Origin of the sequence: Crossiella sp. S99.2 (assembly GCF_023094165.1) — a bacterium.
Taxonomy (GTDB): Bacteria; Actinomycetota; Actinomycetes; order Mycobacteriales; family Pseudonocardiaceae; genus Crossiella.
Genome location: NZ_JALMDK010000002.1, coordinates 54,940 through 110,486, shown reverse-complemented (window position 1 = coordinate 110,486; position 55,547 = coordinate 54,940). Strand labels below are relative to the sequence as shown.

Below are 55,547 nucleotides of genomic sequence, written 5' to 3'. Positions count from 1 at the left end.
TTGTTGTCGTGCAGGCTGACCTTGTTGCTGAAGTGCCAGATCGCGGCCTGGGTGCCGGCGATGGCCTCGTTGTTGTCGAGGTCGGCGCCGACGGTCTTGCCCAGCTCGGCCACGTCGATGGTCGGGTAGGAGTGGTGCAGGATCCAGTTGACCTTGTCCGGGCTGGACTTGAAGTCGGACTGGTTGTCGTGACCCTTGCTGTCAGCACCCGGGTACTTGCTCCACGGGGACTCGATCATCTGCGCGTTGTCGCGCACGCCCACGGTCAGCTCGACGCAGTACGTCTTGAGCGCGGTGCCGTCGGGCAGGCGCAGGCCGATGAGCAGGGTCGGGACGGACTTGCCGTCGTTGAGGCGAACGTGGAAGTTCCCCTCGTTGGCGGTCTTGTCGACCTTGGCCTTGGTCTGGGCCATGGCGGGGGCGGCGGAAACCAGCGAAATCGCGGTCGCAGTGAGGAGCACCGCGCCTAGGCGCGCGGCGCGCAACCGGGATGCCATAACTCTCCTTCCCGCCGGAAGTGTGAGAACTCCCAGAACGGGCATGTGGGGATACGAGGTGTCAGCGCTGGTACTCACCCGGACGAGGCCGATTCAAGGGGCATGATCGGGGCGAGAACGCGACGGACAGTACCGCCGGGGTCCAATGGGCTGCCCCCAGGGGTGGGTACACAATCCCTTACCGAGAGCTATCGATCACTACGCCATTCGGCCTAATTCATTCGTCTTACCGATGGCGGTAGCACACCCTTTTGACCTCGCATTATGGGGTCGCGTTACTTCTGAACAGAAGAAAGTCGGCTACACTGCGAAACTAATCTGGCAGTCATGCGCGAAACCCCGCCGTGAGGGTAGTTGCCATTTCGGGATCTCCCCGATATCAATCCGTTAGCAAACTCGGCCGTAACCTACCGCGAATGCAGCGAAGCCCACACCGGCGAGCGGTGTGGGCTTCGACAGAGCTACGTGGTGGTACGCCTCAGACGGCGCGCACCTGCTCCGCCTGCGGGCCCTTGGGGCCCTGCGTGATCTCGAACTCGACCGGCTGGTTCTCCTCCAGGGTGCGGTAACCGTTGCCCTGGATAGCACTGAAGTGGACGAAGACGTCCGGACCGCCGTCAGTCTGGGCGATGAAGCCGAAGCCCTTCTCGCCGTTGAACCACTTCACAGTGCCCTTAGCCATCTAATCTCCCTGATTGCACTCTTCGCGACCTGCACCTCGCAGGCCGACAGCTGCCGCAGGCAGGCCGGTGCGATGAAGGGAGATGCCCTCCCGAACGCGCGAGCCCGCCGGTCAAAATTCCTGCGGGCGCTTCACAACGTTCGAGGAAAAGATGACTGCATCCAACTGATGGGACCCAGTCTAGCACAGAAAGCAAAGAACTGCCGACATGCGGCAGTTCTTTGGGTGGCGCGCTCGGCAGGATTCGAACCTGCAACCTCTTGATCCGTAGTCAAGTGCTCTATCCGTTGAGCTACGAGCGCATCATCTTCAGTTGTGGCCTGACCGAAGCCAAGCACTGCGGAGGCTCCGGGATTTGAACCCGGGAGGGGGTTGAAGCCCCCAACCGCATTAGCAGTGCGGCGCCATAGACCAGACTAGGCGAAGCCTCCCGGGGCCTTGTGGGGCCGCCGGATCAGTACTTTACACACCCCCGGAGGATCCGCCAAAACGGGGGGTCATCAGGGGCCGGAGCAGGGCGTTTACCGCCCTGCCCCGACTGTCCATCACGGTTTCCCATGATCGCGAACGACCCGTCCGTCCGGATCATCCCCTGCGTCCACTCAGTCCCACGTCCGGTGGACACGGGCAGACGGTTTCACCCGCCGCACAAGCTTGGCAACACTCGATCGGATGACACTTCGGTAATTCCCTTACCGAAAACGTCTCCGCACGTCACGGCCTGGTTCCGGCGGCCTTTGCGGCCAGCTCCTCGAACGGCCGCAGGGCCTCCGGATTGGTCAGCGCGTCCCGGCTGACCGCCCGCTCCGGCGGCATGCCCGCCAGGATCTTCTTCACCGGCACCTCGCACTTCTTCCCGTTGAGCGTGCGCGGCACGTCGGTGATGGCCAGGAACCGGTTCGGCACGTGCCTGGGTGAGAGCGCCCCGCGCAGTTCGGCGCGCAGCCGCGGCTCCACCTCGGCCAGCTCGATCCCCGGCGCCAGCACCAGGAAACAGAGCAGCTCACCGTCGGTCTGGCCGGCCCCCGAGGTGTCGATGACCAGCGAGTCCAGCACCTCCTCGAAGCCCTCCACCACCCGGTAGAACTCGCTGGTGCCCATCCGCACGCCACCGCGATTGAGAGTGGAATCACTCCGGCCGTAGATCACGCAGGACCCGCGCGGGGTGATCCGGATCCAGTCGCCGTGCCGCCAGATACCCGGGTAGGTCTCGAAATACGCCTCCCGCAACCGGCTGCCGTCGGGGTCCCGCCAGAAGAACACCGGCATGGACGGCATCGGCGCGGTGATCACCAGTTCGCCGACCTCGTCGGCCACCGGGTTGCCCGCCTCGTCGTAGGCGGCCACCGCCGCGCCGAGCAGCCGGCAGGAGATCTCGCCCAGCCACACCGGCACATCCGGGGCCGCGCCGACGAAGGCGGTGCACAGGTCGGTGCCGCCGGAGACGCTGGCGATCTGGATGTGCTCGCCCACGTGCTCGGCCAGCCAGCCGAAGCCCTCCGGGCTCAGCGGGGCGCCGGTGGAGCCGATCACCCGCAGCGCGGACAGGTCGTGCTGCTCGGCCGGGCGCAGGCCGCGCTTGAGGCAGGACTGCACGTACGGCGCGGAGGTGCCGAAGTAGGTGACCTTGAGCCGTTCCACCACCCGCCACAGCGCGCCGAGGTCGGGATAGCCGGGGCTGCCGTCGAAGAGCACCACGGTGCAGCCTGCCATCAGGCCGGAGACGAGGTAGTTCCACATCATCCAGCCGGTGGTGGTGAACCACAGGAACCGGTCGCCTGGGCCCAGATCCGCGTGCAGGGCAAGGGATTTGAGGTGTTCGAGCACGATGCCGCCGTGGCCGTGCACGATGCCCTTGGGCAGGCCGGTGGTGCCAGAGGAGTAGAGGATCCACAGCGGGTGGTCGAAGGGCACCGGGTCGAAGCCCGGCGGCGCGTCCTGGTGCCGGTCGAGTAGTTCGGTCCAGTCCTGGGTGCCCGGCTGGGTGGCGCCGTTGCCCAGGTAGTCCACCAGCACGGTGGCGCGCAGCCCGGGGATCTCCCCGCGCAGCCGCTCCACGGTGGGCCGGGTGTCGAAGGACCGGCCGTTGTAGACGTAGCCGTTGACCGCGATCAGCACGGTCGGCTCGATCTGGGTGAACCGGTCGGAGATGGCCCGCGCGCCGAAGTCCGGCGAGCAGGAGGACCACACCGCGCCGAGGCTGGCCGCGGCCAGGAAGGCGATCAGGGTGTCCGGCGAGTTGGGCACCAGCGCGGCCACCCGGTCGCCCTGGCGCACGCCCAGTTCACGCAGGCCGGCGCGGGCGGCGGCCACCTTGGCGCGCAGTTCGCCGTAGGTCAGCCGGGCGCTGAGGCCGTCCTCGCGGACGAACTCCACCGCCGGGTCCCCCTCGCCCTTGCCGGGGCCTGGGCGCAGCGCGTGCTCGGCGTAGTTGAGCGTGCTGCCGGGGAACCACTCGGCGCCCGGCATCGCCGTGGAGCCGAGCACCGCCCTCGGCCGCTCGTGGAAGGTCACGTCGAGGAAGTCCGCCAGTGCGCCCCAGAACGCGGGCAGATCGCTGGTGGACCACTGCCACAGTGCCGGGTAGTCGGCCAGGTCCAGTCCGTGCTGGGTGCGCAGCCAGCCGCGGAAGGCCGCCATCCGGCTGGCCCCGACCCGGCCTGGTTGGGGTTGCCACAGCAGTTCCGGCACTCCGGCGTCGTTGCCGGGCGTGGAGTCGGTCATGTCTGAGTTCCTAGCTGATCGCCGCCGATCAGGCCAGGTGTGGTGAGCAGCGTCCCAGAACGCCGAACGACCCCGCACCGCGTGTTCCGGCCGGGGTCGCGAGGCTCAGCGCGAAGGGGTCAGCCCCAGCGCTTGACGTTGCGGGATTCCGCGTCCTGGTAGTTCTGGTTGGCGCTCTCCAGCGCGCGGCCGATCTGGCCGAGCACACCCTTGAGGTCTTCGTAGGAGGAGTCCCAGCGCTGCTGGTGCCCCTGCCACGCCTCGGCTGCCTTACCGGACCAGCTGGCCGCGGTCGGGGCCAGGTTGGCCTTGAGGTCGCCCAGCAGGCGCTCCAGCTCGGCGGTGGTGCTACGCACCTTCTCGGCGGTGTTGCCCAGCTGCTCGAAACTGACTTCGATTTCGCCGCTCATCGTCTTCGCTCCCGTTGTCCCGCGCTCAGCCCAGCTCGTTCTGGATCTTGCTCATGCCCTGCTGGTGCTGCTCTTCCTGCTGGGCGTAACCGCTGTGCATCTTGTCCAGATTGGACGCGATGTCATTCAGCGCGAGATTCAGCTTGAGGGCGTCCTGGTCCCACTGGTCCATGAGCCCGTCGAACGCCTTGGCCGCGTCGCCACGCCAGAACGACTTCACGTCCTGGACGGCCTGACGCAGCCTGCGCAGCTGGTTGTCCACATCGCCGTTGACCTTGCGGACGTCCTGGGCGGCGCGCCGCATCTCCTCCAGTGAAGCGCCGTAACTCATGTGCGCTCTCCCCTTACGACCTGTTCAGTGGTATCCGGGAGCCCCTCGGAGTGGGAACCCGCCGACATCGTGTCAGACGCACTGGGGGGCCTGTGCGGTTCCCGGGAAATTCGTCACCCGGAAAAACCGGTGTTCACACAGGGTGAGGATACCCGGAACGGGGATCAGCGCAGGTGCGCGTCGAACCAGTTGAGGGTGCGCTGCCAGGCGTCGGCCACCGCGGCCGGGTCCTTGGCGCCGCTGTCCTCGACCGGCCCGGGGTAGCGCACCACGTCGGTGGCCACCTCGGCCTCGGCGGCGGCGTCGCGCAGCTTGGCCACGTCCTCGGCCGGGATGCCGGTGCCCGCCTCGCTGTAGATGCCCAGCCACGGACAGGTCAGCTCACCGGCCACCTCGACCAGCGAGGGCAGTCCGTCGGACAGCGGCGCGATGATGCCGCCGCCGTTGATGGTCACCGCCGCGCCCAGGGTGCGGCTGGCCGCGACCACCAGTGCGGCCGCGCCGCCGAGGCCGAAGCCGACGATGCCCATCCGGTCGACGGCCACCTCGCGCTGGGCCAGCCAGGAGAAGGCGGCGTCGGTGTCGGCCAGCACGGAGTCGCCGGAGAGCCGGCTCACCTTGTCCGCGACCCGGTCGTCGTCCTCGGAGTCGATCTGCTCGTCGTCGCCGTCGCGGTGGTAGAGGTGTGGGGCGACGGTCAGCCAGCCCTCCTCGGCCAGGCTGGCGGCCAGCCCGCGGACCGCGTCGGTGACGCCCCTGGCCTCGTGCAGCAGCACCAGCCCGCCCCGTACCACCCCGTCCGGCTCGGCCACGGTGCAGCGCAGTTCGCTGCCGTCGGTGAGCAGCAGCGTCTCGGTGCGGGTCTGCGTCATGGACTCACCCAATCACGCGAGGGTGAACAGCAGTCAACGTGACCAACCATACGGAGCAATTCCGGCGAGCCCGCGTGTTCACCAGGTGACAACTTCGGTCGGGGCAGCGGTGTCCTCTGGTTAGGCAACGACCAACTGGGGGAATCGTGAAGGTCAGGCTGCTCGCCCTCGCCGCCACCACAGGAATCACCCCGACGGCGCAACCGGATCCGACCGCCGCGACTTGGTCGACCAAAGTCCTGCGCGCTGAGTCTGCCGTTAGGTTTCACAGCGGGATCAACGGGTAAAGGAACTGGACGGCTCGGCCTTGCCCGCCGACCGCGCGCAAGGCACCGCAGGGGTTCCTGGCCGCCTACCGATCAGTGCCCGCGTGCGTACGGCCCGGCCCTTGACGACTACCGGAAAAAAGTTGAATAATCGGTAGCCACGGGAAGGGGTTGGCCATGTCGATCGTGACCGAGACCCAGCAGTTGCGGGACCTCTTCGCCGAGATCGAGGTGATCGAGGAAGTCGCCGAGACGTTGCCGCGCAACGATGATCGACGGTTGCGACTGCTCAGCCTGGCGGAGAAGCGGCTGGCCGGTGCGTTGCCGGTGCGGCCCGCGGTGGCCGGGGAGCTGCTGGAGCTGACCGAGAAGACGGTGCGGGCCTGGGCCAGTGAGGGTGTGCTGACCATCGCGCAGGTGGATCCGACGTTGCGGATCGACGTGCGGCGGCTGCACCAGGTGCGGTTGCTGGTGGAGGATCTGCGGCAGGCCGGGCGCAGCCGGGGGTTGCTGGACGAAGTGCACCGGCGGCTCAGCGATCAGGCGTTGCTGGACCGGCTGGACCTGGCCGAGAGCCTGGCGCAGATGAACCGCGGCGAGGGGCGCGTCGTGCGGCGGGTGTGATCACCCGGAACCCATGCCCATCACCGTCATCGAGACGCCGGTCGCCGTTGCCCAGGTGGCCGCGCTGCGTGGTCCGTCCAAGCGGGCCTACGAGCATTTCCTGGACGAGCTGAGCCATCGGGCCTGTGCGGCGCTGTCCTACCGGGTGACCGGGCCGGAGCCGTTGCCGCGGTTGTGCGTGCGGCACCTGTGGGGCGCGGACCGGGTGGTGGTCGCCTTCAACGACGCCGATTCCGCCTACGTGCTGCTGGTCGGGCCGCACGACACCGATCCGGACCAGGACGTCTACGAGTTGCTGTACCGGCTGGCCGGGGTGCGGCCCTCGGACAGCACCAAGCGCACCAAGCCGAGTTGCTGCGATCCCAGCACCGGAACCACCCCGACCGCGGAGGCGGAGATCGTGGACGACCTCTGCCGCCGGGCCAGGGTGATCTCCCGGTCCCGCAGGCGGTTCTAGCCCAGGCGGCGCAGGGTGAAGGTGTCTACCGGCTTGCCGGCGAGCAGAGTGGCGAGGCGGCCGTCCAGCACGTAACTGCCGTGCGGGGTGCTCGTGACGGTGGTCGGCTCGGCGTCGGTCCACGGCTCGGCGCGGCGGGTGACCTGGGCCGAGCGCCAGCCGTCGGCGGAGCGCAGCACCCGGATCGCGACCCGGCCGGGGGCGGAGAGGTTGTTGGTGACCACGGTGAGCGAGCCGTCCGGGCGCAGGTCCAGGCCGTCGCCGCCGACCAGGGGTTCGGGCAGGGCGACCTGGGTGAGCGCGGCCGGGTTGGCCAGCGGGATCTTCCACAGCACGCCGGTGGCGTAGTTGACCGCGAGCAGGTGGCCGCGCGGGTGCCAGACGATGCCGTTCATGCCGATGCCGTTGGTGAGCAGGCGCGGATCGCGCACCAGCACCGAGGCCCGGCCGTGCACGTCCACCCGGTAGATCGCGTCGCTGAGCGGATCGGTGACGTAGGCGTTGCCCGCCGGATCGATGGCCAGGTCGTTGGCGGCGTGCTCACCGGCGCCGATGGCCAGGTCGACCAGGTGCAGCAGGCGGCCGGTGCGCAGGTCGAAGACGCCGAGGCCGGCGGACTTGCGCACGGTCGCCGGGGTGGAGCGCGGGCTGAGGCCGAAGTCGCCGTAGGCGGTCAGCACCCGCCCGCGGGCGGCGTCCACGTGCACGCCGAAGGTGGAGATCATCCGCGGGTCCGCGGCCAGGGTGCGGACCTGGCCGTCCGGGCGGACCACCGACACCGTGCCGTGCCGCAGTGAGCTGACCAGGAAGGACCGCCGCAGCGGGTCCCAGGCCACGCCTTCGGGGTGCAGTTGCGGGGCATTGGTGGAGATCACCGCGGGTAAGCCGGCCTGCGTCGCGCCGGCCTGGGTCGGCAGGACCAGCACCGATCCGGCGGCCACGGCCAGGGTCAGCAGCATTCGCCGCCCAATCATCAGCTTGCTCATGTCGCTCCGTCCACTGTTCTTCATCAGGACACGGAATGTAATCAGTACCCTGATACTCGTCAACAGGCGAACAGATATTCGATGGACGTACCATCAGCGCATGGGCATGCCGTTGGACGAGCGCCTTGGCGGCGACATCAAGCGCGTCGAGCACGAGCTGATGGGCGTCAAGCAGGCGGTTCTCCGGCCGGTGGGCCTGACCGTGGCGCAGTACGCGGCCCTGCTGGTGCTCTCCGAGCAGCCCGGTATCTCCGCCGCTGAACTGGCCCGCCGCAGCCGGGTCACCCCGCAGACCATGACCACCATCCTGCGGAACCTGGAGTCGGCGAAGCTGATCGAACGCGCCCCGCACGAACTGCACCGCAACGTGCTGGAGACCCGGCTCACCGAGGCCGGCCGCACCGCCTTCGAGCAGGCCGACAAGCACGCCAGCGCAGTCGAACGCCGCCTGGCCGCCGAGTTCACCAAAGCCGAACAGGACACCCTGCGCGCCCTGCTGGCCCGCTGCTCGGCGGTGCTGACCGCGCCGGACATCACCGGATGACCGTCAGTCCACTGTGGACACCCGGTCTGGGGCTGGGCAGGGAGATTCGGCGATTGCGCTGATCCGGCCTGCCGCGCTGCCCTAACGTCCGCCGCATGGCGAGTAACGCGATCGTGGTCCTCAAGGGCCGGGGCGGGACTTTCCGACTGGGGAAGTCGGAGATCGAGGTGTTCCGCGGGGGGCTGAGCAGGCGGGTGCCACTGGCCGCGCTGACCGGTCACCAGCGGTCCGGGCGGAGCGTGGTGCTGACCACGGCGACGGAGACCTACGAGGTCCAGGGCGGCAACGACGCGTCGGTGACGGCCTTCACCGACGCGCTGGAGCGGGCGATGCGCCGGGTCGAGCACGATCCGGCGGCCACCACCACCAGCACCACCCAGCCCCGCAAGCCGCTAGCCCTGGCGGCCAAGGTGGCGCTGGGCGCGGGCGTGGCGGTGCTGTTGCTGGTGTGGTGGGCGGGGCCGGTGAACGGGCTGATCATCGCGGCCGGCTTCGGTGTGCTCTGCGGGCTGGCCACGGCGGCGCTCTTCGGCCTGCGCGGGGTGTGGCGCTGGCTGCTGCGCGACCTCTGGGTGCTGCGCAGGCGCGGGGTCACGGTGGCCGGCGAGATCACCGGCTACCGGCACAGTTCCAGCGACCAGACCAAGTACGCCAAGCTGCGGTTCGTCACCGCCACCGGCCGATCGATGGAGGTCGAGTCGGCGGCCTTCGTCTTCCTGCGGCGGCGGCCGGGCCCGGCGGACATCACCTACGACCCGGAGAACCCGAAGCTGGCCACGGGCCAGCCCGCGATCGGCCACCTGCTGGCAGGCCTGTTCAGCGGGGTGGTCTGCCTCGGGCTGCTGGCGGCCGCGATGACCGGCATCGTCCTCATGATGCTCACCGGGCTCGGGCTGTACCGGTAGCGCCCTGCCGACCCGCTGTTCAGGGGAACGAGCTGCGCTCCACAACCTGCGACGGGGGTCCGGGGGCCGTGCCCCCGGCTGGGGCGTGGGGGCTCGGCCCCCACAAGACACGCGAACGCGACCCGGTCCGCGCTTTCCGCGGACACGGGTCGCCCATTGCGGAAGCGGAGGGATTTGAACCCCCGGACCCGTTAAGGTCTCCCGCTTTCAAGGCGGGTGCATTCGGCCGCTCTGCCACGCTTCCGAGAGGAGAGATTAGTCGGTCTTGGTCGGGCGCGTGCTACTGACCGGACAGGTGGGACTGGACCTTCTCGAAGACCCGGGCCAGGGCGGCCTGTTCGGTGGGGGTGAGCAGGTCGATCAAGTGGTCGCGGACGCCGTCGACGTGGGTGGGCGCCGCGGTGCGCAGGCGGTCCATGCCGGGTTCGGTGAGCTGGGCGAACACGCCGCGGCCGTCGCTGGGGCATTCCGTCCTGGTCACCAGGCCTGCCCGGTCCAGGCGGGTAATCTGGTGGGAGAGGCGGCTTTTGGAACTGGCCACATCGCCGGCGAGCTGGCTCATCCGCATCCGGTGGTCGGGCTGTTCGGAGAGGCGGACCAGGATCTCGTAGTCGGCCAGGGTCAGGCCGTGCTGGTCCTGGAGTTCGCGGTTGAGCTGGTAGGCCAGCAGCTGGCTGCCGACGATGTAGGTACGCCAGGCCCGCATCTCCGGTGCGCTCAGCCACCTGGGTTCGGCGTGCGGCTCGGGGGTCACCGGTCCAGGCTATTGGTTTCCCGGCCGCGCGCTGTTCATCACGACGCGACCACACCACTGGTGTACGGCCCTTGACACGAGGCAGACTCCTCGGCCGGGCTTCGCACCGCGCGGCCGCCCGGAGGAGGGACAGCGACACATGAGCACTCGAATCCGGCTGCCGCGCCGGGCGGGGATCCTGGCCGGGGCCGTGCTGGCCGTGGCCGGGCTCACCGCGGGCACCGCGGCGGCGACGCCGGCGAACTGGGGCGGCACGGACGTCCGGTTGATCGCCTTCAACGACTTCCACGGCAACCTGGAACCGCCTGCCGGGTCCTCCGGGCGGATCACCCTGTCCGACGGCAAGCAGGTGGAGGCCGGTGGCGCGGCCTACTTCGCCAGCCACCTCAAGGCGTTGCGCGCCCAGGCCCGCAACTCGGTGCTGCTCTCCGCCGGGGACAACGTGGGCGCCTCGCCCACCACCTCGGCGCTCTTCCACGACGAGCCGACCATCGAGTTCATGAACAACATCGGGGTGGCCGCCAGCGCGGTGGGCAACCACGAGCTGGACGAGGGCTACGCCGAGCTGCAGCGCATGCAGCGCGGCGGCTGTCACCCCACCGACGGCTGCCAGTTCCGCGATCGCTTCCGCGGCGCGAGGTTCCCGATCCTGGCCGCGAACATGACCTTCGAGAAGGACAACCGGCCTGCCGCGCTGCCGTTCACCATCACCTGGGCGGGCGGGATGCCGGTCGGGGTGATCGGGGTGCCGCTGGAGGACCTGCCGAGCGTGGTCTCCGCCGAGGCGATCAAGGGCCTGAAGTTCGGCGATGAGGTCGAGGCGATCAACAAGACCGCGAACACGCTGGACCGCTTCGGGGTCAAGGCGATCGTGGTGCTGCTGCACCAGGGCGACAACACCGAGGGCGGCGGCCCCAACGACTGCCGCACCACCCCGGGCCCGGCGCGGGAGATCGCGCAGAAGGCCTCGGCCAAGGTGGACGCGATCTTCACCGGGCACAGCCACCAGCAGTACGTCTGCTCGATCAACGACCCGGCAGGCAACCCGCGGCCGGTGCTCCAGGGTGCTTCGTTCGGGCGGATCCTCTCCGCGGTGGACGCCCGGATCGACTGGCGCACCAGGGACATCGTGCGGTCCTCGGTCAAGGCGTTCAACACCGTGGTGACCCGCGACGTGCCCGAGGACGCCAAGACCAAGGCGCTGGTGGACGAGGCCAAGGCCAAGGCCGCGCCGATCGCGAACCGGCCGATCGGCTCGATCACCGCGGATGTCACCCGGGTCGGAGTGGCCTCCGGCGAGTCCCCGCTGGGCAACCTGATCGCGGACTCCCAGCTGGAAGCCTCGAAGGTGGCCGGGGCGCAGCTCGCGCTGATGAACCCCGGCGGGGTGCGCACCGACCTGACCTTCGCCTCCTCCGCGGCCGGTGAGGGCAACGGAGTGGTCACCTACGGCGAGGCCTACGCGGTGCAGCCCTTCGGCAACATCCTGCAGACCATCTCGCTGACCGGCGCGCAGCTCAAGGCGGTGCTGGAACAGCAGTGGCAGCAAGGGCCGGCCGGGATCGTGACCAGGGTGCTCCAGCCTTCGAGCACGCTGAAGTACTCCTGGTCGGCCGGTGCGCCGCTGGGCAGCAAGGTCTCCGGCATCACGGTGGCCGGGCAGCCGGTGGACCCGGCGGCCAAGTACCGGGTGACGGTGAACAACTTCCTCGGCGGCGGTGGCGACGGCTTCACCGAGCTGACCAAGGGCACCGAACTCGTCGGCGGCGCGATCGATCTGGACGCCTTCACCGGCTACCTGGGCGCGCACCCGAACCTGGCGCCGCCTGCCACCGACCGGATCACCGCCAAGCCCTGATCACTGTTGCGGCGCGGGGCCTTCCAGCGACAGGAGGGCCTTGCGCAGCAACGCCGCGAGCTGCTGCTGCTCCTTGGCGGAGAGCCCGGACAGCAGTTCCCGCTCGGTCTCCATGTGCGGCACCAGGACCTCCTCGGCCAGGGTCACCCCGGCCTCGGTGAGCCGCACCAGCACGCCCCGCCGGTCGGCCGGATCGGGCTCGCGCGTGAGCAGTCCGCGCGCGGCCATCCGGTCGATCCGGTTGGTCATCGCCCCTGAGCTGATCATCATCGAGGCCATGAGCTGCCCCACGGTGAGCCGGTAGGGCGCACCGGCCCGGCGCAGCGAGGCGAGCACGTCGTACTCCCAGTGGGCCAGCCCGAAGCGGGCGAAGTTGCGGCCGATCCCCTTGTCCAGCAAGGCGTGTAGCCGCGCGGTGCGACCGACGATCCCGACCGGGCTGACGTCGAAGCCCGGTTTCTCCCTGGCCCACTGCTCGATGATCACGTCCACCGCATCCCGCATCTCCGGGATTCTATCTTGACGTCGAGACATCTGCTGCCGTACAAATCTCGACGTCGAGATACTTTACGTCGAGATACCTGGGGTCCGCATGTCCGCTCTGCTGGCCAGGACCGCGATCGCGCCGGTGCTGTGGGGCACCACCTTCCTGGTGGCCGCCGAACTGCTGCCCGCGACGCCACTGTGGAACGCGCTGTTCCGCGCGCTGCCGGCCGGGCTGGTGCTGCTCGCGCTGCGGCCGGGCCTGCCGCGCGGTGACTGGTGGTGGCGGGCGCTGGTGCTGGGCGCCCTGCACATCGGGGTGTTCTTCACGCTGCTGTTCATCGCGGCGCAGCGGCTGCCCGGCGGCGTGGCCGGCACGCTCGGCTCGGTGCAGACGGTGCTGGTCATCGGCCTGGCCGCGGTGGTGCTGGCCGAGCCGGTGCGGGCGGTGCAGCTGCTGGCCGCGCTGACCGGGATCGGCGGGGTGGCGCTGCTGGTGCTCAACGGCGAGGCCGCGCTGGACCTGGTCGGCGTGCTGGCCGGACTCGGCGGCGCGGTGTCGGTGTCCTGCGGGATCGTGCTGAGCCGCCGGTGGGGCCTGCCGCCCGGGGTCAGCGGACTGACCTTGACCGCGTGGCAACTGCTCGGCGGCGCGGTGATCCTGCTGCCGGTGGCGCTGCTGGTCGAGGGCGCCCCGCCCGCGCTGGACGGCGCGGCGCTCGGCGGGCTGCTGTGGTTGTCACTGGTGGCCACCGCGCTGGCGCACTCGCTCTACTTCGCCGGGCTGCGCCGGATCCCGGCCGGCGCGGTGGCGCTGATCAGCCTGCTCACCCCGCTGACCGCGACCCTGCTCGGCTGGGCCGTGCTGGACCAGCGCCTCACCGGGCTGCAACTGCTGGGCGCGGCGCTGGTCCTGGGCTCGGTGCTACTGGGTCAGGCGAGCAGGTCGACCCAGACCAGGTGGTGGTCGGAGGTGTCGTTCAGGCGGGCCAGCGGCGACCGCGAGGTCGGCCAGAAAACACCGGCGGCCAGCGGGAACAGCGGCCGGGACGGCAGCACGTAGTCGATCCGCAGGTTGCCGGGGGCCTTGTCGTTGAAGTCCCCGCTGTCCAGCCAGGACGGGCCGCGCTGACCGACGTTCGCGCCGCCCTGATCCCTGGCCGCCTCGATCGCGCCCAGGCTGCCCGGCTTCGGGTCGATCACCTTGGGCGCGTTGAGGATCTGCCGGATCGCGTGCTGGTAGCTGTCGCCGTCGACGGGGTCCGCGTTCTGGTCGCCCGCGATCACGAACCGCTCCCCCGGCTTGAGCCCGCCGCGCTTGCCCGCGTCGTCGTAGAGGTAGCCGCCCTTGCCCGGGGTGACGTAGTCGGCCCACAGCCGGATCTCGTCGTGGTTGCGGCGGCCGTTGCGGTCCTCGGGGCCGTCGAAGGTGGGCGGGGTCGGGTGCGAGACCAGGAAGTGCGTGGTCTTGCGGCCGATCCGGATCGGCAGGTCCCAGTGCGATTTGGAGGAGAGCCGGAACACGCCCAGCTCCTCCGGGGAGTACCAGCCTTCGGGCAGCACCGCGCCCGGCATGTCCTGCCAGCGGAAGTTCTGGAAGGTGCGCACCGCGGCGGTGTCGATCGGGTACTTCGAGAGCACCACCATGCCGTACTGGCCGGGGAAGAGCCCGAAGCCGAAGGCGTCGTCCCCGCCGCCGACCTTGCCGTCGTTGTTCAGGTCGAACCCGGACGGGACCCCGGTGTTGACCGGCGCGGTGTAGGCGTGCGGGTAGTCGATCGGGCGCGCGCCCTGCTGGCCGACCGCGAGGTAGTTGCGGCGGAACAGGTCGACCGCGCGGTTGCCGCTGACGTAGTCGAACTCGTTGATCAGCAGCACGTCCGGCCGGACCCGCTGGATCACCTCGGCGGCCTTGCGGGCCTGCGGGTTGTCCGGGGTGGCCAGGTGCGCGAGCAGCTCGCCGTCGGCGTTGCGGTTGAGCGAGGCGTTGAACGTGGCGAAGCGGACCGCGCCGGGGATATGGGCGCGGTCCTCGGCGGCCTGCGCGGTTGGCGCGAGCACACCGGTCGCCACGGCCAGCGTTGCCGCCAGCCCCAGCAGTCGACGCATCCGGATCACGGACACCTCCCTTTCCGGTTGGGCACCCTTCCACTCGCGAACGACCGGTGGTTGAGCGCAGGATGAACACCAGCTGGCCTATCTTCGGCGACGAGCGGGAGTTGTGGTGCGTTTCAACGAGGACGCCGAACTGGATGTGTCCCAGGTCGAGGACCTAGGCGGGTCCGGCGGGGGTGGCGTCGGCAGCCGGGTGGCGATCGGCGGGGGTGGCGTCGGCGTGCTCGGCCTGCTGATCTGGTTCCTGTTGTCCCAGTTCGGCGGGGGTGTGCTGCCCGCGGCGCCGGGTGGCGCGGCGGACCGGGACAGCGTGCCGCGCGGCGGGATGATCAACAACACCAAGCTCGCGGAGAAGTGCAAGACCGGCGCGGACGCCAACCGCAACCAGGACTGCGCGGCCATCGCCTCGATCAACTCGATCCAGGGCTACTGGACCGACGTGTTCGCCCGCTCCGGCCGCACCTACCGCAAGGCCACCACGAACTTCTTCAACGGCGCGGTGAGCACCCGGTGCGGCAACGCGGACTCCTCGGTCGGCCCGTTCTACTGCCCCGGCGACAGCGAGGTCTACATCGACCTGAGCTTCTTCACCGAGCTGCGGGACCGCTTCGGCGCGGCGGGCGGCACCTTCGTCGAGGCCTACGTGCTGGCGCACGAGTACGGCCACCACGTGCAGCACCTGCTGGGCACCTCCGCCCAGGTGCGCGGCAACGCCACCGGCCCGACCTCGGGTTCGGTGCGGCTGGAACTACAGGCCGACTGCTACGCCGGGGCCTGGGCCAACCACGCCACCACGGTGGCCACCGCCTCCGGCAAGCCGCTGATCGCCGAGATCACCGACGACGACGTCAAGCGGGCCCTGGACGCGGCCGCGCGGATCGGCGACGACTTCATCCAGTCCCAGCTCAACGGGCGCAAACCGGATCCGAGCCAGTTCAGCCACGGCAGCTCCAAGCAGCGGCAGAAGTGGTTCACCACCGGCCTGAAGACCGGCAACCCGACCTCCTGCAACACCTTCGACCGCAACTTGGACCTGGGTTAGGCGCCGAGCAGCTCCCGGCACGCGTCCAGGCCCTCGACCGCCAGCGTCCAGTCCGGGCGGACGAACTCGCCTGCGGGCAGCCGCAGGCCGATCTCGGTGGCCTGCTGACCGCGCCGGGCCACCAGCTTGCTGCCGTTCTCCTGGTAGCCGAGCCCGCGGCTGACCGCACGCGAAGCCGCGTTGTCCGCGAACGCCTCCGAGCGGGCCTGCACCGCGCCCAGGTGATCGAAGGCGAAGGCCAGCACCGCCGCGCGCATCTCGGTGCCCAGGCCCTTGCCCTGGTGCGCCTGGCCGAGCCAGGAGCCGGTGCGCACCTCGCGGGTGATCGCGAACTCCTCGCCGGTCAGGCCCTGGGTGCCGATCACCTCGCCCTGATGCCGGACCAGGAAGCTGATCGTCCACTTGGCCGGGCCCAGTTCGGCGCGCTGCCGCCAGTTGTACTGGACCACGCCCAGTTCCAGCTCGCCCGGCGCCTTGTCGGTGAACGGGACGATGAAGGGCATGTCGCCGGGCGGGTGGATGCCGCGACCGGCCAGCTCGGCCAGTTCCAGCAGGCCGGCGTCGTCATCGGGACGCAGTTCCAGGCGCGGGGTGCGCAGCACGAGTTGCCGCAGTGGCCACGGATCCATGTCAGGCTCCCAACAGTTCTCGGCAGGCAGCCAGGCCCTCGACCTGGAGTTCCCAGTCCGGCCGGAGGAATTCGGCCGGGGTCAGGCGCTGGTCGATCTGGAAGGTGGCCTTGTCCCGTTGCAGCACCCGCCGGGTGCCGTTCTCCCGGTAGCCGAGCTTGCGGCTGACCGCACGGGACCCGGCGTTGTTCACGAAGGCCGCCGCGTGCGCGTGGGTGGCGCCCAGGTGGTCGAAGGCGAAGGCCAGCACCGCGGCCCACGCCTCGCTGCCGAAGCCCTGACCCTGGTGTTCCAGGCCGTACCAGCAGCCGCAGCTCACCTCGCGCAGCTCGGCGAAGTCCTGCGCCAGCAGGCTCTGGGTGCCGATCACCTTGCCCCGGTGCCGGACCAGGAAGCCGAGGTCCCAGCTCGCCGCGGTGTGCGCGGCGCGCGACCGCCAGCGCTGCTGCAGCGCGCCCAGCGCCATCTGCTCATGCGGCCAGTCCGTCCACGGCAGGGAGAAGGGCATCTCCTCCGGCGGGTGCACGCCCCTGCGGGCCACCTCGATCAGCTCCAGCATCCCGGCGTCGTCATCCGGGCGCAGCTCCAGGCGCGGGGTGCGCAGTACCAGGTGGCGGAACGGCCAGGGGTCCATGCCCGGATCGTCCGGGATGGCGGACTGCCCCGCCACCGAATTGGGTCTAGCTTCAGAGCATGTACGCGATCAGTATCCGCGAGCCCGGTGGTCCAGAGGTGTTGCGCTGGGCGCCGAGGCCCGATCCGGAGCCGGCCCAGGGCGAGGTCGTGATCGACATCGTCGCGGCCGCGGTGAACCGGGCCGACCTGTTGCAGCGTCAGGGCTTCTACCCGCCGCCGCCCGGGGTGACCACGGTGCCGGGGCTGGAGTGCTCGGGCCGGATCGTCAAGGTCGGCAAGGGTGTGACGCAGTGGCAGGTCGGCGATGAGGTGTGCGCGCTGCTGGCCGGTGGCGGTTACGCCGAGCGCGTAGCGGTGCCCGCGGTGCAGGTGCTGCCCGCGCCCAAGGGCGTGGACCTGGTGACCGCGGCCGGCCTGCCCGAGGTGACCTGCACGGTCTGGTCGAACGTGGTGATGCTGGCCGGGCTCTCCGCCGGGGACACCTTCCTCGCGCACGGCGGCGCCGGTGGCATCGGGACCTGCGCGATCCAGATCGGCAAGGCGCTGGGCGCGACGGTCGCGGTGACCGCCGGGACGCCCGAGGGCCTGGCCGAATGCGCCCGGCTTGGCGCGGACATCACGGTGAACTACCGCGAGCAGGACTTCGTCGAGGTGGTCAAGGAGGCCACCGGCGGCAAGGGCGCGGACGTGGTGCTGGACAACATGGGCGCCTCCTACCTGGCGCGCAACATCGACGTGCTGGCGGCGGGCGGTCGGCTCGTCGTGATCGGCATGCAGGGCGGCCGCAAGGCCGAGCTGGACCTGAGCAAGCTGCTGGCCAAGCGGGCCAGCGTGGCCGCGACCGGGCTGCGTGGCCGTCCGGTGGACGGGCCGGGCAGCAAGGCCGAGGTGGTCGCGGACGTGCGGGAACGCCTGTGGCCGCTGGTCGAGGAGGGCAAGGTCGGCGTGGTCGAGCACGCCAGGGTGCCGATGCAGGAGGCTGGCGAGGCGCACCGGCTGCTGGAAGCGGGCGGGGTGGTCGGCAAGATCCTGCTTGTCCGCGGGTGAACGGAAATCGGCCCGGCGGTGCGACGTAACTAACTAGTTGGTTGACAGCAGCGGACCGCGGGTGTTCCCTGGTGGCATGAGCAAAATCTGGCTTGTCACCGGCAGCTCCCGCGGTCTCGGGCGGGAGATCACCAGGGCCGCGCTGGCCCGTGGGGACCGGGTGGTCGCCACCGCGCGACGGCCCGGGGACCTGGCCGAATTCACCGAGACCTACGGCGATGCGGTGCGCGCGACCGCGCTGGATGTCACCGACCCCGCCGCGGCGCAGGCCGCGGTCAAGCTGGCCGTGCAGGAGTTCGGCGGCCTGGACGTGGTGGTCAACAACGCCGGCTACGCCAACACCTCGGCGTTCGAGGAGACCGCGATCGAGGACTTCCGGGCGCAGGTGGAGACCAACCTGTTCGGCGTGATCAACGTGAGCCGGGCGGCGCTGCCGGTGCTGCGCGCGCAGCGATCCGGGCACCTGGTGCAGATCTCCTCGATCGGCGGCCGGGTCGGCGGCACGCCGGGGCTGGCCGCCTACCAGACCGCGAAGTTCGGCGTGGCCGGCTTCTCCGAGGTGCTGGCCAACGAGCTGGCGCCGCTGGGCGTCAAGGTGACCGTGGTCGAACCGGGCGCCTTCCGCACCGACTGGGCAGGCTCGTCCATGCGGATGGACCCGCCCGGCGCGGACTACCTGGGCACCATCGGGCCGATGATCGACTACCGCGAGCGGGTGTCCGGTCAGGAGCCGGGCGATCCGGTGCGCGCGGGTGCGGTGATCACGCACCTGGTGGACACGGCGAACCCGCCGCGGCGACTGCTGCTGGGCTCGGACGCGGTGCGGCTGGCCGGCGAGGCCAGTGACCGGCGGGCGGCCGAGGCGGCGGAGTGGGCCGAACTCAGCCGGTCCACCGATTTCCCGGCCTAGCCGGGATCCAGCACGCCGATGGCCAGCCGGGAGCCGGTCGGGTCGGCGCGGAAGCGCAGCCCGAACTGCTCCTGCCAGCGAGTGAGCACAGTCAGCTCGCCGGGCCGGTCGACGTCGTCGAGCAGGATGGTCGCGCCCGGCGCGAGGGCCCAGCGCAGCACCGGCAGCGCCGGGTAGCGGGCCAGGTCCTTGCCCGGTTCGAAGGCGGGCGGGCCATCCACCAGCAGCAGGTCCACCAGGCCGAAGCGGTCGACGTAGGCCATCACCTCGTCGTGCACCAGCTGCGGGGTGTACCAGTGCAGCGCGCCGACCGCGGCCGGGTGGCCACTGAGCGGGGTGTGCACCACCCTGGCGATCTGGTGCAGGCCCTCCCGGCGGAGCTGAGTGTTGACGAAGGCGGCCCAGCGCTCGTCGTGTTCCAGGGAGAGCAGGTGGCCGAAGCCGCGGCGGGCCAGCATCCGGGCCACCACCACCGAGGAGGAGCCGCTGCCGCATTCCAGCAGCACGGTCCGGTTGCCGATCATGGCCTCGTCCAGCACGGCGGTCAGTCCGGACGGGCGCAGTGAGGCATCGCCGAAGGGCAGGTACTCGGTGAGCAGCGGCGCGAGCTTGTGCCAGGCGGCCAGGTCACCCATGGCTCGCGCGAGCGAGTCGTTCAACCAGCCTCCATGCGGCCCGGCTCAGCGCAGTTCGGCGACCGCGCGCACCAACTGATCAACCTCGGCCGCGTTGGTGTAGTGGGCCAGACCGACCCGGATCGCGCCACCGACCTCGCCGACCCCGAGTGCGGCGAAGACGCCATTGTGCCCGGAGTCGTGGAAGGCGCACACCCCGCGTTCGGCCAGATGTTCCACCGCCTCCCAGGCTTTGGCGCCGGTGATGGTGAAGGCGAGGGAGGGCACCCGGCGCATGGCGTCGCCGATGACCATGACGTGCCGCATCGCGCGCAGCTCGTTGATCAGATTGGCCAGCAGGCCCGCCTGGTATGCCTTGACCGAGCCGAGTGAGGTGAGCAGGCGTTCCCGGCGCGGGCCGATGGCGGCGTCGTCGAGTCCGGCCAGGTAGTCCACGGAGGAGACGAGTCCGGCCAGCAGCGGGTAGGCGTGCGGGCCGAGTTCGAGGCGTTCCGGGCCGCGGGCGCCGTGTTCCAGTGCCGCCGACGGCAGCCGGTCGAGCAGGGCGGCGTCGCGGAAGGCGAGTGCGCCCACCGGCGGGCCACCCCAGGCGGAGGCGGACACGGCGACCACGTCCGCGCCCATGGACAGCACGTCGAGGGGCACGAACGGGGCGGCGGAGGAGGCGTCGACCACGACCAGGGCGCCGTGTTTGCGGGCCGCGTCGGCCACGTGCCGGACGTCGGGGCGGGTGCCGACGGCGCCGGAGGCGGCGGTGATGGCCACCGCCTTGGTGCTGCCGGTGATCAGCCCGTCGTACTGCCAGGCGGGCAGTTCGCAGGTCTCGATGTCGATCTCGCCCCAGCGCACGCTGCCGCCGGCGCGCTGTGCGGCGCGTACCCAGGGTGAGACGTTGCCGGGGTGGTCGAGCCGGGAGACGACCACTTCGTCGCCGAGCATCCAGGCTTCGCCGAGGGCGTCGGCCAGGCGTTGCAGCAGGACGGCGGAACTGGGTCCGAGGACCACGCCTGCCGGGTCGCAGCCGACCAGGTCGGCTACGGAGCGACGCGCCGCGTCCACGATCGCCTCTGCCCGCTGCGAGGCCGGAAATATTCCACCCGGACCGGACACCGGGGCGCGCAACGCGGTCGAGACCGCGGTCGCCACCTGTTCGGGTACCTGCATACCCGCTGGTGAATCGAGGTGGACCCACCCGTCGCCCAGCGCGGGGAACAAGCCCCGTACCCGAGCGACGTCGTACGCCATGAAAGACACCGTACGGAGGACGCCAAATCGCGCGAACCCCGGGGTTACCTGGTGACCGCGGGTAGGCGACGGTTCGGGGTATCCGGGTCGCATTCGGCCACCAAGGCGAGCGAGGATGTGCACATGAACCAGCCCAACGACAGCGAGCAGCAGGTCGTGGTGATCGGACCGGATGGCACGCCCATCGGCACTGCGCTCCCGTTCGGCGCCTCGGTCACCGACGGTGACGGGGAGCAGCCGGGGAACGATGTGAGTGACATGGTCGAGCAGCCGGCCAAGGTCATGCGGATCGGCACCATGATCAAGCAGCTGCTCGAGGAGGTGCGGGCCGCGCCGCTGGACGAGGCGAGCCGCAACCGCCTGCGCGAGATCCACAAGTCCTCGATCACCGAGCTGGAACAGGGCCTGGCGCCCGAACTGCGGGACGAGCTGGAGCGGCTGTCGCTGCCGTTCAACGACGACGTGACGCCCTCGGACGCGGAGCTGCGGATCGCCCAGGCCCAGCTGGTCGGCTGGCTGGAGGGGCTCTTCCATGGCATCCAGACCGCGTTGTTCGCCCAGCAGATGGCCGCGCGGGTGCAGCTGGAGCAGATGCGCCGGGGCGCGCTGCCGCCGGGCAAGGGCGGCGAGACCGAGGGCGGGCACCTGGGGGGCGGCGGCGGGCAGTATCTCTGACCCATTGTCAGGCTAATTGAAAATGATTATCGTCTCCTCTTGAAGTAACCCTTCAGGAGGTAGGACGACATGCTGAAAACCCTCACCGCGGTGGCGACGGCGTTAGCCATGGCCGCGTCAGCCGCACCCGCGGTCGCCGCCCCGTCCGGGGCCCGGGTGCTGGTGGCCGACCAGCGAGCGGCCACCGTGCACGTGCTCGACCCGGCCACCGGACGGGTGACCGGCTCACTGCCCGATCGGGTGGTCAACGATCACGCGGGCGTGGTGACGCTGCCGGACGGGCGCGCGATCTTCGTCGACGACCGCAACCACGTCCTGGTGGTGCTGCAGCTGAGCGGAACGCCGAAGGTGCTGGGCACCGCGCCGGTGGACGGCGAGGTCGCACACCTGACCGTGGACCCGGCCGGCGGCTACGCGGTGGTCAGCAGCGCCGCCCACCACGAGCACGAGGAACCGGCCGCCCCGCACGAGGAGGGCGCCCACCTCACCCTGGTGGACCTGCGGACCTGGCAGACCAAGGAGGTCCCGGTGGCCGCCGGTGAGCCGGGGGTGCTCATCGACGCCGCCACCGATTCGGTCCTGCTGCGCAACGACGAACCCGCCGCGGTCCAGGCCTTCCCGCGCCGCGACCTGCTGGCCCACACCGGCGAGGCGCCACTGTCCCCAGCCCGCTCGGCCGAGATCGGCGCGCACGGCCACGGCGAGGCGTTCTCCGCCCGGCACCGGGTGATCGCCGCCGCCACCGAACGCGGCCTGGACCTGCTGCCCGCCAACCCCGACGGCACCTTCGGCTCCGCCCGCACCGTGCCCTGGAACATCTCCGGCCGCACCGGCGGCCGCGCGTTCTACCTCCGCCTCGCCGACGACAGCCGCACCGTGGCCAGCTACGTCCGCGACGACCGGGCCCTCGACTGGACCCAGTGGACCGAGGACGCCTACCTGGCCAACGCCACCACCGGCGAAGCCCACCGCGTCCCCCTGGGCACCGGCTACCTGTACCGCTTCGGCCTGTCCGACACCCTGGCCGGCTACCTGGTGCAGGGCGGCCGCACGGACGAGCTGGTGCTGGTGGACCTGGCCACGGCGAAGGTGACCGGCCGGGTCGACCTCGGGACGCTGCCGGGTGGGCCGCAGGGCGGTACGGACCCGTTCACCGCGCAGGGACGGCGGGTCGCGCTGACCGACGACGGCGGGCGGGCGTTCGTGACCGCGGGCGGTCAGGGGCGGGTGGATGTGGTGGACACCAGGACCAAGCGGGTGTGCGCTGAGCTGAAGTTGCCGACCGCGTTGAGCGGTGGCGGGTCGGTGGCGGTGTGGGAGCCCGGGGTCCGGCACGCGGACCTGGTGGGTCGCTGAGTTCGGTTTCGTTTTGTTCGTTTTGGGGCTAGACTGGCGGCATGCCAGCGACTGTGCGTGAACGGACTCTGTTGCCTCCGGCGCAACCGGAGCGACTGTCGCGCATGATTCCGTTGCTGAGCCCGGCACTGGTGGACCCGGACGGGACCCACCTGGAGTTGCCACCAGAGGTCTTCGAGGTGTTGCGGGACGTCGTGCAGGCCATGTCCCAGGGCCTGGCGATCACGATCGTTCCGCATCACACCGTGCTGACCACGTCCGGAGCCGCCCAGTTGCTCGGCGTCTCGCGTCCCACCCTGGTGCGCCTGCTCGAAGCGGGCGAGATTCCCTATGAGCAGCCGAACCGCCATCGGCGGATCATGTTGGCCGATGTGCTCGCCTACCAGGATCGCGCCCGCCGGGCCCGAGCGGCGGGACTGGATGAGATGGTTCGCGCCGGCGAGGATGACGGCTTGTACGACCTGCCACTGGACACGCCTTTCGAACGGCGGCCGGTGGAGGACGAGCAGAGCTGATCGGACGGTCCGTGTTCCCGGTCTTTCTGGACACCTGCGTACTGCTCAAGCCCTACCTGTGCGACACGTTGCTGAGCATCGCCGAATGCGGGCTCTACCGGCCGCTGTGGTCGGCGGGCGTGCTGGACGAGCTTGATCGGAACCTGCGCAGGCGAGGAGCGACCGAGGTCCAGGCCGGCCACCGCATCACGCAGATGACCACCCACTTTCCCGATGCCGAGGTCAGCGGCTACGCGGACCTGATCAGCGCGATGACCAATGACCGCAAGGATCGGCACGTGCTCGCGGCGGCGGTCCGCGGCGGAGCCGAAACCCTGGTCACGGAAAACCTGCGGGACTTCCCCGCGGCTGCGCTGGCGCCCTACGACCTGACCGCGTCTCATCAGGACGAGTTCCTGCTCGATCAGCTCGACCTGTCACCAGTCGCGGTGCTGGCAGCGCTACGCCGCCAGGTGACGCGGCATCGCCGGCATCCGCGGACCGTCGCGGATCTACTGGAAATCCTCGGCAGCGAAGGACATGGCTGCCCGCGCTTCGCAGCCGCCTGCCAGGAACGGCTCTGACGATCACGGCCCTACGGCCAGCGCGTGCAACACGCGCCGGCCGTCGTGCCGCGCCCGGATCCAGCACCCCACCGGACGGACCGACAACCCTGCGGCGGTGGCCAGCAACCAGGCCCGGTGCACGGCCATGCCCGCCTGGACGAAGTTCAGCGGTTCGGGCTCGCCGGTGGCCAGGAGCAGGAGTTCGGCGTTGGCGAGTTCCGGCTGGCCGCAGGAGCTGAGCGCCAGGTGCTCGGTGGGCCGGACGGCGGTGAGTCCGTGGCCGGGCAGGGTGATCGGGCCGCGGGTGGGCCAGGGGGCGGTGCGGCGGGCCAGCAGGGTTTCCGGGGTGACGTCCGGCGGTTGCCAGGGCAAGGGAGTGGCTGGGTGGGCGCTCAGTTCGGTGAGCGCGTCCTCGATCAGGGGCAAGGCAGGAGGATCCGGGAGGGGAGCCGGGATTGGCGGGTCTACTTTGTCCTTTGTGGACAGTCCGAGGTGGACGGTGGCGAGTGGGTATTCGCCGTGCCGCGGGGGTTGTGGGGTGAAGGCGGCGTTCGCGGGGATGCCGAGGGTGCGGGCGGCGGTGAGGATGGCGGCCAGGGCGTGGCCGAGGTCGAGCAGGAGGACCGGGAGGGCGCGGGGGCCGTAGCGCCAGGTGGTGCGTTGTGGTTGCAGGGCAAGGGTGATGGTGTTGCCTGGCGGGCCGTGCAGGGTGTGCGTGATGGGGTCGTAGTAGGCGGCGCCCAGGTAGGCGTTGACGGGGTAGCGGCCGCCCGCGGAGGGGACCCGGCGGAGGCGGACACCGCCGACCTTGCGCGCCGGGTCGCCCGCCAGGGAGAGGTCGAGCAGTGGGCCGAGGCCTGACGCCGGATGGCGCGGGAGTTCCTGGGCCGGGCCGGGTGGGAAGCGGCGTCGGCTGGGCGGCCAGTTCTCCAGGATGGTGGGGCCTGGATCGGCGCCGGTCCAGGCGGCGGTGAGGGCCTGTTCGATCGCGGTCACAGGAAGGGGGGCGGGTCCAGGACCAGGCCCTCCGGACCGGTCAGCGGGTTGGCCGTTGGGGCCCAGTCCCTGGCTCGCTGCGCTTCGCGCCAGCGGGGCAGGCCGAGGTAGCGGAAGGCGGCTGGGGCGTTGGGGATCAGGCCGGTGGCGGCGACCCGGAGTACGCGCCAGGGGGTTTCCGCGACATCCGGGGTGGTCAGGTCGACGGTGGCTACTCGGCAGCCTTGGGCGCGGAGGCTTTCCTGGAGTTCGGGGAAGGTGCCGGTGGGGAGGTCGGCCGCGGTGACCTGGGTGGTGGGGTTGGTGAAGCGGTGGAGCAGGGACTCCTGGGTTCTGGGGTCCAGCCAGATCTGGGGCTGGGCGCCCAGGTCGCGGACCCGGGCGAAGTGGGGACCTGCGTTGTCCCGGTAGTGGCGGTCTGGGCGGTGGTCCAGGTACAGGCCCTTGGCCAGGATCCCGGCCTTGATCGTGTCGAAGACCCAGCCGTCGGGTTCGAGCAGGCCCAGGGTGAAGACCCAGGTGTGGATGGCTTCCATGGCGGCCTTGGCGCAGGCCTCGGCCGGGTCGAAGCGGGCCGCGCCGCCGCCGGCGACGATGCCGGTTTCCTCGTCGATGGCGACCGCGGCGACGCAGGCGACCGGGTGTTCGGTGGGGAGTTCGACCAGGTGGATCTTGAGGCGGGTGCCGGTGAGGTCGGCGGCCAGGCCGGGGACCGAGTCCAGGGCGATGCCTCTGGTGGGGGCGCCCAGGTGCCACCAGAGTTCCAGGGCGTCGCGTTCCAGGAGTTCGAGCAGGCCGCGGCGGTGGGCGTCGGGGGCGTCGGCGCCGGTGGCGATGCCGGCGTAGTTGAGGTGGTGCAGGCGGGGTTCACGCCTGCGTTCGCCGGTGAAGTAGTTGAGGTAGACCCAGGAGGCGGGGAGCCAGCAGGGGTCGCCGTCCTCCTCGCCGCGGGTCCACAGCAGCTCGGTGTCCGGGGTGAATTCCTGGTACGGGAAGCCGGGTTCGCGGTGTTGCCAGGGAGCGAAGAACGGCAGGTCGGCAGGGCCGAAGTGGCGGTGACCTTCGGCGGCCAGGGCGGCGGCGGTGGTGCGGCGGAGGCGGGGATCGTCGAGCGGGGGGAGGCGGTTGCCGCAGTAGCGTTCGACGGCCTCGCCGAGGGCGGCGACCCTGGCGCCTTCGACGTCGCCGAAGGTGGTGCCCAGGCTGACCCGGTCGGCTGGCCAGGCGCCCAGGCGGCGGGCGTCGGAGACCTCGGCGGTGACGCCGCGGTAGCGGTGCGGCAGTCCGGGCACCGGCGCGACGTCGACGAGCCGGCGCACGATGCCGGTGAGCGGGTCGACCATGGTCTCCGGCGGCAGACTCACCGGACCACCTCCTCGATCAGGTTCGCCGCGGCCACCGCGTCAGTGGCGGCGGCCCAGGGCAGGGTGAACTCGACAGCCAGGACCTCGCGACGACTGAGGCGCAGCTCGATCGCGTCGACCGGGTCCACGCCGGTGTGCGGATTGCGGGCATGCCGGGGCCAGTGGTGGCCGGCGATTTCCAGGCGCAGCCGGGTTCCGGCGGGCAGCTCGACGCCGAGCGGGCCCAGCTCGGCGGTGCGCTCGACCGGGTGGCCGGGTGGGGCGGTGTCACGGAAGATCGTGTGCGCGAGCTGCCGGTTGTCGTCCACTGTGGACAGTCGAAGCAGCCAGTCGTTGTCCGGGGTGTCCGCGCGCAGCCGCAGCCGGACGCCGATCCGGCCGCGCAGCACGCCGCCGGGCAGTGGGGCGGAGTGCAGCAGGGCGCGGTCCGGGCGGTGGGCGTCGATGCTCAGGTCGGCGGCGGGGGCACGGGAGGGGAAGGGGTTCGCGGGGTCGGCGGTGAACACGCCGCGGGCCACGGACAGGCGGTGGGTGGGGCCGGTGCTGGTGGGCCAGTGGGACCAGTGGTCGCCGGTGGCGATCCAGGCGCCGTCGCCGGTCAGGCCGTTGAGGGCGGCGTGCGCGAAGGCCAGGTAGAGCGAGCCGATGCGTTTGCCTGCCAGGGCGGCGCCGGGGGCCTGGCTGTCCAGGAGGTGGCCCCAGGGACCCAGGACCAGGCGGGCGGGGCCGCCCCAGGTCGCGGCCAGCTCGGCGGTGTCGGCGGCGAAGGGGTCGTGCACGCCGCCAATCGCGAGCAGGGGCACGTCGCAGTGCCGGAGTTCGGACCAGAGCGGGCCGCGGCGGGGGGCGGACCAGAGTTCGGGCCAGCCGGGCTGGTCGACCAGGTCGCGGACGGGCAGGTGGGCGAGGTCGAGATCAACGGGCGGGCGGGGCTGGGCGGTGCCGCCGTGTTCGGACCACCAGCCTGCGCGGCAGGCGAGCCGGGCCGCGCCGCCGGGTTCGCGGGCAGTCTCACCGGGGCCCATGGCCGGGACGGCGGCGATCACCCCGGCTACCGGGGCGGTACGCGCGGCCGCGGTGACCAGGGCGCAGTAGGCGCCGTAGGAGGCGCCGGCGAGCAGCACCCGGCCGTCGCAGAAGTCCTGGGCGTGCACCCAGTCGAGCAGGGTGGCCCCGTCGGAGCGTTCGTGGACGTAGGGGAGGAAGGTCCCGCCGGAGCCGAATCTGCCCCGGGTATCCGCCGTTACGCAGGCAAAACCCCGGCTCGCCCAACTTTTTCCCTCGGCGCGGTTTAGCCGCTGATCGTAGGGGGAACGAAGAAGTACCACCGGAGATCGCTCGCGCTCGGGAGAGCGAAACACGGTGGTAGCGAGGGGCACCTCGTCCGCGGCGGGGACGAGGTGCCCCTCTACTTCTAGTGCCATGGGGCTTTTCAAGAGGCGCAGTCCGGCACCCGGAGGACCGGGTGGTCGGTGATCGCGGCGGTGTCCAGGTCGAGCACGCGCAGCCGTCGGTTGGCGGGTAGTTCGCTGGTCACCAGGGATCCCGCGGCGCGGGTGGGCTGCTCGGTCGCCCAGACGCGGAGATCCAGGGCTGCGGCCGAGAGCACCAGGTTCAGGTCGGCGGAGTCGAATTGCTCCGCGCCGGTGAGCACATCCCGCTGGGCCCAGTACGCGGTCAGGTGCTCGTGCCCGGAGCCCGCCGCGGCCAGGCGGCGCAGGCGGACGTCGCGGTGCCGGACGTCGGCCGAGGTGGCGGCGACCGGTTCCAGCAGGGCGTGCCTGCCCTCGCGGCTGATCCGTTGCCAGGCGATGCCGCGATCGGGCAGTTCGTCCAGTTCGGTCCACCACTCGGGGGCAGGGCCGTCGTGCAGGGCGCAGACCGCGGCCAGGCCGTCCAGAGAGTCGGCGCTGGTCAGCGGGCGGGGTTGGGCGCCGTGGCCGCGCAGCAGGTCGGCGTAGGACTCGGCGAGGTCGGGTGCGGCCAGGATGCCCACGGCCGCGCGGTCGACCGGCCAGCTCCGGCGGCGGCCCAGGAAGCCGGACGCGGCGAAGGCGGCCAGCTCCGGTGGAGCCTGCGCGGCGCCGGTCAGGGTGGCCCGCACTGCGGCGAGGGTTTCCGGTGGCAGCGCGATGTCGAGCACCTCGCCCTCGGGCGAGCGCAGCGCGGTCCGGTCCGCGGGCAGGCCGAAGAGCACTGCGCCCGGCGTCAGTTGGCTCATACGCACCTCCACCACCAGCGGTGGCCCGCCGCACCCCGGGGTACGACGGGCCACCTTGAGGTCAGACCGGAATCAGTCCTGGTCGGCGAACGGGTTCTCGACCAGGGCGTTGCTGTGGCTAGCCGAGTTGTGCGGCAGCTCGCGCTCGGCCTCGACGCGCACGAAGACCTTGTCCATCTCGTACCTCCTCCAGATCGCGGTTGACCTTCAACCTCCTCATGCCTATCACAAATGAAAGTCATTACCAATAGTGTTAGTGTGCTCGGGTGACGAACGTCGTAGCCCTCCGGCGGGACCCGGACTTCCGCCGGTACCTGGCCGCCAGGGTGGTGTCCGTGGCCGGTTCGCTGGTCACCGTGGTCGCGCTGCCGATCCTGGTGTACCGATTGACCGGTTCAGCGGCCTGGACCGCGGCCGTGGCCGCCGCGGAAGCCTTGCCCTACCTGCTGTTCGGCCTGCTCGCGGGCGCGCTGGCGGACCGGCTGGACCGGCGCGCGCTGATGGTGGCGGTGGACCTGCTCAACGCGTTGCTGCTGGCCAGCGTGCCGATCGCGTGGGCGCTGGACGGGCTGAGCGCGGTGCACGTGGTGGCAGTCGGGTTCCTGTCCCAGACGCTGTTCGTGGTCTTCGACTCGGCCAACTTCGGCGCGCTGCCCACGCTGGTCGGCAAGGACCGGACCACCTCGGCCTACTCCACCGTGTTCGGGGTGACCACGGTGGTGGAGATGGTGGTGCCGCCGCTGGCCACGCTGGCCGTCACGCTCTTCTCCCCCGCGCCGATGCTGGCCCTGGACGCGCTCAGCTATGGCATCTCCGCGCTGCTGATCCGGGCCATCGTGCGCCCACTGTCCGCGCCGGACCGGGCCGGGCGGCCGCGGTCGATGGCCGACATCAAGGCCGATGTCCGGGCCGGGCTGGGCTTCCTGTGGCGGCAGCCGACCGTGCGCACGCTGACCCTGGTCGGCGCGACCCACTCGGCCGCGGGCGGGGCCTGGGTGGCGATGGTGGTGCCGTGGGCGGACCGCTCGCTCGGCGTACCGCCCAGCGGCGATGCCCGGCTGGCGGTGCTGATGAGCTGCTGGGGCGTTGGCGGGCTGATCGCGGCCAAGCTGGTGCCGGTGCTGAGCCGTCGGCTGGGACCGGCGCGGCTGGCGCTGCGGGCGTTGCCTGCCTCGCTGCTGTCCGGGCTGGCGGTGGTGTTCAGCTCGCACTGGCTGCTGGGTGCGCTGGCCGCGATCGCCTGGGGCACCGCCTACACCACGGTGGTGATCAACGCGATCACCTTCCGGCAGCAGGTCACCCCGGTTGAGCTGCAAGGACGGGTCAACACCACGGCCCGGATGCTGTCCTGGGGACTGGGTCAGCCGCTGGGCGCCACGCTGGCGGGTGCGGTGGCGGTGGCGGCGAGCCCGAGTGCCGGACTCGCCGCCGTGGTCGGCGTGCTCGCGATCGGGGTGGTGCTGGCCTGGTGCTCGCCGCTGCGCACCGAGGCCAAGCCGGAACCGGTCTACAGCACCGTGTCGTAGGAGCAGGCGGGGCGGCCGGTGTGCTCGTCCCGCCAGACCCGGCCGCGCACGCCGAAGACCCCGGCCAGCAGGTCGGCGTCGACCACCTCGGCGGCCGGGCCGTCCGCGTGCACCACGCCGTCCCGCAGCGCGAGCACCCGGTCGGCGAACCGGGCGGCCTGGGCCAGGTCGTGCAGCACGGTGACCACGGTCAGCCCACGTTCGGCCCGCAGCCGGGCGACCAGCTCCAGGACTTCCAGCTGGTGCCGGACGTCCAGGTAGGTGGTGGGTTCGTCGAGCAGCAGCACCGGGGCGTCCTGGGCCAGCGCGAGGGCCAGCCGGACCCGCTGGCGTTCACCGCCGGAGAGCCGGTCCACCGCGGCGTCGGCGTACTCGGCCACCCCGGTCTCGGCCAGTGCCCGGCGCACCGGTTCGTCGTCGCCTGCCCGCAGCATGCCCAGCGGGCCGCGCACGGCATAGCGGCCCTGCCGGACCAGCTGGCGCACGGTCAGTCCGGGCACCGCGGGCATGGCCTGCGGCAGCACCGCGATCCGGCGGGCGATCTCCCTGCGGGACAACGAGTTCAGCTCGTCCACGCCGAGGGTCACGGTGCCCTGATCCGGTGGGTGCAGCCCAGCCAGCACGCGCAGCAGGGTGCTCTTGCCACAACCGTTGCGGCCCACCAAGGCGAGCCACTCCCCCGCCGCCACCCGGATGTCCACAGTGGACAGCACGGTGCGCTGGCCGAACCGGACGGTGATGCCGGTGCCACTGATCATGACTGATCCCTCCCCGCCAGCGCGCTGGAGAACCGGCGCGCGACCACGATCAACACCACCGCGCCGGCCAGCGCGGTCACCGCGCCAACCGGCACGCCCAGCCGCTGGCTGCCCGAGGCCGGGACCAGCAGCGTCACCGCCTGCGCGAGGAAATCCGCACCGCACACACTGGCCGCGCCGGCGATCCCGGCCGCGGGCAACAACAACCGGTGCTCGGCCCCGGCGAGCAGCCGGGCGGCGTGCGGGGCGAGCAGGCCGACGAAGGCCACCGCGCCCACCGCGGCGACCGCGGCCGCGGTGGCCAGCACCGCGCCGAGCAGGGCGAGACTGCGCCACGGGGTGACCGCCAGGCCGACGCCGCGGGCATGGTCGTCGTCGACCGCGAGCAGGTCCAGCGCGGGCGCGACCAGGGCCAGCACCAGCACCACCGCGAGCAGCCAGGGCCACAGCGCGTGCCAGTGCTCCCAGGTCCGCCCGTTGAGCGAGCCGACCAGCCAGCGGGCGGCCGCCCCGGCCAGCTGCGGGCGGGCGGTGAGCAGCACCAGGGACAACCCGGCCAGCACCGCGGACACCAGCACACCGAGCACCACCAGCCGCAGCGGATCCGCGCCCGCCCTGGAGGCGATCAGCCACAGTGCCGCGCCGCCGAGCACTCCGCCCAGCACCGCCGCCGCAGTGAGTCCGCTCGCGGTCCCGGCCAGGCCGAACACGGTGGCGGTCACCGCGCCGAGCACCGCGCCGGAGCCGACCCCGGTGACCTCCGGCGAGGCCAGCGGGTTGCGCAGCACGGCCTGCAGCACCACACCGCCCAGGCCGAGGCAGGCGCCGGTGCCCAGCGCGACCAGCATCCGCGGCAACCGCAGTTCGCCGACGATGGTCAGCTCCAGTTCGGTGCCGCTGCCGAACAACGCGCCCAGCGTGCTCAGCGGGCCGACCGAGCTGCCCACGGAGAGCTGAGCGAGCGCGGCCACCGCCAGCAGCACCGCCAGCACGGGCAGGGCGAGTGCGCGGGTCATCCCAGTGCCTCCCGGTCCGCGCGGCGACGGAACATCAGCAGCGCGCCCAGCACCACCGCGACCACCGCGGTCAGCCCGCCCACTGGCAGTTCGACCGGGTAGAGCACGGTGCGGGCGAGCAGGTCGGCCACCGCCACCAGCAGCGCGCCGAACAGCGCCGACCAGGCCAGCCACCCCCTGGCCTCCGCCGAGGGGCGCAGCCGCCGGGCCAGCTGCGGGCCGAGGAAACCGACCCAGGCGATCGGCCCCGCCGGTCCGACCGCGACCGCGACCAGCGCGCAGGCCAGCACCAGCACCGCCAGCCGGGCCCGGTCGGCCCGCAGGCCGAGCGCCGAGGCGGTGTCGTCGCCCAGCCGCAGCAGGCCGAGCGCGGGCACCGCGAGCAAGGCCAGCGGCAACGCGGCGAGCAGGCCGGGCGCGGCGAAGGCGACCGTGTCCCAGGTGGTGCCGGTCAGCGAGCCCAGCAAGTAGCGGAAGAGCACGCCCTGTTCCCGGGAGTCCGACAGCGACAGCCCGGTGAACATGATCGCCTGCAACCCGGCGCTGACCGCGGCCCCGATCAGCAGCACCGCGGCCGGTCCGATCGCCTTGCGCGCGGCCAGCAGGGTCAGCAGCCCACCGAGCACCGCGCCCAGCAATGCCGGGACCAGTGGTGCGCCCGGCACCGGCAGCGCCCACACCACGGTGATGGCCACCGCGGCCGAGGCGCCGCTGGAGACACCGAGCAGTTCCGGCACGGCCAGCGGATTCCGTAGCGACTCCTGCAACAGGAGTCCGGCCGCGCCCAGTGCCGCGCCCGCGCACAACCCGAGCAGCAGCCGGGGCGTACGTAACAGCACCACCACGGCGTGCTCAAGATCGGTCTCGCCGGCGAACGCGGCGGGCAGCCGGTTGATCCCGACCAGCGGCGTGCCCAGGCAGAGCGTTGCCGTGCTGACTACCAGTAACGCCAGCACGGCCAGCAGTGGGGCGCGGAACCGGCTCACGCCGCGGGCGCCGCGGACACCTTGGCGATCGCCTCGTCGATGATCGCGCCGAGGCTGCGGGTGCCCCGGCCGGAACCCCAGAGCTTGGGCACGACCTCGTGCACCTGACCGGACTGCACGGCCTTCACCTGCTTCCACACCGGGTTCGCGGCGAGTTGTTCGGACAGCTTCTTGTCCGTGGCCGCGAAGATCAAGGAGTAGACGAAGACCACGGTCGGCTGCTTGGCCAGGATCTCCTCGACGCTGTAGGTGTTCGCGGTCTCGGCGTTGGTGCCCTTGGCCGGGAACGGATAGCCGAAGAGCTGGCCCAGCAGCTTGCCGTTGATCGAGTCGGCGGTGTCCACGCCGATCGAGTCGGCGCTGCCGAACATCAGCAGCACGGTCTGCTTGTGCAGGCCCTTCTGCTTGCTGGTGGCGATGGCCTTGGCCAGTTTCGTCCGGAACTTGGTCTCCGCGGCCACGGCCTGCTCGGTGCGGCCGGTGAGCGCGCCGAGGTTACGCAGGTAACCGACGGACTGCTCCCAGCTGTTCGGGTTGACCGTCCACAGTGGAGCGTTGAACTTGGTCACCGCGGGCCGGAGTCCGTCGTGCACACCGGAAAGTCCGATCACCAGGTCCGGTTTGAGCGCGCCGATCGCCTCCACGTCCTCCTGGCCGAAGCTGCCGGGAACCACCGGCACCGACTTGCCCGCCTCGCCGGCGAGCTGCGGCAGGGTCAGCAGCACCGCGTTGGAGCTGCCCGCCGGTTTCAGTCCGAGTTCGGTGAGCGCGTCGTCACACAATCCGGTGAGGCAGACGATGCGCTCCGGGATCTTGGGCAGGGTCAGGTTCTGCCCGTTCGGGTCGGTCACGCTGAGCGAGGGCGTCAACGGCGCGGCACTGACCGGAACGTCGGCTCCGGCGGTGCCCGCGGTGTTGGTGGGAGCGGTTGCGGGTGGTGCCGCGGTGCACGCGGAAACCAGGACTGTCGACACTGTGACCAGGCTGAGCAGGCCGATCTTGGCGTGCGGCGGACGCACCAGGCACCTCCAGGCGGGAACGGGACCAAGCAAGACGATAACGGTTTTCATCTTTCCTTGGTTTTGTCACCCGGAAGTCGTGGGGACCGTCACGATCCCCTAACGCCACGCTTGGTGAAATCCACTGTTCGAGCGGCCGGTCATCGCGCACCGCGACCGCGCTATGACCCACCGGTGGCCAAGTACGGATTGTCGCGCCGGTACCCTCACTTTCGTGTCCAGCAGCACTCTTGAAAATCCAGCGGTGAACACTGCCCGCGCGTACCGCAGCTGGGGCCGGGCCTTCGCAGACCTGCGCGCCGGATGGAACCAGCGCTCGCTCTGGGGCCACCTCGGTTGGCAGGACATCAAGCAGGGCTACCGGCGCTCCGTGCTCGGTCCACTGTGGATCACCATCAGCACCGGCGTCATGGCGCTGGCGATGGGCATCCTGTTCTCGGCGATCCAGAACGCGCCCATCGAGTTCTTCCTGCCATACGTGACCGTCGGTCTCGTCTGCTGGACGTTCATCTCGAACTGCGTGAACGAGGGCGCGAACGTCTTCATCGCCAACGAGGGCCTGATCAAACAGCTCCCCTCGCCGCTGACCACCCACGTCTTCCGGCTGGTGTGGCGGCAGGTGCTGCTGTTCGCGCACAACTTCCTGATCTACTTCATCATGCTGGCGATCTTCCCGCAGGACCTGAAGTGGACCGCGGTGTACGCGATCCCGGCGTTCGTGCTGATCGTGCTCAACGGCGGCTGGGTCGCGCTGCTCACCGGCATCATCAGCACCCGCTTCCGGGACATCCCGCCGATCATCGGCAGCGTCGTGCTGCTGCTCTTCTACATGACCCCGATCGTGTGGGACTTCAACATCCTGGCCAACCACTCGAACCCGATCGTCCGGGACCGCGCGTGGCTCGCCGAGTTCAACCCGTTCCTGCACTTCATCGAGATCATCCGGCGGCCGCTGCTGGGCCAGGACCAGCTGTTCCACCACTGGCTGATCGTCGGCATCATCACCGTGGTCGGCTGGGCCGCCGCGCTGGTGCTGCTGCGCAACTACCGTGCCCGCGTGTCCTACTGGGTGTAAGGGGGCTGAATTCCCATGGTCAGCATCGATGTACAGAACGCCTGGGTCGAGTTCCCCATCTTCGACGCCAAGACCCGGTCGCTGAAGAAGGCCGTGCTCGGCAAGGCAGGCGGCAAGATCGGCGGCGAGGGCAAGGTGCCGGTGATCGAGGCGCTGCGGGATGTCTCCATCTCGCTGCAGCACGGTGACCGGGTCGCGCTGGTCGGACACAACGGCGCCGGCAAGTCCACCCTGCTGCGTCTGCTCTCGGGCATCTACGAGCCGACCCGCGGCACCTCGCGGATCGTCGGCAAGGTCGCGCCCGTCTTCGACCTCGGCGTCGGCATGGACCCGGAGATCTCCGGTTACGACAACATCATCATCCGCGGGCTGTTCCTGGGCATGACCCGCAAGCAGATGGAAGCCCGCATCGACGACATCGCCGAGTTCAGCGAACTGGGCAACTACCTGTCGATGCCGCTGCGGACCTACTCCACCGGTATGCGGGTGCGCCTCGCACTCGGTGTGGTGACCTCGATCGACCCCGAGATCCTGCTGCTGGACGAGGGCATCGGCGCGGTCGACGCGGCCTTCCTGGACAAGGCGCGGGACCGGCTCAACGACCTGGTCAAGCGGTCCGGCATGCTGGTGTTCGCCTCGCACTCCGACGAGTTCCTGAAGAGCCTGTGCAGCACCGCGATCTGGGTGGACCACGGGCAGGTCCGGGAACACGGTCCGCTGCGCGAGGTGCTCACCCACTACAAGGGCAGGGACCCGTTCGCCAATGACGACGAACACGCTTCCGTGGGAGCTGGTGGCACACCATGACTGATCGGGCTGGGTCGAAGTCGCCGGAGGGCAAGGTCATCGCGGTGGTGGTCACCTGCCGCCGGCGTGAACTGCTCGCCGATTCACTGAAGGTGATCGCGGCCCAGACCCGTCAACCAGACCACCTCATCGTGGTCGACAACGGGCCGGACCAGCCTGCGCGCGAGGTCGTGGAGGCCACCCCGATCCCGACCACCTACCTGCTGTCCCAGCGCAACCTCGGTGGCGCCGGCGGTTTCGCCCTGGGCATGCTGCACGCGCTGGCCATGGGCGCGGACTGGGTCTGGCTGGGCGACGACGACGGCCGCCCCGCCGACGACACCGTGCTGGAGGTGCTGCTGGATGAGGCCAAGCGCCGCAACCTGGCCGCGGTCAGCCCGGTCGTGGTCAACATCGAGCGCCCGGACACGCTGGCCTTCCCGCTGCGCCGCGGCCTGACCTGGAAGCGCCGCCGCGAGGAACTGTCCAGCCCGGACAGCCCCGACTTCCTGCCGGGCATCGCCTCGTTCTTCAACGGCGCCCTGTTCCGCGCCTCCACCCTGGACGTGGTGGGCGTGCCGGACTACCGGCTGTTCTTCCGCGGCGACGAGGTCGAGATCCACCGCCGGGTGGTCCGCAGCGGTCTGCGCTTCGGCACCACGCTGAAGGTGGCCTACGCCCACCCGGACGGCTCCGACGAGTTCAAGCCGATGCTCGGCGGCCGCTTCCACGCCCAGGACCCCGGCGACCCGGTGAAGCGCTACTACACCTACCGCAACCGCGGCTACCTGCTGTCCCAGCCGGGCATGCGCAAGCTGGGCCTGCTGGAAGCGGTCCGGTTCGGGCTGTACTTCCTGGGGCAGAAGAAGGACCCGAAGGCCTTTGCCGAGTGGGTGAAGCTCGTGCTGCAGGGGCGCAGGGAGAAGTTCTTCCGCAAGTGAGTCGTTGATCGCCAAGTTCGCCCGTAGCGGATCCGCTACGGGCGAACTTGCGTTGTGCCCCAAGGGTTTCCATGGTCACCTTGCCCCCATGGCACAGAAACAGGCACTCATCCTGCACATCGCCGGGGTTGGCGAGCCGGTGCGGATCGCACTGACCGACGAGGCCGCGACGGACCTCGGCCCCCGGCTGCGCAGGCACCTGGAGACCGCGAGCACCCAGGCGGTGCCGACCGAGGACGGCGGGGAGATCGTGGTCAATTTCGCGCAGGTGGCCACGGCGCATATCGGCCCGGTGAACGCGCCGGGTGGGCTGTACGGAAAGGCGCCGGTGGCGGCCAGCCGGGAGACCGCGCTGACACCCTGATGACGGCTGGGCTGACGAATACATGGGGAAGCCCCAGGCGCTTGAATCAGAGGCGACACTGGGGCGTTCGTCTGTGACGGTAGCATCGGTGCATGTCGTCTGTCGAGGCTGATGTTTCGGTGGTGTGGAGCATGCTGTCCGAGCCTCGGATGGCCCCATACCTCAAACAGGCCCGCAACGACAAAGGTGAGGCTCTTTCACTGTACGAGTGGAGTGCGCGAACATCAGCGGCGGCTTTCGAGGCTGTCGGGCATCTTGAAGTGCTGCTCCGCAACGCACTGGATCGTTGCCTCCGTCAACATTTCCACGAGGACCGGTGTGGAATTCCGTGGTTTCTGCTGCCAACACCCGGCGGGGACCATGTCGCCGTTGCGGTGGCCGCCGTCCGAGAGCGCCTTCGGCCGCAGCGGAAGGAGACCCGGCACCAGATCATCGCCGGACTGAGCTTCGGGTTCTGGTCAGGGCTGCTCGGCCCCAGGTACGAGGAACTGTGGCGCGACTGCCTGCACCGGGCCTTCCCAAACTCCTCCGGCAAGCGCAAGCAGATCGCCGTGGCCGTCGAGCGGGTCCGGAAGTTCCGCAACCGTCTCGCCCACCACGATTCAACGATCAACGTCGACATTCCCTTTGAGGTCAGGCAGATCTTCGAACTGGCCGCCTACATCGACCCGGCTGCGGCGAAGTGGCTCGAACGGCGCAGCACCGTGATGTCCGTGTACGCCCAGCGGCCGGTCACCGAAAATGACACCGTTGTAATTCCGGCCAGGCAGGCCTGGCCGCTCTATGAAAATTGCCACGCCTATGTGTGTCAATCAGGGCGCGCCTTCCGGCCGGTCGAACGGGTCGCGTTCTACGCCGATCGGGAGATCAAGCCGGAAATTCCGGCGGTGCTGCATCGGCGAGACAACGTGGAGTGGTCCGCGGAGGAAATAAGCCGGCTGCGCAGGTCGGAAAACCGGTTCGATCGGAAGATCGCCACGGTCATCGAGGTGTCCCGGCCGGACTGGGCGGACGGGCGGTACCAGGTCTTCCTGTTGACCGGCCCCGGGCATCCCGAACACCGTCGGCTGGGCGCACCGCTGCCGCACGCCGGCACCGGGCTCGGCTCGGCCTTCGTGCGGCGGCAGCGGTACGTGTCGCTGCATGCGCTGGAGACCGCCACGAGCACCGTGGACCTTGATCGGTATCGCCCGGTTGGGTCGGCTGCGTAACCACTCCGGCGCGGAGTGTAATCTCCGCCCCGATGTCCGTTCGCCGCTCGTCAAGCCTCTCCCTACCCGCCCTACTGGGCCGGGTGGCGGCATCGCTTGCGCCGAAGGTCACCGAGGCGTTGCTCCGGGTGGAGCTGCCGGCGGCCTCCACGGCGCAGCGGGCGGCCGCGGTGGCGCATGTGCGCGGGGCGGTACTGGGGATGCCGGATCTGCTGCGGTGCGGGGTGGCGGTGGCGGCGGTGGGGTACCTGGTGGCGCGGCGGGTGCTGGGGCCGGGGGTGGCCCGGGTGAACCTGCCGGTGGTGGCCGAGTTCGTGCGGCTCACCCGGGGACTGGGGCTGGCTGGGGCGTTTGAGCGGGAACACCGGTGAGCCGGGTGTGGGACGCGCTGGTCATCGGGACCGGGCCGGGGGGTGCGGTCACCGCGCGGGCGCTGGCCGAGGCCGGGTTGCGGGTGCTGGCGGTCGAGGAGGGGGACTGGACCGAGCCTGGTTCGGTCGAGCCGTTCTCGCTGGAGCAGATGCGGCGGCAGTACCGGGGTGGCGGACTGACCGCGGCGCTGGGGCGGCCGTCGGTGGCCTACACCGAGGGGCGGGGGGTCGGTGGCGGGTCGGAGGTCAATTCCGGGCTGTACCACCGGCCGTCGGCGGAACTGCTCGACGGCTGGTCGCGGGACTGGCGGATTGACGGGCTGGGCGTGCCCGAGCTGTCCGCGCACAGCGATCTGATTGAGAAGGAACTGTCCGTCTCGACCCTGCCGTGGGCCATGCCCGCCTCCTCCCAGGTGCTGGCCAGGGGCGCGGATGCGTTGGGGTGGCGGGGTTTTGAGGTTCCGCGGTGGGCGATCTGCGATGAGCGCGGGGTGCGCAGGCAGACCATGTCGGTCACCTACTGGCCGCGGGCGATCGCGGCCGGGGTGGAGCTGCGGCAGCGGACCCGGGCGCTGCGGCTGGAGCTGAGCGGGCCGCGAGCGGTGGCCGCGGTGCTGCGGGATGTGGCCACCGGGCGGACCGAGCGGGTGCGCTTCGAGCACGTGTTCGTGTGCGCGGGGGCGATCCAGACGCCGGCGTTGCTGCAGCGGTCCGGGTTGCGGCGCAATATCGGCGGCAACCTGTCGGTGCATCCGACGGTGAAGGTGACCGCTGAGTTCGACGAGCCGGTCAACGATCCCGGTGACGTGCCGGTGTACCAGGTCAAGGAGTTCGGCCCGGCGTTGTCCTTCGGCGGTTCGGCCTCCCGGCCCTCGTTGCTGGCGCTGGCGCTGAGTGAGAATTGGCCGGCGTTCGGGCCCGCCATGCGGCGCTGGCAGAACCTGTTCGTCTACTACGCGGCGATCCAGAGCGCAGGCCGCGGGCGGGTGCTGGCGCTGCCCGGGTTCGCCGATCCGCTGGTCAGCTACCGGCTCACCCGCGGTGATCACGAGCTGCTGCGCAGTGGGCTGGCCCGGCTGACGCACCTGCTGCTGGCCGCCGGGGCCAGCGTGCTCTACCCGTCCTTCCGCGGTGCTCCGGTGGTGGCCAACCCCGCCGGGATCGCCGCCGCGGCCGCGGCCATGACCCCGGCCCGGTCCAGCCTGATGACCGTGCACCTGTGCGGGACGGTGCCGATGGGCGAGGACCTCGCCCGCTGCGGCGCCGACTCCTACGGCCGGGTGCACGGCACGGTGAACGTGCACGTCAACGACGCCTCGCTGCTGCCGTCAGCACCCGGCGTCAACCCCCAGGGCACCATCATGGCGGTCGCCGCGAGGAACGCGCAGCGCTTCCTCACCGGCCGCCTCGACTGAGCAGAAGGTCTTCATGTCCGACCTGGTTCCACCGGCTGAGCTGACCGTCCTGACCGGGGCGAGTGGCTGGTTCGGCCGCGCCTACCTGGCCCATCTCAAGGGCACCACTGACTGCCGGGTCCGGGTGCTGGTCCCGGCCGCGGCCGAGGTGCCGGGCGTGCTCGCCGCGCATCCCGGGGTCGCGGTGCACGTCGGGGACATCGCCGATCCGGAGGTGACCCGGCGGCTGCTGGCCGGGGCCGAGGGCGCGAGCGTGGTGCACGCGGCCGGGGTGATCCACCCGCGTCGCACCGCGGAGTTCACCAGGGTCAACGTGCTGGGCACCAAGGCGTTGCTGGCCGCGGCGCGGGCCGCGGGGGTGCGGCGGCTGACGCATATCTCCTCGAACTCGCCGTTCGGGGTCAACCCGCGGCCGGACGAGGTGTTCCGGCACGCCGAGCCCTACCAGCCTTATCTGGGCTACGGCGAGTCCAAGATGCACGCCGAGATCGCGGTGCTGGCCGCCAACGGCGAGGGCCTGGAGACCACCGTGGTCCGGCCGCCGTGGTTCTACGGCGAATGGCAGCCCGCGCGGCAGACCACCTTCTTCAGCCTGTGCAGGCACGGCCGGTTCCCGCTGCTGGGCGACGGGTCGATGCGGCGCTCGATGACCTACGTCGGCAACCTGATCCAGGGTGTGGAACTGGCCTCCCGGCACGTCAAGGCGCCCGGCAACGGCTACTGGGTGGCCGACGAACGGCCGTACCCGATGCGGGAGATCGTGGCCACCGTGCGGCAGGTGCTGCGCGAGGAGGGCTACGCGATCTCCAGGCGCCAGCTGCGGCTGCCGCTGGCACTGGGCGCGCTGGCCGAGCGCGCGGACCGGTTGGCGCAGGCCACCGGCCGGTACAGCCAGGAGCTGCACGTGCTCGGCGAACTGGACAAGACCATCGCCTGCGACGTCGCCACCACCACCGCGGACCTGGGCTACCGGCCCGCGGTCGCGCTGGCCGAGGGCATGCGGCGCAGCATCCGCTGGTGCCGGTCCCGCGGCATCGATCTCTAGGAGAACTTCCGTGGCACAGACCGCCCTGGTGACCGGCGGGTCGGGGTACTTCGGCTCGCTGCTGGTGCGCAGGCTGCGCGAACGCGGCGACGCGGTGCGGGTGCTCGACCTCAACGACGCCGCCGATCGACCCTCCGATGTGGACTTCGTGCGCGGGGACATCCGCGACGCCAACGCGGTGGAGCACGCCTGCGAGGACGTCGAGGTGGTCTACCACAACGTCGCGCAGGTCCCGCTGGCCCGCGATGCCGCGCTGTTCGAGTCGGTCAACGTCGGTGGCACCGAGACCCTGTTGCGCGGCTGCGCCGACGCCGGGGTGCGCAAGGTCGTCTACACCTCCTCCTCCGCGGTTTTCGGTGTGCCGGAGGAGAATCCGGTGTTCCCGGACACCCCGCCGCGCCCGGCGGAGGAGTACGGACGGGCCAAGCACGCCGGTGAGCTGCTGTGCCGGGCCGCGGTGAGCCGGGGCCTGGACGTCTCGATCGTGCGGCCGCGCACCATCCTCGGGCACGGGCGGCTGGGCATCTTCGGCATCCTCTTCGACTGGATCGCCGACGGCGCGGACGTGTTCGTCTTCGGCAGCGGCGCCAACGTCTACCAGTTCGTGCACGCCAACGACCTGGCCGAAGCCTGTGCGCTGGCTGGGAAACGGGCCGGTCCGGCGACCTACAACATCGGCGCGCGGGAGTTCGGCACCATGCGCGCGGCGCTGGAGAACCTGTGCGCGCACGCGGGCACCGGGTCCAGGGTGCGCTCGCTGCCGGTCGGACCGGCCGCGCTGGGCATGCGGGCCTCGGCCCGGCTCGGGCTGACCCCGTTCGGGCCGTACCACTGGATCATGTACTCGAAGTCGCTGTGGTTCGACACCTCCGCCGCCGAGCGGGATCTGGGCTGGCGGGCCGAGTACTCCACGGACGCGATGTTCGCCGACTCCTACGACTGGTTCCTGGCCAACCGGGATTCGCTGGCCGGCGCGAACGCCTCGCACCACCGGTCGCCGGCGAAGCAGGGCGCGCTGACCCTGCTCAAGAAGATCATGCGGTGATGGCCCGGCGCTGGCCGCTGCTGCTCGCAACGTTCGCGGTGCTGACCGGGCTGGTGCTGCCGCTGTTGCCGGTGCGGGTGGCCGATCCGGTGGTGAGCTGGCCGAAACCGGGCGGGCCTGCGGAGTCCACGGTGGCGCTGTTCGTGCCGTACCGGCCGTTGCGGGTGGAGCTGACCGTGTCCTGCGCGGTGCTGCGGGAACCACGCCAGGTCACCGTGTTCGCCACCTTCCGGCCGGCTGACGCGGACGGGCGGCTCGCCGGCCTGTACGTGTCCACTGTGGACGGTCGAGTGCAGGTGGCGGCCAACGGGCGCGAGGTGTTCGGCGGTCCGGTCGGCGGTGGCGCCTGCCAGTACCTGGTGACAGCGGTGGACGGGCGGATCTCGGTGCGCCGGGACGGGGTGGAACTCGCCGCGGTGGACGGACTGGTGCCGCAGGTGGCCGCGTTCGTCACCGAACTGCCGCCTGCCCTGGCCACCGGGCGGATCTCGCTGACCGCGCACGCCGATGCCCGGTTCCAGGCCAGTCCGACGCTGGTGAAGTACCTGCTGCTCGCGCTGTCCGGCCTGCTGGCGCTGGCCTGCGCGGTGTTGCTGCTGGTGCGTTTCCGCCGGAAACAGCCGCGGAGACTGCCGCGGCCGGGCGTGGTCGACCTGGTGGTGCCGGGGGTGCTCGCGGGCTGGGCGCTGATCGGACCGATGACCACCGACGACGGCTTCTACGTGTGGATGGCGCGCAACGTGGCCAACGTGGGCTACGTCGGCAACTACTACCACTGGTTCAACGTGCCCGAGGCGCCGTTCGGCACGCTGCAACGCTTCTACGCCGAGTGGGGTGCGATTTCGCTGCACCCGCTGTGGCTGCGGTTGCCCGCGGTGCTGGCCGGGGTGCTCAGCTTCTGGCTGCTGTGCGGGGTGCTGCGCCGGATCCAGGCCGTCCGGCCGTCGGTGCACGCGCCGGGCTGGCTGCTCGCCGCGGCCTTCCTGTGCTGGTGGCTGCCACTGGACCTGGGGGTGCGGCCGGAACCGCAGATCGCGCTGGCCACCGCGGTCACCGCCTACGCCGCGGTGCGCGCCCGGCTCGATGCGGAACCGGCCTGGCTGGCACTGGCCGCGCTGGTCGCCGGGGTCGCGGTGACCATCACGCCCAGCGGACTGCTCGCGCTGGTGCCGCCGCTGCTGGTGCTGCCCGCGGTGCTGCGTGCCCTGCCCGCGCGCGACCAGCGGATCACCTTGTGCGCGCTGCTGATCGGGGCCGGATCGATCGCGCTGCCGCTGGTGTTCGCCGAGGTCAGCCTGGGCGCTCTGCTGGAGGCGACCGCGGTGCACGGCTGGTACGGCGCGCATTCGCCCTGGTACCTGGAAATCCAGCGGTACCAGTCGCTGCTGGGCGGACTCGGCGAGCAGGGCAACGTGCTGCGCCGGGTGCCGGTGCTGCTCGGCGTCGGCGCGCTGCTGCTGGTGGCCGTGCTGCGTACCCGGCATCGCGGTGGCGCGCTGGCCGGAGCCGGGTGCTGGCCGTATGCCTGGCTGGCGCTGGGTTTCGGAGTGCTGGCGCTGACCCCGTCGAAGTGGACCCAGCACTTCGGCGCGCTCGCGGTCTTCGGCGCGCTGGCGCTGGCCTGCGCGTTCGGCAGCCTGCCACGGATCTTCGCCGAGGCCCGCGCGGGCTGGCTGCTGCGGCTGGGTTCGCTGCTGCTGGTGGTGCTGCTGCTCGGGGTGGCCTGGCACGGGCCGAACTGGTGGTGGTCCTACTCCGACCGCGGGATGCCGTTCCGGCAGCAGGAGCTGTTCGGCGGGGTGCTGGGCAATCCGTTGGTACTGCTGGCGATCGGGTTGCTGTCCGGGTTGCTGATGACCCGGCGGCGACCGCTCAACGACGAGCGCGGCCGGTGGATCGCGGTGTTCGGCTGGGCTGCCGCCGGACTGGCCAGGGTCTCCATGGTGTTCGCGGTGCTGCTGCTGATCGGGTTGTTCGGGTTCACCGCGGTGCGCGAGCCCTGGTCGCTGCGCGGTTCCTGCGGGATCGGCGACGCCATCCGGGTGCGCACCGACCGGGAGCCGATGCGATCCACCGAAACCGCCACGGTGCAGGGGTTTCTGCCTGGACGCGGATACACCGGCGAGTTCCCGCCACCGCCGCGGACCGGTCCGGTGTGGGGCAGTTTCGCCGATCTGGACCGAGGCACCGGAACACTGAACACCGGCTGGCACACCACCACCGTCGCCCCGGGTGACGTGCTGGTGGTCTCGGCGGCCGGGCTGACCGGCAGAGCCAACGCACTGCGGGCCGAGGTCGAACTGCCCGGCGCGGCCCCGGTTTCGCGGTCCCTGGACGATGAGCTGGACAGCCCGGAGTGGCGGGACTTCGTCCTGGGCACCGCCACCGAGTCCGGCATCGCCCGGGTGCGGATCTCGGCTGTGGACAACAGCATTGGCCGCGGCGGCTGGCTCGCGGTGTCCACGCCCGGCCGGGAGCACACCCACCCGCTGGCCGCCGACACCGGACCCGGGGACGGGCCGACCCTGGTGGACTGGCCGATCTCCTTCGCGCTGCCCTGCGCCCGGCCGCCGGTGCTGGCCGCCGGACTGGCCGAGCCGCCGGCCCGGATCCTGTTGACCGACGAGGACTACACCGAGATGGCCGCGATCACCCGCGATCCGCTCTGGGGCGGGGCGTACGCGAACCTGCTCGCCGTGGCGAAGTACCGCGGCGTGTCCACCCACCTGCCAGGGCGGCCGTGGGGGCGGTTCGTGGACGTGGCCTACGACTACCGGCTCGACGGCCACGCGGTGCGCGTCGAGTACGTGACCAGGCCCGGCTGGTGGCGCGGGCCCAGCATCGCGAACAAGGACTATTCCGGCCGCACCACACCGACTAAGGCGCCCCGATGAACTCGCGTGCCGCGCTCGCGCTCGCCCTCAGCACTGTCCTGTGTGGACTACTCCTGCCGTTCGCCCCGGTGCTGGTCAATGATCCGGTGCTGAGCTGGCCCAAGGATCCGGACCGGCCGGAGTCCAGTCTGGCGCTGCTGGTGCCCTACCGGCCGCTGAGCCTGGACGTACGGTTGCCCTGCGCCACGCTGCGACCGGCCAAGGCCGACACCGTGGTCTTTGCCAGCCACCGACCGGACGACGCGCACGGGGCCGCCCGCGGCTTGACCGTGCTGGCCGGGGCCGGCAACGTGCGGATCACCTCGGACGGGACGGGGCTGTACCAGGGTGTCGCGCCGGACGGCGACTGCGTGATGCGGATCAGGGCGAACACCACCGAGACCGTGGTGGAACTCGACGGCGACCGGCTGACCGCCGCACACCGGGACCCACCGCAGGTCAGCGCGTTCGCCACCACGCTGGACCCGGCCGCGGCGAGTGGCCTGAGCGCGGTCGCGCACACCGACGCCCGGTTCGAGAGCAGCCCGGCGCTGCTGAAGATCCTGCTGCTGGCCACCCAGCTGCTGCTGCTCGGCGGCTGCCTGTTCCTGTTGTGGCGCGGTGATTCCCGGCGCAGGCGGCGCTGGCTGCCGCGGCGGCCGGGCTGGCTGGACGGGGTCATGCTGATCGTGCTCGGCGCCTGGGCGGTGGCCGGGCCGATGACCGACGACGACGGCTTCTACGCGGCGATGGCGCGGGCCGCGGCGGACACCGGGTACGTGGGCAACTACTACCACTGGTTCAACGTCACCGAGGCCCCGTTCAGCCTGCTGCAACAGCTGCTCACGCCGTGGGTGCAGCTCAGCCAGGCCCCGCTGTGGCTGCGACTGCCCTCGCTGGTGGCCGCGTTCGGCACCTGGCTGGTGCTCAGTCGCGGCGTGCTGCCCCGGCTGACCGAGCGCCAGCCGCGGATCCTGACCGCGGCGGTGCTGCTGTGCTGGCTGCTGCCGTATGGCATCGGGGTGCGGCCGGAGCCGTGGGTGGCGCTGGGCTCGGCCTCGGTGCTCGCGCTGGTGCTGCGCGCGCTGGCGCACGGCCGGGCCTTCCCGCTCGGCGTGGCCGCGGCGCTGGCCGGGCTGTGCGCGGCCGTCACCCCCAGCGGGCTGGTCGCGTTCACCCCGTTCCTGGGACTGGCCCGGCCGCTGAGCCGGTTGCTGAAGGCGCGGCGGGGCGGGCTGCTGGTGCTGGCCTGCGCGTCCACCGGGCTGCTTGCGGTGTTCGCCGACACCAGCCTGGGCGCGGTGCTGGAGGCGACCAGGGTGCACGGCGAGATCGGCCCGGCGCTGGCCTGGCACGAGGAGATCGTCCGGTACTTCTTCCTGCTGGACGAGGGCAGCATGGGCTCCTTCGCCCGGCGGTTCCCGGTGCTGCTGGCGCTGGGTCTGCTCCTGCTGCTGCCGGTGCTGCGGCTGCGCATCCGCAACCGGGTCAGCGACACCCTGCCGCCACTGGCCGCGGCGGCCGGTCCGGGGATCGCGCTGGCCGCCGGGCTGGGCCTGCTGTGGCTGGCGCCGTCGAAGTGGACGCACCACTTCGGCTCGCTGACCGCGCTGGCCACCGTGGTCACCGCGCTGGTGCTGGCCGAACTCCCGGCCGCACTGCGGCTGGCCGGCTACACCTGGCGCGGCGGGCTGGCGCTGACCGCGGGCAGCGCGGCACTGGTCGCGCTGGCCATGGCCGGACCGAACACCTGGTACGGCTACTCCCAGTTCGGGGTGGACCCGAAACTGCCCTCGATCCTGGCGAACCCGTTGCTGTGGCTGGGCATCGGCCTGGTGCTGGCCTGGTGCTGGCGGGACCTGCTGCCCGCGCCGCGGCTGATCCTGGTGCTGGGCCTGGTGACCAGCCTGCTGCTGACCGTGGGCACCTTCACGCTGGCCACCTGGCGGCTGCGCGACTCCTGGTCGATGGCCAAGGAGAACTTCCGGCACGTGGCCGGTCAGAGCTGCGGGATGGCCGATGAGGTCAGCACCCTGACCTACCAGCGGCTGACCCCGCAGCACAGCGTCCCCTCCCCAGGCGGCGCGCCCAGTCCGCCGCCGGAGGAGCAGCCGGTGTGGGGCACCTTCGGCCGGCTGGGCGGCCCCGGCCACGAGTGGTTCACCGGTGAGGTGCTGACCCCCTGGCACGCCCTGCCCGAGCTGGGGCCGGGTCAGGACATCTCGGTGCAGCTGGCCGGGAAACTCAACGGCGGCAACACCGCCACCGTCCACTTCGGACACCAGGACCGAGTGCTGGCCGAGCAGACCGTCACCGACGTGCAGGACTCCCCCGACTGGCGCGAGACCGGCCTGCGCCCACCGCCGGGGGCCACCCAGGTCCGGGTCAAGCTGCGCGACGGCACGGTCGGCGCCGGTGGCTGGCTGGCCACCACCGCACCCCGCCTGCGCTCGGCCCACCCGCTGCTGGCCCTGCTCGGCCCGGACCGCCCGGTGATGATCGACTGGCAGCTCTCGCTGGCCTTCCCCTGCCTGCGCGCCGCCAGGGTCAGCCACGGCCTGACCGAGGCTCCCGAGTACGTGCTGGTCCCGCGCATCCGCGACCGCTGCAAACGCTACGGCGCCGCCTGCCTGCCCTTCGGCGTGCCGGGCATCGCCCGCGAGGAACCCCAGGGCGGCTCGTTCCTGCCCGCGCACCAGGCCGCCGCGGCCCGCCCGGAACTGCCGACCCGGTTCGCCGGGCTGCCGGAGCGGAGCAGGCGGATGGGCGATGACTGGGGTGCGCTGATCCGGTACGACTACCCGTTTGACGGGCACGGGTACCGGCTGGAGCTGCGGGAACGGCTGCTGTCCGGGTGGGAGTGGGGGTGGCGGCAGCCGATCGTGCCGTCGCTGGAGAAGCAGCGGGAGCAGTACGCGAACAACTAGGTCCAGATGCTGCTGATGGGTGCGGCGGTGATGCGATCGCCCATCGGGAAGACGCGCGGTCCGGTGTGCAGGACGATGCCGTGCACGAACTTGTCGCCGAGCTGGTCGCGCAGCCACTCCAGATGCTTGGCCGAGTCCTGGCCCGGCGCGGCGCTCGCCTTGATCTCGATGCCGATCACCCGGTGCCCGCCCAGTTCGATGACCAGGTCCACCTCGTGCCTGCCGCCCTGGTCCCGCAGGTGGTAGATCCTCGGGGCGTGCTCGCTGAGCGGCAACTCGGCGCGCAACTGGGCGAAGACGAAGGTGTCCAGGAAGCGGCCGAGCAGGTCGCCGTCCCGGAGCAGGCCCTCCTCGTCCAGGCCCAGCGCGGCGGCGAGCAGGCCGGGGTCGAGCACGTACCGCTTGGGACCACGGACCAGCCGCTTCAGCCGGTTGGAGTGCCAAGCGGGCACGGCCGCCACCACGAACAGGTTGGTCAGCAACCGTTCGTACGCCTCGCCGGTCTTCCGGTTCACTCCGGCGGTGTCCAGCAGGGTCTGTTCGGTGGCCAGTCCGGCGGTGTTCAGCGCGTACGCCTCGAAGTACCGGTGCAGCCGGTCCGGATCGCGCAGCACGTCGACCTGGGCCAGGTCCCTGGTGAAGAGCTGGTCCAGGTAGCTGTGCGCCCAACGGCGGCGGCCGCGTTCGCTCAGGTGCAGCGCGGCCTCGGGGAACCCGCCCTGCAGCGCCAGCTTCAGGTAGGCCCGCAGGTCGGCCCGATAGGCCGGGGCGCGGAGCCCGGCCCTGCCCTCGGCGAGGACGCGGTCGATGAACGGGGGCCTGCTCAGGTCGGCGCCGATCAGCTCCCCGACGGTGAGGCCGGACATGTCCACCCGCAGCAGGCGGCCGGTGCCTGGCCAAGTCGGCTGTTCCAGATCGGCGTGCACCGAGCCGGTGATGATGAACCGGCCGGGCCTGCGCTCGGTGTCCACCGCCCGTTTGACCGCGCTCAGCACGGACGGCACCAGCTGCCACTCGTCGAGCAACACCGGCTCGGGCAGGCCACGCAGCACCACATCGGGATCGGCCGCCAGCGCGGTCGCCTCGGCAGGCTGGTCCAGCCGGATGATCGTCTTCGCGTGCTCGGCGGCACTGGTCGTCTTGCCGACACCGCGAGGGCCTAGCACCAGCAGGGCGGGGAACTCGGCTACCAGCTCGGCGATGAGCTGATCACAGAGACGAGCCAGATACTCCGCCATAGCAACACAGTACCACTTTCACACATTGATCAATACCACTTTGATGCACTCATGGGCACCGGTCTCACACGCCTCTGAGTACTGCTTTCGTCCGCGGTCAGCTCAGGTAGACCGCGACCGAGAGGGTGGCCAGCCAGCACAGGCCGAGGGCCTGCAGGGGGCGGTCGGAGAGGATCAGGTGTTCGGGGGCGCCGGCGTTGGCGCTGTCCACGTCCACGGCGTAGCGCAGGACCGCCATCACAAACGGGATCATGGACAGCACGGCCCAGACCGAGTGCGAGCGTTCGCGGATCTCGAAGGCCCACAGGCCGTAGGTCATGATCAGGACGGTGGCCGAGCTGCCCCACACGAAGCGCAGGTAGGACGAGGAGTAGCGGTCCAGGCTGCGGCGGATGCGGGCGCCGGTGCGTTCGGCGTAGCGCAGTTCGGCGTAGCGCTTGCCCGCCACCATGAACAGCGAGCCGAAGGCCGCGGCCAGCAGGAACCACTGGGACAGCAGGATGCCCGCGGCCGCGCCACCGGCGATGGCGCGCAGCAGGAAGCCGGAGGCCACGATGCACAGGTCGATCACCGGCTGGTGTTTGAGCGCCAGGCAGTAGCCGACCTGCACGGCCAGGTAGACCGCGACCACCGCGGTGAGATCCAGTGAGGCAACGGTGGAGGTGGCCAGGGCAGCGGTCAGCAGCACCGCGGCCAGGGCCAGGGCCAGGCGGGGCGGCACGATGCCGGCCGCGATCGGGCGGCGGCACTTCACCGGGTGCGCGCGGTCGGCCTCGACGTCCTGGACATCGTTGACCAGGTAGATGGCCGAGCCTGCCAGGCAGAAGGCGGCGAAGGCGATGCCCGCGGCGGCCAGCACCCTGGGGTCGCCGACCGTGCCGCTGGCGAACGGGGCGGCCAGGACCAGCACGTTCTTCACCCACTGGCGTGGTCGCAGCGCGCGGGCCAGGCCGCGGAGCTGGACGCCGAAACCCAGGCTGGGGGCCGGGGCGATCGCCGAGGCGGTCACCGGAGCAGACCCATGGCCGAGCGCACGCCAGCGCCGACCGCGGCGCCCAGGGCGGCCCCGGCCAGCACGTCGCTGGGGTAGTGCACGCCGAGCACCAGCCGGCTCAGCGCCATCGGCGGCACCACCGCGGAGAGCAGCACAGGTGTGGCCTGCCTGCCTGCCAGGCCGCCGAGCAGCACCGCGGCGGCGGTGCTGCTGGTGGCGTGCGCGGAGGGGAAGCTGAGCTGGCTGGGAGTGCCGGTGCGGACCTCGATCTCCGGGTGGTCCGGGCGCGGCCTGCGCACCGCCCGCTTCACCGCGATCGAGGCCGCGTGCGCCAGCGCCACGCCCGCGGTGGCCACGATCCACTGTGGACGGCGGCGGCGATCCAGGGCCGCGCCCGCCGCGCCGAGGGCCAGCCAGCCCGCGGCGTGCTCGCCGAACCCGGAGAGCACCTTGGCCGCGGTGATCGCCCGCTGGTCCGAGAGTGCGCGCTGGATGCCTTGCACGGCAAGGCGTTCCAGCTTCATCGGTCGTCACCGAAGGCCCGTTGCCACGCCTCGTGCGCGGTCAGGTCGGGCAGGGCGCGGCGGAAGTCCTTGCGACTGCGCGGGAACTCGCGCAGCAGCCGCAGGTGGTTGCCCAGCGCGCGGCTGAGCAGTCGCCAGAAGATCCGCGGATCGCGCTTGCGGAAGGCCACCCCGCGCCCGTCCGCGGTGGCCACGGTCGCGCCGTCCAGCCGGGCCAGCAGGAACCAGCGGGCGTCCTGGGCCGGGATGTTGAGCTGCGGGCGCAGCAGGTGCTTGGTGTTGGTGGGCAGCACGTTGCGCACGATCGCGGACAGCACGGTGCGGGCGATGGTGAGCGGGGTGCCCGGCGGGCGCAGGAACCGTTCGGCCTTCACCGCGTCCATCGAGGGCAGTGGCAGCCGCCGGGCCGAGGGCAGCACCCGCCCGTCGTCGTACTCGCCGCGCTGCTCGCGGATCTCGCCGAGCGCGGTGGGCAGCTTGCGGAACAACGACTTCGGCCCGTCCAGAAAGTCCCGGATGGCCATGTCCTGCAAGGCCACCGTGGAGTACTCCAGGGACAGCAGGTGCTTGAGCGTGCTGCGCAGGCTGTGCCGGACCAGCTCGCCGCCGCGCGGGTGCGGGCTGTACAGCGCGGCCGCCACCAGCCGGTTGCGCAGGTGGAAGTAGGCCTGCCAGTCGGTGGAGTCGTCCTTGTCCGACCACGGCATGTGCCAGATCGCCACCCCGGGCAGGGTCGCGGTCGGGTAGCCGGCGCGACCGGCGCGCAGCCCGAACTCCGCGTCGTCCCACTTGATGAACAGCGGCAGCGGCAGCCCGATCTTCTCCACCACCTGCCGCGGGATCAGGCACATCCACCAGCCGTTGTAGTCCACGTCGATGCGCCGGTGCAGCAGCGGCGCCTCGCGCAGGGACTCCTTGGCGAAGTCGTGGTCGTAGCGCACGTTCGGCGCGGCCCGCCACATGAACTTGCGCCGGTCCACCACCTCGCCCATGGAGTGCAGGTGCGAGCGGGCCTGGAGGTTGAGCATCTGCCCGCCGACCAGGGTGGGGTGCTCGGCGTAGCGGGCGAAGGCCAGCGCGCGCAGGATCGAGTCCGGCTCGATCACGATGTCGTCGTCCATCAACAGGATCTGCTCGCAGTCGGTGCCGCGCACCGCCTCGTGCATGACCCTGGCGAACCCGCCGGAGCCGCCCAGATTCGGCTGGTCGTGCACCCGCAGCCGCTCGCCGAGCCGGGCCGCGGCGACCTCGAAACCGTTGGCGTCGCTGACTTTCTTGTTGCCCTGGTCGGCCACGATGACCGCCTGCACCGCGGCCAGCACCAGCGGGTCGGCGCCGATGGTGGCCAGCGCGCCCACGCAGTCGTCCGGCCGGTTGAAGGTGCAGATGCCGATGGCCACCGAGGACGCCCGCAGTGGCTCGACCCCAGCGTGCCAGCCCGCGGCGAGCAGGGTGACCTCGTGCTCCTCCTCGGTGGTGATGTCGAACCAGTACCAGCCGCCGTCCTCGAACGGGGCCAGGTCCAGCACGAACTTCAGGTCCGAACGCGAGCCGCCCTCGCGGACTTCGCCGCCGACGTGGATCTGGGTGCCGTCGGCCTTGGAGCGGTACAGATCGATCCGGCAGTCCCCGTCCACGCTCAGGTGCAGCTCGACCTGTTCGAGGGTGGTCCAGCGCCGCCAGTAGCTGGCCGGGAAGGCGTTGAAGTAGGTGGCGAAGGAGATCTCGGACTGTTCCGGGATGCGCAACGCGGTGCGGGACAACGGTTTCGCCCGCCGCTTGTTGGTCAGGTCCTCGTCCAGGTAGAGCGCGCGCACGTCCAGCGGGTCGCCGGGCCTGGGCAGGATGATCCGCTGCAACAACGTGCCGGGCGGCGCGGCGGGCTGCTGGGGCAGGCTCACGGACTGCGCCGTGGTCGAGCTGGACATCGTGGGGACCTCGTCTGGGAGCGGGGGCGTGGGTGCAGATCACACGCGACACAGAAAAACCCAAGAGGGGGCGGCCAATTCGCCGCCCCCTCTTGGGCATCGGTCCACTTCAGACAAACCTCAAGGCTTACAAGATCAGCCCATCGGGTGGTTCCGGCCTAATCAGGTTTAACCGTGAAACGTCTGCTTCCAGGCGTCCCGGCTGGTCAGCTCGGGCAGCGCCTTGCGGTAGGCGCGCTTGAGCCGCGGCCATTCCTGGACCAGGCGGCGGTGGTTGGCCGCCGCGCGGGCCATCAGCTGACGGAACACCTTCGGGTCCCGCCGCCGGAAGGCGACGCCGCTGCCGTCGGCGTTGGACACGGTGGCGCTGTCCAGCGCGCCGAGCAGGAACCAGCGCGCGCCCTGGGCGGGCACGTTGATCTGCGGGCGGTCCAGCGCTTCCTGGCTGGGCTCCTGCAGGTGGTGGGCCAGCGAGAGCGCCGCGCGAGCCGCGATCACGACCGGGTTCACCGGCGGCTTGAGCAGCCGCTCGGCCTTGACCGGGTCGAAGGTCGGGGCGGGGAACTCACCGGCCGAGGGCAGGATCTGCGCGTCGGTGTAGCCCTTGCGCAGCTCCCGCACCTCACCCAGCGCGGTGGGCAGGTTCGCGAACAGCTTGTCCGGCCCGGCCAGGAAGTCCTCGATGGCCTTCTGGTGCAGCATCACCGTGGAGTACTCCATGGAGAACAGGTGCCGCAGCGAGGACTTGAGGCCCTGCTTGAGCAGTGTTCCGCGCACGTCGTACGGGGAGTGCAGCGCGGCCATGATCAGCCGGTTGCGCACGTGGAAGTACGCCGTCCAGTCGGTGGCGTCGTCCTTGTCCGTCCACGGCATGTGCCAGATCGCCGAGCCGGGCAGGCTGACCGTCGGGTAGCCGTGCTCCAGCGCGCGCAGCGAGTACTCGGCGTCGTCCCACTTGATGAACAGCGGGAGCGGCAGGCCGATCTCCTCCACGATCTGCCTCGGGAAGGAGCACATCCACCAGCCGTTGTAGGTGCCGTGGATGCGGGCGTGCAGTTCCTTGGTGTCGCGCAGCGAGTCGGTGCCGAAGTCGTGATCGGTCATCGCGCCGGGCGCGGCCCGCCAGAAGCACTCCTTGAGGTCGACGACCTCGCCCATGCTGTGCAGCCGGGTACGGGCCTGCAGGTTCATCATGTGCGAGCCGACGACCACCGGGTTGATCAGCGCGCGGGTGAACGCGTTGGCGCGCAGCACACTGTCCGGTTCAAGGCGCACGTCGTCGTCGAGCAGCATGACCTGCTCGCAGTTGGTGTTCTCCAGGAACTCGTAGAACACCCGCGCGAAGCCGCCGGAGCCGCCCAGGTTGGCCTGCTCGATGACCTCGAGCTTGTCGCCGAGCACCTTGGCGGCCTTGTCGTAGCCCGGGGTGTCCTTGACCTTCTGGTTCGGGCCCTGGTCGACCACGACGATCTTGCCGACCACGTCCAGCACGGCCGGGTCCTCACCCAGGGCCTGCAGGGCGATCACCGCGTCCGCCGGGCGGATGGTGGTGATGCCGACCGCGGTGCGCTGGGTGGGCAGCTCCTGCTCGGTGGTCCAGGCCGCGTCCCGGATCTCCAGCGCGGTGTCGTCGGTGAAGACGTCGAACCAGATCCAGCCGCCGTCCTCGAACGGCTGCAGGGAGACCCGGAACTCCAGCGTGGTCGCGGCCTTGGTGCTGCGCACCGGCCTGCCCTGCAGGTGCACGATGTCGCCGTTGGCCTTGGAGCGGTAGACGTCGATCCGCCCGGCGCCCTTGACCGTCATGCGCAGCACGGTCTCGTTGACCGTGGTCCACCGCTTCCAGTAGGAGGCGGGCAGCGCGTTGAAGTAGGTGGAGAAGGACACCTTCGCCGAGGCCGGCACGGTCACCGACCGGCGCGAGGTGACGAGGCAGCGGTTGGCGGCCGTTTCCGGCTCGTCCAGGTAGAGCGGCCGAACGTCCAGCGGGTCGTCCTCCCGGGGGAGGATGATCCGCCACAGGATCTGACTGGCAGGCACCTCGTCGTTCTTCGGCGCCACACGCTGCGAGGTCACATCGCTGAGCTTGCTGTCCTGGGCGTGTTCTGCGACGGCTGGGGTGCCGCCAACCTGCTGCTCCGTCACGTTCTCAGTCCTCCAGGGAGCCGTCGAAAGCGCGACCCTCGGTGAAGTAAGGGGCGATCTTGTTGTCGAACGCCGACAACGCCGACCCGATGGCCATGTGCATGTCGAGGTACTTGTAGGTGCCGAGGCGACCGCCGAAGATCACCTTGCGCTCCTTCGCCTCGGCCTTCGCCAGCTCGCGGTAGCGCTCGAGCTTCTGGCGGTCCTCGGCGGTGTTGATCGGGTAGTACGGCTCGTCTTCCTTCTCCGCGGCGCGGGAGTACTCGCGGACGATGACCGTCTTGTCCGTCGGGTAGTCGCGCTCCGGGTGGAAGTGCCGGAACTCGTGGATGCGGGTGTAGGGAACGTCCGCGTCGTTGTAGTTCATCACCGGCGTGCCCTGGAAGTCACCGATCGGCAGCACCTCCGGCACCAGGTCGACGGTCCGCCAGCCCAGCCAGCCCTCGGAGTAGTCGAAGTACCGGTCCAGCGCCCCGGTGTAGACGATCGGGGTGCCCTCGGGGATCTCGTGCTTGATGTCGAAGAAGTCCGTGCTCAGCCGAACCTCGATGTTCGGGTGCGCGGCCATCTTCTCCAGCCACGCGGTGTAGCCCTCGACCGGCAGACCCTCGTAGGTGTCGTTGAAGTACCGGTTGTTGAAGTTGTAGCGGACCGGCAGGCGGCTGATGATCGCGGCGGACAGCTCGGTGGGGTCGGTCTGCCACTGCTTCGCGGTGTAGTCCCGCACGAACGCCTCGTAGAGGGGGCGCCCGATCAGCGAGATCGCCTTCTCCTCCAGGTTCTTGGCGTCCTTGGAGTCGATCTCGGAGGCCTGCTCGGCGACCCACGCCTTCGCTTCCTCAGGCGTCAGGTACTTGCCGACGAACTGGGAGATCAGGCCCAGCCCCATGGGGAACTGGAAGGCCTGCCCGTCGTGCATGGCGAAGACGCGGTGCTGGTAGTCGGTGAACTCAGTGAACTGGTTCACGTACTCCCAGACGCGCTTGTTGGAGGTGTGGAAGAGGTGCGCACCGTACTTGTGCACCTCAATACCCGT

53 protein-coding genes, 3 tRNA genes and 1 pseudogene (2 of these 57 only partly in view) are annotated in these 55,547 nt (G+C 70.9%); 25 read left to right on the top strand and 32 right to left on the bottom strand.

Going from position 1 to position 55,547, the window contains the following annotated elements:
• The 8 genes from MZC64_RS06910 to MZC64_RS06875 all read right to left on the bottom strand — a co-directional run.
• Positions 1-497, bottom strand: partial view of a thioester domain-containing protein gene (locus MZC64_RS06910; RefSeq protein ID WP_247761057.1) — the 5' end (the start) only. The gene continues 658 nt to the left of window position 1, outside the view; only the first 497 of its 1,155 coding nucleotides appear in the window; it begins with the start codon at positions 495-497; the stop codon falls past the left edge of the window.
• Positions 498-975: 478 nt separating this feature from the next.
• On the bottom strand, positions 976-1,179 hold the full coding sequence (locus tag MZC64_RS06905) for a cold-shock protein (protein ID WP_247761056.1): 204 nt from the start codon (positions 1,177-1,179) through the stop codon (positions 976-978).
• 226 nt (positions 1,180-1,405) lie between these two features.
• Positions 1,406-1,481: transfer RNA gene (locus MZC64_RS06900), tRNA-Arg, on the bottom strand.
• A 38-nt stretch (positions 1,482-1,519) separates the two neighbouring features.
• A tRNA-Ser gene (locus MZC64_RS06895) sits at positions 1,520-1,610 on the bottom strand.
• A gap of 283 nt (positions 1,611-1,893) precedes the next feature.
• Positions 1,894-3,903 (bottom strand): acetoacetate--CoA ligase, encoded by a 2,010-nt coding sequence (locus MZC64_RS06890; protein WP_247761055.1) that lies wholly within the window; start codon positions 3,901-3,903, stop codon positions 1,894-1,896.
• A 119-nt stretch (positions 3,904-4,022) separates the two neighbouring features.
• Positions 4,023-4,313: a WXG100 family type VII secretion target gene (locus tag MZC64_RS06885; protein WP_247761054.1), complete on the bottom strand. Its 291-nt coding sequence runs from the start codon at positions 4,311-4,313 to the stop codon at positions 4,023-4,025.
• A gap of 25 nt (positions 4,314-4,338) precedes the next feature.
• Positions 4,339-4,644, bottom strand: a complete 306-nt coding sequence (locus tag MZC64_RS06880) for a WXG100 family type VII secretion target (protein ID WP_247761053.1) — start codon at positions 4,642-4,644, stop codon at positions 4,339-4,341.
• 164 nt (positions 4,645-4,808) lie between these two features.
• Positions 4,809-5,516 (bottom strand): dienelactone hydrolase family protein, encoded by a 708-nt coding sequence (locus MZC64_RS06875; protein ID WP_247761052.1) that lies wholly within the window; start codon positions 5,514-5,516, stop codon positions 4,809-4,811.
• Positions 5,517-5,959: 443 nt separating this feature from the next.
• On the opposite strand from MZC64_RS06875, the gene MZC64_RS06870 reads away from it, so the two are divergent.
• The gene (locus MZC64_RS06870) at positions 5,960-6,406 is read left to right on the top strand and encodes a hypothetical protein (RefSeq protein WP_247761051.1); all 447 of its coding nucleotides are present in this window, start codon (positions 5,960-5,962) and stop codon (positions 6,404-6,406) included.
• Between the two features lie 13 nt (positions 6,407-6,419).
• On the top strand, positions 6,420-6,863 hold the full coding sequence (locus tag MZC64_RS06865) for a hypothetical protein (protein WP_247761050.1): 444 nt from the start codon (positions 6,420-6,422) through the stop codon (positions 6,861-6,863).
• Here the strand turns inward: MZC64_RS06865 and MZC64_RS06860 are convergent.
• Positions 6,860-7,849, bottom strand: coding sequence for an SMP-30/gluconolactonase/LRE family protein (locus tag MZC64_RS06860; protein WP_247761049.1), 990 nt, complete (start codon positions 7,847-7,849; stop codon positions 6,860-6,862). The genes MZC64_RS06865 and MZC64_RS06860 overlap by 4 nt on opposite strands.
• 100 nt (positions 7,850-7,949) lie before the next feature.
• On the opposite strand from MZC64_RS06860, the gene MZC64_RS06855 reads away from it, so the two are divergent.
• Entirely contained in the window at positions 7,950-8,393 is a 444-nt protein-coding gene (locus tag MZC64_RS06855) for a MarR family winged helix-turn-helix transcriptional regulator (RefSeq protein WP_247761048.1), read from the top strand.
• A 95-nt stretch (positions 8,394-8,488) separates the two neighbouring features.
• On the top strand, positions 8,489-9,298 hold the full coding sequence (locus MZC64_RS06850; protein WP_247761047.1) for a DUF3592 domain-containing protein: 810 nt from the start codon (positions 8,489-8,491) through the stop codon (positions 9,296-9,298).
• 159 nt (positions 9,299-9,457) lie between these two features.
• Here MZC64_RS06850 and MZC64_RS06845 read toward each other — a convergent pair.
• Together MZC64_RS06845 and MZC64_RS06840 are read right to left on the bottom strand one after the other, a co-directional pair.
• Positions 9,458-9,542 (bottom strand) — tRNA-Ser (locus MZC64_RS06845).
• Between the two features lie 36 nt (positions 9,543-9,578).
• Positions 9,579-10,004, bottom strand: coding sequence for a MarR family winged helix-turn-helix transcriptional regulator (locus MZC64_RS06840; RefSeq protein WP_247761635.1), 426 nt, complete (start codon positions 10,002-10,004; stop codon positions 9,579-9,581).
• Between the two features lie 199 nt (positions 10,005-10,203).
• Between MZC64_RS06840 and MZC64_RS06835 the strand changes: the two genes are divergently transcribed.
• Positions 10,204-11,910: a bifunctional UDP-sugar hydrolase/5'-nucleotidase gene (locus MZC64_RS06835; RefSeq protein WP_374205685.1), complete on the top strand. Its 1,707-nt coding sequence runs from the start codon at positions 10,204-10,206 to the stop codon at positions 11,908-11,910.
• Here the strand turns inward: MZC64_RS06835 and MZC64_RS06830 are convergent, their stop codons facing one another.
• Positions 11,911-12,414 carry a MarR family winged helix-turn-helix transcriptional regulator gene (locus tag MZC64_RS06830; RefSeq protein WP_247761045.1) on the bottom strand — a complete coding sequence of 168 codons (504 nt, stop codon included), beginning with the start codon at positions 12,412-12,414 and terminating at the stop codon, positions 11,911-11,913.
• A gap of 88 nt (positions 12,415-12,502) precedes the next feature.
• On the opposite strand from MZC64_RS06830, the pseudogene MZC64_RS06825 reads away from it, so the two are divergent.
• A pseudogene (locus tag MZC64_RS06825) lies at positions 12,503-13,312 on the top strand (EamA family transporter); the annotation flags it as partial.
• A 14-nt stretch (positions 13,313-13,326) separates the two neighbouring features.
• On the opposite strand, the gene MZC64_RS06820 reads toward MZC64_RS06825, so the two are convergent.
• Positions 13,327-14,502: an endonuclease/exonuclease/phosphatase family protein gene (locus tag MZC64_RS06820; RefSeq protein ID WP_247761634.1), complete on the bottom strand. Its 1,176-nt coding sequence runs from the start codon at positions 14,500-14,502 to the stop codon at positions 13,327-13,329.
• 115 nt (positions 14,503-14,617) lie between these two features.
• On the opposite strand from MZC64_RS06820, the gene MZC64_RS06815 reads away from it, so the two are divergent.
• Positions 14,618-15,550, top strand: coding sequence for a neutral zinc metallopeptidase (locus MZC64_RS06815; protein WP_247761044.1), 933 nt, complete (start codon positions 14,618-14,620; stop codon positions 15,548-15,550).
• On the opposite strand, the gene MZC64_RS06810 is transcribed toward MZC64_RS06815, so the two are convergent.
• Positions 15,547-16,179, bottom strand: coding sequence for a GNAT family N-acetyltransferase (locus tag MZC64_RS06810; protein ID WP_247761043.1), 633 nt, complete (start codon positions 16,177-16,179; stop codon positions 15,547-15,549). The two genes, MZC64_RS06815 and MZC64_RS06810, sit on opposite strands and share 4 nt — an antisense overlap.
• Position 16,180: 1 nt before the next feature.
• Positions 16,181-16,849 (bottom strand): GNAT family N-acetyltransferase, encoded by a 669-nt coding sequence (locus MZC64_RS06805; RefSeq protein WP_247761042.1) that lies wholly within the window; start codon positions 16,847-16,849, stop codon positions 16,181-16,183.
• A 23-nt stretch (positions 16,850-16,872) separates the two neighbouring features.
• Between MZC64_RS06805 and MZC64_RS06800 the strand changes: the two genes are divergently transcribed.
• Both MZC64_RS06800 and MZC64_RS06795 read left to right on the top strand, forming a co-directional pair.
• Positions 16,873-17,862 carry an NAD(P)H-quinone oxidoreductase gene (locus MZC64_RS06800; RefSeq protein WP_247761041.1) on the top strand — a complete coding sequence of 330 codons (990 nt, stop codon included), beginning with the start codon at positions 16,873-16,875 and terminating at the stop codon, positions 17,860-17,862.
• Positions 17,863-17,938: 76 nt separating this feature from the next.
• A complete protein-coding gene (locus MZC64_RS06795) occupies positions 17,939-18,772 on the top strand; it encodes an oxidoreductase (RefSeq protein WP_247761040.1) in 834 nt (277 codons plus the stop codon).
• Here MZC64_RS06795 and MZC64_RS06790 read toward each other — a convergent pair.
• The gene (locus tag MZC64_RS06790; RefSeq protein ID WP_247761039.1) at positions 18,769-19,431 is read right to left on the bottom strand and encodes a class I SAM-dependent methyltransferase; all 663 of its coding nucleotides are present in this window, start codon (positions 19,429-19,431) and stop codon (positions 18,769-18,771) included. The two genes, MZC64_RS06795 and MZC64_RS06790, sit on opposite strands and share 4 nt — an antisense overlap.
• Before the next feature lie 21 nt (positions 19,432-19,452).
• Complete coding sequence (locus MZC64_RS06785; RefSeq protein ID WP_247761038.1) at positions 19,453-20,652, bottom strand: cysteine desulfurase-like protein; 1,200 nt, start codon at positions 20,650-20,652, stop codon at positions 19,453-19,455.
• 123 nt (positions 20,653-20,775) lie between these two features.
• On the opposite strand from MZC64_RS06785, the gene MZC64_RS06780 reads away from it, so the two are divergent.
• From MZC64_RS06780 to MZC64_RS06765, 4 genes are all read left to right on the top strand, one after another.
• Entirely contained in the window at positions 20,776-21,327 is a 552-nt protein-coding gene (locus MZC64_RS06780; protein WP_185001163.1) for a bacterial proteasome activator family protein, read from the top strand.
• A 69-nt stretch (positions 21,328-21,396) separates the two neighbouring features.
• Entirely contained in the window at positions 21,397-22,683 is a 1,287-nt protein-coding gene (locus tag MZC64_RS06775) for a YncE family protein (protein ID WP_247761037.1), read from the top strand.
• 41 nt (positions 22,684-22,724) lie between these two features.
• Entirely contained in the window at positions 22,725-23,198 is a 474-nt protein-coding gene (locus tag MZC64_RS06770) for a helix-turn-helix domain-containing protein (RefSeq protein WP_247761036.1), read from the top strand.
• Positions 23,199-23,209: 11 nt separating this feature from the next.
• Positions 23,210-23,761 carry a PIN domain-containing protein gene (locus MZC64_RS06765; RefSeq protein ID WP_247761035.1) on the top strand — a complete coding sequence of 184 codons (552 nt, stop codon included), beginning with the start codon at positions 23,210-23,212 and terminating at the stop codon, positions 23,759-23,761.
• Between the two features lie 3 nt (positions 23,762-23,764).
• Here the strand turns inward: MZC64_RS06765 and MZC64_RS06760 are convergent, their stop codons facing one another.
• The 5 genes from MZC64_RS06760 to amiA all read right to left on the bottom strand — a co-directional run bounded on the left by MZC64_RS06760 (position 23,765) and on the right by amiA (position 28,501).
• Entirely contained in the window at positions 23,765-24,739 is a 975-nt protein-coding gene (locus MZC64_RS06760) for a hypothetical protein (RefSeq protein ID WP_247761034.1), read from the bottom strand.
• Positions 24,736-26,103, bottom strand: coding sequence for a YcaO-like family protein (locus MZC64_RS06755; protein ID WP_247761033.1), 1,368 nt, complete (start codon positions 26,101-26,103; stop codon positions 24,736-24,738). The genes MZC64_RS06760 and MZC64_RS06755 overlap by 4 nt, the downstream gene beginning before the upstream one ends.
• Entirely contained in the window at positions 26,100-27,527 is a 1,428-nt protein-coding gene (locus MZC64_RS06750) for a CocE/NonD family hydrolase (RefSeq protein ID WP_247761032.1), read from the bottom strand. Before MZC64_RS06750 ends, MZC64_RS06755 begins: the two co-directional genes overlap by 4 nt.
• An 8-nt stretch (positions 27,528-27,535) precedes the next feature.
• The gene (locus MZC64_RS06745; RefSeq protein WP_247761031.1) at positions 27,536-28,324 is read right to left on the bottom strand and encodes a hypothetical protein; all 789 of its coding nucleotides are present in this window, start codon (positions 28,322-28,324) and stop codon (positions 27,536-27,538) included.
• A 72-nt stretch (positions 28,325-28,396) separates the two neighbouring features.
• Positions 28,397-28,501: a streptamidine family RiPP gene (amiA, locus tag MZC64_RS06740; RefSeq protein ID WP_246492469.1), complete on the bottom strand. Its 105-nt coding sequence runs from the start codon at positions 28,499-28,501 to the stop codon at positions 28,397-28,399.
• Between the two features lie 89 nt (positions 28,502-28,590).
• Here amiA and MZC64_RS06735 point away from each other — a divergent pair, with 89 nt between their 5' ends.
• The gene (locus MZC64_RS06735) at positions 28,591-29,850 is read left to right on the top strand and encodes an MFS transporter (RefSeq protein WP_247761030.1); all 1,260 of its coding nucleotides are present in this window, start codon (positions 28,591-28,593) and stop codon (positions 29,848-29,850) included.
• Here MZC64_RS06735 and MZC64_RS06730 read toward each other — a convergent pair.
• From MZC64_RS06730 to MZC64_RS06715, 4 genes are read right to left on the bottom strand one after another with little or no spacing between them, the layout of a single operon-like run.
• The gene (locus MZC64_RS06730; RefSeq protein ID WP_247761029.1) at positions 29,832-30,608 is read right to left on the bottom strand and encodes an ABC transporter ATP-binding protein; all 777 of its coding nucleotides are present in this window, start codon (positions 30,606-30,608) and stop codon (positions 29,832-29,834) included. The genes MZC64_RS06735 and MZC64_RS06730 overlap by 19 nt on opposite strands.
• Complete coding sequence (locus MZC64_RS06725) at positions 30,605-31,624, bottom strand: iron ABC transporter permease (RefSeq protein ID WP_247761028.1); 1,020 nt, start codon at positions 31,622-31,624, stop codon at positions 30,605-30,607. The genes MZC64_RS06730 and MZC64_RS06725 overlap by 4 nt, the downstream gene beginning before the upstream one ends.
• Positions 31,621-32,610 (bottom strand): iron ABC transporter permease, encoded by a 990-nt coding sequence (locus tag MZC64_RS06720; protein ID WP_247761027.1) that lies wholly within the window; start codon positions 32,608-32,610, stop codon positions 31,621-31,623. Before MZC64_RS06720 ends, MZC64_RS06725 begins: the two co-directional genes overlap by 4 nt.
• Positions 32,607-33,629, bottom strand: a complete 1,023-nt coding sequence (locus MZC64_RS06715; protein ID WP_247761026.1) for an ABC transporter substrate-binding protein — start codon at positions 33,627-33,629, stop codon at positions 32,607-32,609. The genes MZC64_RS06720 and MZC64_RS06715 overlap by 4 nt, the downstream gene beginning before the upstream one ends.
• A 244-nt stretch (positions 33,630-33,873) precedes the next feature.
• Between MZC64_RS06715 and MZC64_RS06710 the strand changes: the two genes are divergently transcribed.
• The 11 genes from MZC64_RS06710 (at position 33,874) to MZC64_RS06660 (ending at position 47,682) form a co-directional block, all read left to right on the top strand.
• A complete protein-coding gene (locus MZC64_RS06710; protein ID WP_247761025.1) occupies positions 33,874-34,704 on the top strand; it encodes an ABC transporter permease in 831 nt (276 codons plus the stop codon).
• A 15-nt stretch (positions 34,705-34,719) separates the two neighbouring features.
• On the top strand, positions 34,720-35,511 hold the full coding sequence (locus MZC64_RS06705; protein ID WP_247761024.1) for an ABC transporter ATP-binding protein: 792 nt from the start codon (positions 34,720-34,722) through the stop codon (positions 35,509-35,511).
• Positions 35,508-36,431, top strand: coding sequence for a glycosyltransferase (locus MZC64_RS06700; protein ID WP_247761023.1), 924 nt, complete (start codon positions 35,508-35,510; stop codon positions 36,429-36,431). The genes MZC64_RS06705 and MZC64_RS06700 overlap by 4 nt, the downstream gene beginning before the upstream one ends.
• Before the next feature lie 88 nt (positions 36,432-36,519).
• Positions 36,520-36,795 carry a hypothetical protein gene (locus tag MZC64_RS06695; protein WP_247761022.1) on the top strand — a complete coding sequence of 92 codons (276 nt, stop codon included), beginning with the start codon at positions 36,520-36,522 and terminating at the stop codon, positions 36,793-36,795.
• A gap of 92 nt (positions 36,796-36,887) precedes the next feature.
• Entirely contained in the window at positions 36,888-38,006 is a 1,119-nt protein-coding gene (locus MZC64_RS06690) for a hypothetical protein (RefSeq protein ID WP_247761021.1), read from the top strand.
• Positions 38,007-38,089: 83 nt separating this feature from the next.
• A complete protein-coding gene (locus MZC64_RS06685; protein ID WP_247761020.1) occupies positions 38,090-38,377 on the top strand; it encodes a hypothetical protein in 288 nt (95 codons plus the stop codon).
• Complete coding sequence (locus MZC64_RS06680) at positions 38,374-39,792, top strand: GMC family oxidoreductase (protein WP_247761019.1); 1,419 nt, start codon at positions 38,374-38,376, stop codon at positions 39,790-39,792. The genes MZC64_RS06685 and MZC64_RS06680 overlap by 4 nt, the downstream gene beginning before the upstream one ends.
• A gap of 13 nt (positions 39,793-39,805) precedes the next feature.
• Positions 39,806-40,837 carry an NAD(P)-dependent oxidoreductase gene (locus tag MZC64_RS06675; protein WP_247761018.1) on the top strand — a complete coding sequence of 344 codons (1,032 nt, stop codon included), beginning with the start codon at positions 39,806-39,808 and terminating at the stop codon, positions 40,835-40,837.
• Between the two features lie 10 nt (positions 40,838-40,847).
• A complete protein-coding gene (locus MZC64_RS06670; protein ID WP_247761017.1) occupies positions 40,848-41,882 on the top strand; it encodes an NAD-dependent epimerase/dehydratase family protein in 1,035 nt (344 codons plus the stop codon).
• Positions 41,882-44,776 (top strand): arabinosyltransferase domain-containing protein, encoded by a 2,895-nt coding sequence (locus tag MZC64_RS06665; protein ID WP_247761016.1) that lies wholly within the window; start codon positions 41,882-41,884, stop codon positions 44,774-44,776. Before MZC64_RS06670 ends, MZC64_RS06665 begins: the two co-directional genes overlap by 1 nt.
• Positions 44,773-47,682: an arabinosyltransferase domain-containing protein gene (locus MZC64_RS06660; protein ID WP_247761015.1), complete on the top strand. Its 2,910-nt coding sequence runs from the start codon at positions 44,773-44,775 to the stop codon at positions 47,680-47,682. The genes MZC64_RS06665 and MZC64_RS06660 overlap by 4 nt, the downstream gene beginning before the upstream one ends.
• Here MZC64_RS06660 and MZC64_RS06655 read toward each other — a convergent pair.
• From MZC64_RS06655 to glf, 6 genes are all read right to left on the bottom strand, one after another.
• Positions 47,679-48,920, bottom strand: coding sequence for an ATP-binding protein (locus tag MZC64_RS06655; RefSeq protein WP_247761014.1), 1,242 nt, complete (start codon positions 48,918-48,920; stop codon positions 47,679-47,681). The two genes, MZC64_RS06660 and MZC64_RS06655, sit on opposite strands and share 4 nt — an antisense overlap.
• A 97-nt stretch (positions 48,921-49,017) precedes the next feature.
• The gene (locus tag MZC64_RS06650) at positions 49,018-49,929 is read right to left on the bottom strand and encodes a decaprenyl-phosphate phosphoribosyltransferase (protein ID WP_247761013.1); all 912 of its coding nucleotides are present in this window, start codon (positions 49,927-49,929) and stop codon (positions 49,018-49,020) included.
• The gene (locus tag MZC64_RS06645) at positions 49,926-50,438 is read right to left on the bottom strand and encodes a phosphatase PAP2 family protein (protein WP_247761012.1); all 513 of its coding nucleotides are present in this window, start codon (positions 50,436-50,438) and stop codon (positions 49,926-49,928) included. Before MZC64_RS06645 ends, MZC64_RS06650 begins: the two co-directional genes overlap by 4 nt.
• Positions 50,435-52,366, bottom strand: a complete 1,932-nt coding sequence (locus MZC64_RS06640) for a glycosyltransferase (protein WP_247761011.1) — start codon at positions 52,364-52,366, stop codon at positions 50,435-50,437. Before MZC64_RS06640 ends, MZC64_RS06645 begins: the two co-directional genes overlap by 4 nt.
• A 168-nt stretch (positions 52,367-52,534) precedes the next feature.
• Complete coding sequence (locus tag MZC64_RS06635) at positions 52,535-54,511, bottom strand: glycosyltransferase (RefSeq protein WP_308300969.1); 1,977 nt, start codon at positions 54,509-54,511, stop codon at positions 52,535-52,537.
• A 4-nt stretch (positions 54,512-54,515) separates the two neighbouring features.
• Positions 54,516-55,547 carry the 3' portion of a UDP-galactopyranose mutase gene (glf, locus tag MZC64_RS06630; RefSeq protein ID WP_247761010.1) on the bottom strand. The gene runs 156 nt beyond the window's last position, so only the last 1,032 of its 1,188 coding nucleotides appear in the window; its start codon lies off the right edge, out of view; its stop codon occupies positions 54,516-54,518.

What these genes read in the sequence shown, in the direction of transcription:
- MZC64_RS06905 (WP_247761056.1), bottom strand. Translation starts at nt 1,179, where the DNA reads ATGGCTAAGGGCACTGTGAAGTGGTTCAACGGCGAGAAGGGCTTCGGC.
- MZC64_RS06870 (WP_247761051.1), top strand. Translation starts at nt 5,960, where the DNA reads ATGTCGATCGTGACCGAGACCCAGCAGTTGCGGGACCTCTTCGCCGAG.
- amiA (WP_246492469.1), bottom strand. Translation starts at nt 28,501, where the DNA reads ATGGACAAGGTCTTCGTGCGCGTCGAGGCCGAGCGCGAGCTGCCGCAC.
- MZC64_RS06865 (WP_247761050.1), top strand. Translation starts at nt 6,420, where the DNA reads ATGCCCATCACCGTCATCGAGACGCCGGTCGCCGTTGCCCAGGTGGCC.
- MZC64_RS06750 (WP_247761032.1), bottom strand. Translation starts at nt 27,527, where the DNA reads ATGGCACTAGAAGTAGAGGGGCACCTCGTCCCCGCCGCGGACGAGGTG.
- MZC64_RS06830 (WP_247761045.1), bottom strand. Translation starts at nt 12,414, where the DNA reads ATGCGGGATGCGGTGGACGTGATCATCGAGCAGTGGGCCAGGGAGAAA.
- MZC64_RS06880 (WP_247761053.1), bottom strand. Translation starts at nt 4,644, where the DNA reads ATGAGTTACGGCGCTTCACTGGAGGAGATGCGGCGCGCCGCCCAGGAC.
- MZC64_RS06730 (WP_247761029.1), bottom strand. Translation starts at nt 30,608, where the DNA reads ATGATCAGTGGCACCGGCATCACCGTCCGGTTCGGCCAGCGCACCGTG.
- MZC64_RS06810 (WP_247761043.1), bottom strand. Translation starts at nt 16,179, where the DNA reads ATGGATCCGTGGCCACTGCGGCAACTCGTGCTGCGCACCCCGCGCCTG.
- MZC64_RS06690 (WP_247761021.1), top strand. Translation starts at nt 36,888, where the DNA reads ATGTCGTCTGTCGAGGCTGATGTTTCGGTGGTGTGGAGCATGCTGTCC.
- MZC64_RS06745 (WP_247761031.1), bottom strand. Translation starts at nt 28,324, where the DNA reads ATGAGCCAACTGACGCCGGGCGCAGTGCTCTTCGGCCTGCCCGCGGAC.
- MZC64_RS06820 (WP_247761634.1), bottom strand. Translation starts at nt 14,502, where the DNA reads ATGCGTCGACTGCTGGGGCTGGCGGCAACGCTGGCCGTGGCGACCGGT.
- MZC64_RS06875 (WP_247761052.1), bottom strand. Translation starts at nt 5,516, where the DNA reads ATGACGCAGACCCGCACCGAGACGCTGCTGCTCACCGACGGCAGCGAA.
- MZC64_RS06780 (WP_185001163.1), top strand. Translation starts at nt 20,776, where the DNA reads ATGAACCAGCCCAACGACAGCGAGCAGCAGGTCGTGGTGATCGGACCG.
- MZC64_RS06860 (WP_247761049.1), bottom strand. Translation starts at nt 7,849, where the DNA reads ATGAGCAAGCTGATGATTGGGCGGCGAATGCTGCTGACCCTGGCCGTG.
- MZC64_RS06725 (WP_247761028.1), bottom strand. Translation starts at nt 31,624, where the DNA reads ATGACCCGCGCACTCGCCCTGCCCGTGCTGGCGGTGCTGCTGGCGGTG.
- MZC64_RS06770 (WP_247761036.1), top strand. Translation starts at nt 22,725, where the DNA reads ATGCCAGCGACTGTGCGTGAACGGACTCTGTTGCCTCCGGCGCAACCG.
- MZC64_RS06640 (WP_247761011.1), bottom strand. Translation starts at nt 52,366, where the DNA reads ATGTCCAGCTCGACCACGGCGCAGTCCGTGAGCCTGCCCCAGCAGCCC.
- MZC64_RS06665 (WP_247761016.1), top strand. Translation starts at nt 41,882, where the DNA reads ATGGCCCGGCGCTGGCCGCTGCTGCTCGCAACGTTCGCGGTGCTGACC.
- MZC64_RS06785 (WP_247761038.1), bottom strand. Translation starts at nt 20,652, where the DNA reads ATGGCGTACGACGTCGCTCGGGTACGGGGCTTGTTCCCCGCGCTGGGC.
- MZC64_RS06850 (WP_247761047.1), top strand. Translation starts at nt 8,489, where the DNA reads ATGGCGAGTAACGCGATCGTGGTCCTCAAGGGCCGGGGCGGGACTTTC.
- MZC64_RS06700 (WP_247761023.1), top strand. Translation starts at nt 35,508, where the DNA reads ATGACTGATCGGGCTGGGTCGAAGTCGCCGGAGGGCAAGGTCATCGCG.
- MZC64_RS06675 (WP_247761018.1), top strand. Translation starts at nt 39,806, where the DNA reads ATGTCCGACCTGGTTCCACCGGCTGAGCTGACCGTCCTGACCGGGGCG.
- MZC64_RS06800 (WP_247761041.1), top strand. Translation starts at nt 16,873, where the DNA reads ATGTACGCGATCAGTATCCGCGAGCCCGGTGGTCCAGAGGTGTTGCGC.
- MZC64_RS06660 (WP_247761015.1), top strand. Translation starts at nt 44,773, where the DNA reads ATGAACTCGCGTGCCGCGCTCGCGCTCGCCCTCAGCACTGTCCTGTGT.
- MZC64_RS06840 (WP_247761635.1), bottom strand. Translation starts at nt 10,004, where the DNA reads ATGCGGGCCTGGCGTACCTACATCGTCGGCAGCCAGCTGCTGGCCTAC.
- MZC64_RS06795 (WP_247761040.1), top strand. Translation starts at nt 17,939, where the DNA reads ATGAGCAAAATCTGGCTTGTCACCGGCAGCTCCCGCGGTCTCGGGCGG.
- MZC64_RS06645 (WP_247761012.1), bottom strand. Translation starts at nt 50,438, where the DNA reads ATGAAGCTGGAACGCCTTGCCGTGCAAGGCATCCAGCGCGCACTCTCG.
- MZC64_RS06855 (WP_247761048.1), top strand. Translation starts at nt 7,950, where the DNA reads ATGGGCATGCCGTTGGACGAGCGCCTTGGCGGCGACATCAAGCGCGTC.
- MZC64_RS06775 (WP_247761037.1), top strand. Translation starts at nt 21,397, where the DNA reads ATGCTGAAAACCCTCACCGCGGTGGCGACGGCGTTAGCCATGGCCGCG.
- MZC64_RS06705 (WP_247761024.1), top strand. Translation starts at nt 34,720, where the DNA reads ATGGTCAGCATCGATGTACAGAACGCCTGGGTCGAGTTCCCCATCTTC.
- MZC64_RS06655 (WP_247761014.1), bottom strand. Translation starts at nt 48,920, where the DNA reads ATGGCGGAGTATCTGGCTCGTCTCTGTGATCAGCTCATCGCCGAGCTG.
- MZC64_RS06885 (WP_247761054.1), bottom strand. Translation starts at nt 4,313, where the DNA reads ATGAGCGGCGAAATCGAAGTCAGTTTCGAGCAGCTGGGCAACACCGCC.
- MZC64_RS06890 (WP_247761055.1), bottom strand. Translation starts at nt 3,903, where the DNA reads ATGACCGACTCCACGCCCGGCAACGACGCCGGAGTGCCGGAACTGCTG.
- MZC64_RS06695 (WP_247761022.1), top strand. Translation starts at nt 36,520, where the DNA reads ATGGCACAGAAACAGGCACTCATCCTGCACATCGCCGGGGTTGGCGAG.